General features: G+C 70.2%; 38 protein-coding genes, 5 tRNA genes, 3 rRNA genes and 1 riboswitch (2 of these 47 running past the window's edge). Of the genes, 22 read left to right on the plus strand and 24 right to left on the minus strand.

Annotated features, from left to right (window positions below; translation table 11 throughout):
- From hrpA to ACQF4J_RS24400, 7 genes are all read right to left on the minus strand, one after another.
- A protein-coding gene (gene hrpA, locus ACQF4J_RS24370) for an ATP-dependent RNA helicase HrpA (protein WP_427166797.1) crosses the window boundary here: on the minus strand, positions 1-3031 show its 5' portion. The gene continues 923 nt to the left of window position 1, outside the view; the window shows 3031 of its 3954 coding nt (coding positions 1-3031); its start codon is at positions 3029-3031; its stop codon lies beyond the left edge, outside the window.
- Between the two features lie 108 nt (positions 3032-3139).
- A tRNA-Phe gene (locus ACQF4J_RS24375) sits at positions 3140-3213 on the minus strand.
- 22 nt (positions 3214-3235) lie between these two features.
- Positions 3236-3313 (minus strand) — tRNA-Asp (locus ACQF4J_RS24380).
- A gap of 384 nt (positions 3314-3697) precedes the next feature.
- Positions 3698-3773, minus strand: a tRNA-Glu gene (locus tag ACQF4J_RS24385).
- An 80-nt stretch (positions 3774-3853) separates the two neighbouring features.
- On the minus strand, positions 3854-5443 hold the full coding sequence (locus ACQF4J_RS24390; protein ID WP_351563592.1) for a metallophosphoesterase family protein: 1590 nt from the start codon (positions 5441-5443) through the stop codon (positions 3854-3856).
- A gap of 67 nt (positions 5444-5510) precedes the next feature.
- On the minus strand, positions 5511-5861 hold the full coding sequence (locus tag ACQF4J_RS24395) for a metallopeptidase family protein (protein ID WP_142153318.1): 351 nt from the start codon (positions 5859-5861) through the stop codon (positions 5511-5513).
- A 45-nt stretch (positions 5862-5906) separates the two neighbouring features.
- A complete protein-coding gene (locus ACQF4J_RS24400; protein WP_351563594.1) occupies positions 5907-6317 on the minus strand; it encodes a VOC family protein in 411 nt (136 codons plus the stop codon).
- Positions 6318-6456: 139 nt separating this feature from the next.
- Here ACQF4J_RS24400 and ACQF4J_RS24405 point away from each other — a divergent pair, with 139 nt between their 5' ends.
- The 4 genes from ACQF4J_RS24405 (at position 6457) to ACQF4J_RS24420 (ending at position 11266) form a co-directional block, all read left to right on the plus strand.
- Positions 6457-6981, plus strand: a complete 525-nt coding sequence (locus ACQF4J_RS24405; RefSeq protein WP_351563596.1) for a hypothetical protein — start codon at positions 6457-6459, stop codon at positions 6979-6981.
- Positions 6982-7231: 250 nt separating this feature from the next.
- Positions 7232-9391: a DEAD/DEAH box helicase gene (locus tag ACQF4J_RS24410; protein WP_427166798.1), complete on the plus strand. Its 2160-nt coding sequence runs from the start codon at positions 7232-7234 to the stop codon at positions 9389-9391.
- 148 nt (positions 9392-9539) lie between these two features.
- Complete coding sequence (locus ACQF4J_RS24415; protein ID WP_427166799.1) at positions 9540-11093, plus strand: amino acid permease; 1554 nt, start codon at positions 9540-9542, stop codon at positions 11091-11093.
- 100 nt (positions 11094-11193) lie between these two features.
- Positions 11194-11266, plus strand: a tRNA-Lys gene (locus ACQF4J_RS24420).
- Positions 11267-11332: 66 nt separating this feature from the next.
- Here ACQF4J_RS24420 and ACQF4J_RS24425 read toward each other — a convergent pair.
- On the minus strand, positions 11333-13252 hold the full coding sequence (locus tag ACQF4J_RS24425; RefSeq protein WP_427166800.1) for an N-acetylmuramoyl-L-alanine amidase: 1920 nt from the start codon (positions 13250-13252) through the stop codon (positions 11333-11335).
- Between the two features lie 266 nt (positions 13253-13518).
- Here ACQF4J_RS24425 and ACQF4J_RS24430 point away from each other — a divergent pair, with 266 nt between their 5' ends.
- Complete coding sequence (locus tag ACQF4J_RS24430) at positions 13519-13734, plus strand: hypothetical protein (protein WP_427166801.1); 216 nt, start codon at positions 13519-13521, stop codon at positions 13732-13734.
- A 45-nt stretch (positions 13735-13779) separates the two neighbouring features.
- Entirely contained in the window at positions 13780-14112 is a 333-nt protein-coding gene (locus tag ACQF4J_RS24435; RefSeq protein ID WP_427166802.1) for a sensor histidine kinase, read from the plus strand.
- 443 nt (positions 14113-14555) lie between these two features.
- Here ACQF4J_RS24435 and ACQF4J_RS24440 read toward each other — a convergent pair whose 3' ends face one another.
- Positions 14556-15221, minus strand: coding sequence for a GTP cyclohydrolase II (locus ACQF4J_RS24440; protein ID WP_351563608.1), 666 nt, complete (start codon positions 15219-15221; stop codon positions 14556-14558).
- 186 nt (positions 15222-15407) lie between these two features.
- A complete protein-coding gene (locus ACQF4J_RS24445) occupies positions 15408-15938 on the minus strand; it encodes a MarR family winged helix-turn-helix transcriptional regulator (protein ID WP_351563611.1) in 531 nt (176 codons plus the stop codon).
- A gap of 106 nt (positions 15939-16044) precedes the next feature.
- On the opposite strand from ACQF4J_RS24445, the gene ACQF4J_RS24450 reads away from it, so the two are divergent.
- The 5 genes from ACQF4J_RS24450 (at position 16045) to ACQF4J_RS24470 (ending at position 20115) form a co-directional block, all read left to right on the plus strand.
- Complete coding sequence (locus ACQF4J_RS24450; protein ID WP_427166803.1) at positions 16045-17178, plus strand: dihydrofolate reductase family protein; 1134 nt, start codon at positions 16045-16047, stop codon at positions 17176-17178.
- Between the two features lie 78 nt (positions 17179-17256).
- Positions 17257-17330, plus strand: a tRNA-Met gene (locus ACQF4J_RS24455).
- Positions 17331-17390: 60 nt separating this feature from the next.
- Complete coding sequence (locus ACQF4J_RS24460; protein ID WP_427166804.1) at positions 17391-17669, plus strand: hypothetical protein; 279 nt, start codon at positions 17391-17393, stop codon at positions 17667-17669.
- Between the two features lie 215 nt (positions 17670-17884).
- Positions 17885-18041, plus strand: a riboswitch (cyclic di-AMP (ydaO/yuaA leader).
- A gap of 12 nt (positions 18042-18053) precedes the next feature.
- Positions 18054-19073 (plus strand): M23 family metallopeptidase, encoded by a 1020-nt coding sequence (locus ACQF4J_RS24465; protein ID WP_351563617.1) that lies wholly within the window; start codon positions 18054-18056, stop codon positions 19071-19073.
- 97 nt (positions 19074-19170) lie between these two features.
- Positions 19171-20115: an aldo/keto reductase gene (locus ACQF4J_RS24470; protein ID WP_427166805.1), complete on the plus strand. Its 945-nt coding sequence runs from the start codon at positions 19171-19173 to the stop codon at positions 20113-20115.
- An 18-nt stretch (positions 20116-20133) separates the two neighbouring features.
- On the opposite strand, the gene ACQF4J_RS24475 is transcribed toward ACQF4J_RS24470, so the two are convergent.
- The 4 genes from ACQF4J_RS24475 to ACQF4J_RS24490 all read right to left on the minus strand — a co-directional run bounded on the left by ACQF4J_RS24475 (position 20134) and on the right by ACQF4J_RS24490 (position 25245).
- Positions 20134-21480 (minus strand): PrsW family intramembrane metalloprotease, encoded by a 1347-nt coding sequence (locus ACQF4J_RS24475; protein ID WP_351563622.1) that lies wholly within the window; start codon positions 21478-21480, stop codon positions 20134-20136.
- Between the two features lie 63 nt (positions 21481-21543).
- Entirely contained in the window at positions 21544-22416 is an 873-nt protein-coding gene (gene trmB / locus ACQF4J_RS24480) for a tRNA (guanosine(46)-N7)-methyltransferase TrmB (RefSeq protein ID WP_427166806.1), read from the minus strand.
- Positions 22417-22520: 104 nt separating this feature from the next.
- A complete protein-coding gene (gene lhgO, locus ACQF4J_RS24485; protein WP_351802131.1) occupies positions 22521-23732 on the minus strand; it encodes an L-2-hydroxyglutarate oxidase in 1212 nt (403 codons plus the stop codon).
- Positions 23733-23820: 88 nt separating this feature from the next.
- Positions 23821-25245, minus strand: a complete 1425-nt coding sequence (locus ACQF4J_RS24490) for an MFS transporter (RefSeq protein WP_351466848.1) — start codon at positions 25243-25245, stop codon at positions 23821-23823.
- Between the two features lie 695 nt (positions 25246-25940).
- Here ACQF4J_RS24490 and ACQF4J_RS24495 point away from each other — a divergent pair.
- Positions 25941-28040 carry an asparagine synthase-related protein gene (locus tag ACQF4J_RS24495; protein ID WP_351563628.1) on the plus strand — a complete coding sequence of 700 codons (2100 nt, stop codon included), beginning with the start codon at positions 25941-25943 and terminating at the stop codon, positions 28038-28040.
- A gap of 183 nt (positions 28041-28223) precedes the next feature.
- On the plus strand, positions 28224-31511 hold the full coding sequence (locus ACQF4J_RS24500) for a BTAD domain-containing putative transcriptional regulator (protein ID WP_427166807.1): 3288 nt from the start codon (positions 28224-28226) through the stop codon (positions 31509-31511).
- Here the strand turns inward: ACQF4J_RS24500 and ACQF4J_RS24505 are convergent.
- A complete protein-coding gene (locus ACQF4J_RS24505) occupies positions 31508-33421 on the minus strand; it encodes a sigma-70 family RNA polymerase sigma factor (protein ID WP_351563632.1) in 1914 nt (637 codons plus the stop codon). The genes ACQF4J_RS24500 and ACQF4J_RS24505 overlap by 4 nt on opposite strands.
- 416 nt (positions 33422-33837) lie before the next feature.
- Positions 33838-34608 carry a TetR/AcrR family transcriptional regulator gene (locus ACQF4J_RS24510; RefSeq protein ID WP_351563634.1) on the minus strand — a complete coding sequence of 257 codons (771 nt, stop codon included), beginning with the start codon at positions 34606-34608 and terminating at the stop codon, positions 33838-33840.
- 382 nt (positions 34609-34990) lie between these two features.
- On the opposite strand from ACQF4J_RS24510, the gene ACQF4J_RS24515 reads away from it, so the two are divergent.
- Together ACQF4J_RS24515 and ACQF4J_RS24520 are read left to right on the plus strand one after the other, a co-directional pair.
- Complete coding sequence (locus ACQF4J_RS24515; protein ID WP_351563636.1) at positions 34991-36370, plus strand: NAD(P)/FAD-dependent oxidoreductase; 1380 nt, start codon at positions 34991-34993, stop codon at positions 36368-36370.
- Positions 36371-36602: 232 nt separating this feature from the next.
- Positions 36603-38255: an ATP-binding SpoIIE family protein phosphatase gene (locus tag ACQF4J_RS24520; RefSeq protein ID WP_351563638.1), complete on the plus strand. Its 1653-nt coding sequence runs from the start codon at positions 36603-36605 to the stop codon at positions 38253-38255.
- Between the two features lie 38 nt (positions 38256-38293).
- On the opposite strand, the gene ACQF4J_RS24525 is transcribed toward ACQF4J_RS24520, so the two are convergent.
- On the minus strand, positions 38294-39574 hold the full coding sequence (locus tag ACQF4J_RS24525) for an MFS transporter (protein WP_351563654.1): 1281 nt from the start codon (positions 39572-39574) through the stop codon (positions 38294-38296).
- A 145-nt stretch (positions 39575-39719) separates the two neighbouring features.
- Here ACQF4J_RS24525 and ACQF4J_RS24530 point away from each other — a divergent pair, with 145 nt between their 5' ends.
- From ACQF4J_RS24530 to ACQF4J_RS24550, 5 genes are all read left to right on the plus strand, one after another.
- The gene (locus ACQF4J_RS24530; RefSeq protein ID WP_351563640.1) at positions 39720-40268 is read left to right on the plus strand and encodes a MarR family winged helix-turn-helix transcriptional regulator; all 549 of its coding nucleotides are present in this window, start codon (positions 39720-39722) and stop codon (positions 40266-40268) included.
- Between the two features lie 552 nt (positions 40269-40820).
- Positions 40821-42345 (plus strand): 16S ribosomal RNA (locus ACQF4J_RS24535).
- Positions 42346-42647: 302 nt separating this feature from the next.
- Positions 42648-45769: ribosomal RNA gene (locus ACQF4J_RS24540) — 23S ribosomal RNA — on the plus strand.
- Between the two features lie 69 nt (positions 45770-45838).
- Positions 45839-45955: ribosomal RNA gene (gene rrf / locus ACQF4J_RS24545) — 5S ribosomal RNA — on the plus strand.
- Together the 16S, 23S and 5S rRNA genes form the textbook arrangement of a ribosomal RNA operon.
- A gap of 70 nt (positions 45956-46025) precedes the next feature.
- Positions 46026-46586 carry a GNAT family N-acetyltransferase gene (locus tag ACQF4J_RS24550; protein WP_351560417.1) on the plus strand — a complete coding sequence of 187 codons (561 nt, stop codon included), beginning with the start codon at positions 46026-46028 and terminating at the stop codon, positions 46584-46586.
- A 13-nt stretch (positions 46587-46599) separates the two neighbouring features.
- Here the strand turns inward: ACQF4J_RS24550 and ACQF4J_RS24555 are convergent, their stop codons facing one another.
- From ACQF4J_RS24555 to ACQF4J_RS24580, 6 genes are all read right to left on the minus strand, one after another.
- Positions 46600-48069 carry a type VI secretion protein gene (locus tag ACQF4J_RS24555; RefSeq protein ID WP_351560419.1) on the minus strand — a complete coding sequence of 490 codons (1470 nt, stop codon included), beginning with the start codon at positions 48067-48069 and terminating at the stop codon, positions 46600-46602.
- A 12-nt stretch (positions 48070-48081) separates the two neighbouring features.
- Positions 48082-49503, minus strand: coding sequence for an ATP-binding protein (locus ACQF4J_RS24560; RefSeq protein WP_351560421.1), 1422 nt, complete (start codon positions 49501-49503; stop codon positions 48082-48084).
- A 14-nt stretch (positions 49504-49517) separates the two neighbouring features.
- Positions 49518-51077: an SCO6880 family protein gene (locus tag ACQF4J_RS24565; protein ID WP_351560423.1), complete on the minus strand. Its 1560-nt coding sequence runs from the start codon at positions 51075-51077 to the stop codon at positions 49518-49520.
- Positions 51074-52420 (minus strand): hypothetical protein, encoded by a 1347-nt coding sequence (locus tag ACQF4J_RS24570; protein WP_427166808.1) that lies wholly within the window; start codon positions 52418-52420, stop codon positions 51074-51076. Before ACQF4J_RS24570 ends, ACQF4J_RS24565 begins: the two co-directional genes overlap by 4 nt.
- Positions 52410-53210 carry a hypothetical protein gene (locus ACQF4J_RS24575; RefSeq protein ID WP_427166809.1) on the minus strand — a complete coding sequence of 267 codons (801 nt, stop codon included), beginning with the start codon at positions 53208-53210 and terminating at the stop codon, positions 52410-52412. Before ACQF4J_RS24575 ends, ACQF4J_RS24570 begins: the two co-directional genes overlap by 11 nt.
- Positions 53211-53354: 144 nt before the next feature.
- The gene (locus ACQF4J_RS24580; RefSeq protein WP_014673544.1) at positions 53355-53663 is read right to left on the minus strand and encodes a hypothetical protein; all 309 of its coding nucleotides are present in this window, start codon (positions 53661-53663) and stop codon (positions 53355-53357) included.
- A gap of 535 nt (positions 53664-54198) precedes the next feature.
- Between ACQF4J_RS24580 and ACQF4J_RS24585 the strand changes: the two genes are divergently transcribed.
- Together ACQF4J_RS24585 and ACQF4J_RS24590 are read left to right on the plus strand one after the other, a co-directional pair.
- Positions 54199-56253 carry a PrsW family glutamic-type intramembrane protease gene (locus tag ACQF4J_RS24585; protein ID WP_427166810.1) on the plus strand — a complete coding sequence of 685 codons (2055 nt, stop codon included), beginning with the start codon at positions 54199-54201 and terminating at the stop codon, positions 56251-56253.
- 8 nt (positions 56254-56261) lie between these two features.
- On the plus strand, positions 56262-56855 hold the full coding sequence (locus ACQF4J_RS24590; RefSeq protein ID WP_427166811.1) for a hypothetical protein: 594 nt from the start codon (positions 56262-56264) through the stop codon (positions 56853-56855).
- A 95-nt stretch (positions 56856-56950) separates the two neighbouring features.
- Here ACQF4J_RS24590 and ACQF4J_RS24595 read toward each other — a convergent pair whose 3' ends face one another.
- A protein-coding gene (locus tag ACQF4J_RS24595) for a S53 family peptidase (RefSeq protein ID WP_427166812.1) crosses the window boundary here: on the minus strand, positions 56951-57671 show its 3' portion. The gene runs 584 nt beyond the window's last position; 721 of the gene's 1305 nt are visible here — the last part of the coding sequence; the start codon falls outside the window, past its right edge; its stop codon occupies positions 56951-56953.

Consider the following 57671-nt stretch of genomic DNA (forward strand, 5'->3'; position numbering starts at 1 on the left):
CCTGGCGTGCCTTCGGCCGCAGCCGCAGCCGCAGCGCCTCCAGGTCCTTGTCCTCGGCCAGCTTCCGCCGCCGTTCGTCCACGATCCGGAAGGTGACGCGCAGATGCTCCGGCACCTTCGACCAGTCGAAGTCCTCGGCGGTGAAGGGGACACCGACCATGCGCTTCAGCTCGCGCGCCATGGTCGTCGTCAGCGGCTCCTGAAGCGGTACGGCCGCGTCCAGGAACCTCTTCGCGAAGTTCGGGGCCGGCACGTAGTTGCGGCGGATCGGCTTCGGCAGGGAGCGGATCAGCTCCGTCACCAGCTCTTCCCTGAGGCCCGGGATCTGCCAGTCGAAGCCCTCGTCCCTGACCTGGTTGAGGACCTGGAGCGGGATGTGGACCGTGACACCGTCCGCGTCCGCGCCCGGCTCGAACTGGTACGTCACCCGGAACTTCAGGCCGCCCTGCCGCCAGGAGTCCGGGTAGTCGGCCTTGGTGACCGCCTCCGCCGACTCCCGGATGAGCATCTCGCGCTCGAAGTCCAGGTACTCCGGCTGCTCGTGCCGCTTCCGCTTCCACCAGGAGTCGAAGTGGGCGCCGGAGACCACGTGTTCGGGCACCCGGGCGTCGTAGAAGTCGAAGAGCGTCTCGTCGTCGACGACGATGTCCCGCCGCCGGGCGCGGTGTTCGAGCTCCTCCACCTCGCTCAGCAGTCTGCGGTTGTCGGCGAAGAACTTGTGGTGCGTGCGCCAGTCGCCCTCGACGAGCGCGTTGCGGATGAACAGCTCGCGCGAGGCCTCGGGGTCGATCCGGCCGTAGTTCACCTTGCGCTGGGCGATGATCGGGACGCCGTAGAGCGTGACCTTCTCGTACGCCATCACCGCCGCCTGGTCCTTCTCCCAGTGCGGTTCGCTGTAGGTGCGCTTGAGGAGGTGGCCGGCGAGGGGCTCGACCCACTCCGGCTCGATCTTCGCGTTGACGCGGGCCCACAGGCGCGAGGTCTCCACCAGCTCCGCCGACATCACGAACCGCGGCGGCTTCTTGAACAGCGCCGAGCCGGGGAAGACGGCGAACTTGGCGTTGCGGGCGCCCAGATACTCGTTCTTCGCGCCGTCCTTGACGTCCTTCATGCCGATGTGCGAGAGCAGACCGGCCAGCAGGGAGACGTGGACGCGGTCGCCGGGGGCGTCGTCCTCGTTGAGGTGGATGCCCATCTGCTTGGCGACCGTGCGCAGTTGGGAGTAGATGTCCTGCCATTCGCGGATGCGCAGGAAGTTGAGGTACTCCTGCTTGCACATCCGGCGGAAGGACGACGAACCCCGCTCCTTCTGCTGTTCCCGGACGTACCGCCACAGGTTGAGGTAGGCCAGGAAGTCGCTGGTCTCGTCCTTGAAGCGGGCGTGCTGCTGGTCGGCCTGCGCCTGCTTGTCCGCGGGCCGCTCGCGCGGGTCCTGGATGGAAAGGGCCGCGGCTATGACCATGACCTCGCGGACACAGCCGTTCTTGTCGGCCTCCAGGACCATGCGGGCGAGCCGGGGGTCGACGGGCAGCTGGGCGAGCTTGCGGCCGGTCTGCGTCAGCCGCCTGCGCGGGTCCTTCTCGGCCGCGTCGAGTGCGCCCAGCTCCTGCAGGAGCTGCACACCGTCCCGGATGTTGCGGTGGTCCGGCGGGTCGATGAAGGGGAACTTCTCGATGTCGCCGAGGCCGGCCGCGGTCATCTGCAGGATGACGGAGGCGAGGTTCGTACGGAGGATCTCCGCGTCGGTGAACTCCGGGCGGGCGACGAAGTCGTCCTCGGAGTAGAGGCGGATGCAGATGCCGTCGCTGGTGCGACCGCAGCGGCCCTTGCGCTGGTTGGCGCTGGCCTGGCTGACCGGTTCGATGGGCAGCCGCTGCACCTTGGTGCGGTGGCTGTAGCGACTGATCCGGGCGAAGCCGGGGTCGATGACGTACTTGATGCCGGGGACGGTCAGGGACGTCTCGGCGACGTTGGTCGCCAGAACGATCCTGCGCCCGGTGTGCGGCTGGAAGACGCGGTGCTGCTCGGCGTGCGAGAGCCGGGCGTAGAGCGGCAGGATCTCGGTGAAGCGGTACTGCTTGCGGGTGAGCGCGTCCGCGGTGTCCCGGATCTCCCGCTCACCGGAGAGGAAGACGAGGATGTCGCCCTTCCCCTCGCCCATCAGCTCCTCGACGGCGTCCGTGATCGCGGTGATCTGGTCCCGGTCGGCGTCCTCGGAGTCCTCCTCCAGGAGCGGGCGGTAGCGCACCTCCACCGGATACGTCCGCCCGCTGACCTCGATGATCGGGGCGTCGCCGAAATGCCGGGAGAAGCGCTCGGGGTCGATGGTCGCCGAGGTGATGACGACCTTCAGGTCGGGCCGCTTGGGCAGCAGCTGGGCGAGATACCCGAGCAGGAAGTCGATGTTGAGGGACCGCTCGTGGGCCTCGTCGATGATGATCGTGTCGTAGGCGCGCAGCTCGCGGTCGGTCTGGATCTCCGCCAGCAGGATGCCGTCCGTCATCAGCTTGATGAAGGTGGCGTCCTGGTTGACCTGGTCGGTGAAGCGGACCTTCCAGCCGACGGCCTCGCCGAGGGGGGTGTCCATCTCCTCCGCCACGCGCTCCGCGACCGTGCGCGCGGCGATACGACGGGGCTGCGTGTGGCCGATCATGCCGCGCACGCCCCGCCCCAGTTCGAGGCAGATCTTCGGGATCTGGGTCGTCTTGCCGGACCCGGTCTCACCGGCCACGATGACGACCTGGTGATCGCGGATGGCCTCCGCGATGACGTCCTTCTTCTGGCTGACCGGCAGCTGCTCGGGGTAGCTGACCGCGGGCACGCGGCCTCGCCGCTCGCCGATGCGCTCCTCGGAGCGGGCGACCTCGGCCTCGATCTCGGCGAGCACGGCGGCGCGGGCCTCCGGCTTACGGATCTTGCGCGCGCCTTCGAGCCTGCGCCCGAGCCGGTGCGCGTCGCGCAGGGACAGCTCGGTCAGGCGGGAGGCGAGGGTGCCGAGGGCCGGGGCATCGGGGGCAGGGTGCGTAGACATACGCGATCCAGGATCTCATCCCCGGGAAATCCGTGGCGAACGATTTGTGCCGGGGTGGGTGGCCGGGCATACAACGAGGCCCCGATCCGGAGATCGGGGCCTCGACTGTGGCTGGGGCCGGGGTCGAACCGGCGACCTATCGCTTTTCAGGCGATCGCTCGTACCAACTGAGCTACCCAGCCATCAAGGCCTCTTGCGAGGCCTTGGCGGTCCTGACGGGATTTGAACCCGCGGCCTCCACCTTGACAGGGTGGCGAGCACTCCAAACTGCTCCACAGGACCTTGCTGTTGTGCGAACCAGTGACACTAGTGTCGCACACCGTTCTGCGTGCCCCAGCGAGTTTCCGCCGCTGCCACTCGGTGACTGCGGGGGCCCTCGTCAGCTGGGGTGACGTCGCTGGAGCAGCGTATCAGAGGATGAGCAGTGCCCTGAAAACGATCAGAGACGGCGGCCGTCGGCGGGGGGTATCGGCGGGGGTCGTCGGCGGACCATCCTCGCGCTGCTTCCGCCGACCTCGTCCGGGCGGCCGAACGGGCCGCGGGGGACGGCGAGTTGTGTGCGGTGGTGCTTCGCCGGCCCGAGTTGTCGCCGGCCGCGCCCCAGAAGGCGGGCAAAAGGAAAAGGGCGGATGGAATCCGCCCTGACCTGCTGCGATGCAGAGATACTGGTGCCCCCAACGGGATTCGAACCCGTGCTACCGCCTTGAAAGGGCGGCGTCCTAGGCCGCTAGACGATGAGGGCTATCGGCCCGCCTGGGCGCCTTACGGCGCGTCGGGGACGTGAGAAGCATATGGGATGCGGGGAGCTATCGCCAAAACGGTTTACGAGCCCGAGGGGGAGGGTGACGGGGTGCCGGGCGTGGCGGAGCCGGACGGGGACGGGGTCGCCCCGGGCCGGTTCTCCTTGGGCAGGTGCCGGGTGACCTCGGCCGTCGTCTCGCCCAGACCGCCCAGTTTGATCGAGTCCCAGGCCTGCAGGTGGCGGGTGTCGCGGTCGAAGTAGAGGACCGAGGCCTCGATCGGCGCGGGGTACTTGTGCTCGAGGGCACGCAGACCGCTGCCGCCCGTCGAGCCCTCCATGCGCAGCCGGGTGCCGTACTTGAGGATCTCGTCGCCCTCGTGGTGCAGATGGCCGCAGAGGACGAGCGGGACCGTGCCGTCGACCTCGCGGGCGGCGGAGGGTTCGTGGATCATCGCGACGTCTACGGGGGTGCCGGCCGTCTTCTGGTCGTTGAGGGCCGAGGCCAGCTGCGCCCCCGCCAGCTCCTCGGACTGGGCGGCACCCGTGACCGTGGAGCGGTCGGGGGTGAACTGCGGGTCGCCCAGGCCCGCGAAACGCAGGCCGGCGACCGTCTCGGCGCGGCCCTCGTCGAGGACGTGGACGTTCTTCATGCGCTCCAGATAGCGCTGGGTGAGGTGGGAGTCGTGGTTGCCGCGGACCCAGACGTACGGCGCTCCCAGGTTCGCGATCGGGTCCAGGAAGCCGTTCTCGGCCGCCGTGCCGTGGTCCATGGTGTCGCCGGTGTCGACGATGACGTTCACCTTGTACTGCTGCACGAGCGAGGCGATGATCTTCCAGCTCGCCGGGTTGAGGTGGATGTCGGAGACGTGCAGGACCCGGATGGTGGTCGGGTCCGGCTGGTAGGCGGGGAGGGTGGAGGTGACGTCGTACAGCTTGGTCACGTTCGTCACCAGGCGGGCCAGTTCCTTCTGGTAGACGTCGAACTCGGTGACGATGTTGCGCGCGTTGCCGACCAGCGAGGGGGCCGAGGAGAGCAGGCCCGAGTACTTCGGTTCGAGGACGGAGTCCGGGTTCCACGTCGCGTACGCGGACGCGCCGGAGGCCATCAGCAGGGCGAGGGCGGTGCCGCCGGCGGCGAGGGCCCGGCGGGGGCGGCGGTAGACCGCGAGGCCCAGGGCGGTGGCGCCGGCGACCACCGCGACGCAGGAGCGCAGGGCCAGGTCGAGGGTGCCGTGTTCGACGTCGTGGGCGACCTCGTCCTGGAGGCCGGAGAGCCGCTCGGGGTGGTCGACCAGGGCCTGGGCGCGGGCCGGGTCGAGCTGGTCGACGTTGACGTCCAGGCGGACGGGCGCGTGGTGGGTGTTCAGTTCGAGGGCGCCGAGCGGCGAGACGTTGATCTTCGTGCCGCCGGACAGGGACGGCCGCAGGGTCATCGTCGTGTTCATCGGCCCGACCGGCACCCGTACGTTGCCGACGATCAGCAGTCCCAGCCAGGCGCCGAGCAGCACGACGGCGACGAGTCCGAGGGCGCGGGCCCACGGACGCGGCTGCTGGATCAGTTCCAGGGACGGGGCCGGGCGGCGGGTGCGGCGGGGGCGGCGGGTCAGGAGGTGCGGGGACTTTCGTATGCGGTTCACGACGGTCACGGCGACGGCGGGGACGCGGGCCATTGGTCCCGTATGCCCAAGTCCGGACGTGGATATGCGGGGCCGCGCGAGGAGTTCGCGGGTGCGCGGCTCAGCCCCAGCCCAGTTCGTGAAGGCGCGCGTCGTCGATCCCGAAGTGGTGCGCGATCTCGTGGATCACGGTCACGGCGACCTCGTGCACCACGTCCTCGCGTGTCTCGCAGTGGCGCAGTGTCGGGCCCATGTAGATCGAGATGCGGTCGGGCAGTACCCCCGCGTACCACTCGCCGCGGTCGGTGAGCGGGGTTCCCTCGTACAGGCCCAGGAGTTCGGGGTCGTCGGCTGGAGGTTCGTCCTCGACGAACACCGCGACGTTGTCCATGACCCGGGTCAGTTCGGACGGGATCCGGTCCAGGGCCTGGCTGACGAGTTCCTCGAACGATTCGCGTGTCATCTCCAGCACACGCCCATTGTCGGGGACGGGGGGCCTGTGGCGGAGCATGGCGGCTCACGCGGGCAGGTTCAGTTGCCAGGAGACGCCGAAGCGGTCGTTGACCCAGGTGAACTTGCGGCTGAAGCCGTAGTCGCCCGGCGGCATCAGCTCGCCGCCCCCCTCGGAGAGGGCCGCGTGCAGGCGGTCGAGCTCGGCCTCGTCCTCGCACTGCACGAAGAGGGAGACCGCGGGCGTGAAGGTGAACTCGTGGTGGGCGGGGCTGTCGATGCACATGAACTGCGTGCCGGCGAGGGAGAAGGTGGCGTGCTGGACGCTTCCCTCCTTGCCGGGGCCGTCGGCGCCGTGGCGGGTGATGCCGACGATCTCGGCGTCGTCGAAGAGCGAGACGTAGAAGTTCATCGCGTCCTCCGCGTCGCCCTCGAACATCAGGAACGTGGTGATCTTCTGTGCGGCCGCGATCTGCATGTGACGTGCTCCTTGGGCGCCGTTTTCGGACGGTCGGTGCGCGGCCACGGTAACGCCGTGCCGGGCGGGGCGCGTGTCCTCCCGCGGGCGGCGGGAGTTGGGCACGTTGACGTCTTTCCCGCCTGAGAGGTGGCTTCCCGTGCGCCCCATGTACGTACCCGTCCGTCTGGCCGCCACCGTCATGGCCGTCGCCACCGCCGCCGGCTGCATGAGCGTGGGTGAGGACGCGGGGGGCGACGGCGCGAGGCCCTCGCACTCGGCGGGGCGGCACGGCGGCAAGGCACCCGACGGGGGCACGGCGATCTCCGGCGGCGGATGGGGGCTCGGAGCGGCGGCCGACGGCAAGCACCCGGGGAAGAAGGGCAAGGGCAAGGGCGACGGGGAGTCCGCCTCCCCCTCGGCGTCCCCGTCCGCCGGCGCGACCGCCTCGGCGCCGGCGCGGGGCGGCGCGGGGAAGACGGAGCAGCCCGGCGCCCCCACGCCGACGAGGGCGACGCCCACCCCCACGCACACCGATCCGCAGCCGCCCACGCCGACCGAGCAGCCGACGTCCTCCGCCCCGCAACCCCCGCCGTCGGCCGAGCCGTCCTCGTCGGCGCACCCGGACGCGGGGCCGCAGCTGGCGCAGCGGGAGCCCGCGCCGACGGCGGGGTCACCGGCGTAGAGCGCGAGGCGGGGCGGCCCGCCGGGCGGGAATGTGACCTCGCCTACGTCCGTGGGATTCGGTTTGCCTCGGGGGCCGGTGGGTGCGTATGGTGGTAGATCGTTTGATCCCATTGCCCGGCGCCATTGCAGAGAGCGCCGTGTGGCGCGTTCTCTCCCTTGCCGTGGCTGACCGCATAGAGGCGGTCGTATTGCGAATCACGGAGTTGACGGGCGCGTGCCGACGAGACTCCGGAAGGTTTCGCATACGCATGTCCATTTCCAGTACTGATCACGTCGTCGTGCCCGAGAACGGCGAGACGGAGGAGCAGGTTGCCCCCGAGGTGACCTTCGCCGACCTCGGTCTGCCCGAGGGCGTTGTGCGCAAGCTCGCGCAGAACGGCGTGACGGTCCCCTTCCCGATCCAGGCCGCGACCATCCCGGACGCCCTGGCCGGCAAGGACATCCTCGGCCGTGGCCGCACCGGCTCCGGCAAAACCCTCTCCTTCGGCCTGCCGACGCTGGCCACGCTGGCCGGCGGCCACACCCAGAAGCACAAGCCGCGCGCCGTCATCCTGACGCCGACCCGTGAGCTCGCCATGCAGGTCGCGGACGCGCTGCAGCCCTACGGCGACGTCCTCGGCCTGAAGATGAAGGTCGTCTGCGGCGGTACGTCGATGGGCAACCAGATCTACGCCCTGGAACGCGGCGTCGACGTCCTCGTCGCCACCCCGGGCCGCCTGCGCGACCTCATCAACCGCGGCGCCTGCTCGCTGGAGGACGTGAAGGTCACCGTCCTGGACGAGGCCGACCAGATGTCCGACCTGGGCTTCCTGCCCGAGGTCACCGAACTGCTCGACCAGGTGCCGGCCGGCGGTCAGCGCATGCTCTTCTCCGCGACGATGGAGAACGAGATCAAGACGCTGGTCGACCGTTACCTGACGAACCCGGCGACGCACGAGGTCGACAGTGCCCAGGGCAACGTCACGACCATGTCGCACCACATCCTGATCGTGAAGCCGAAGGACAAGGCGCCGGTCACCGCGGCGATCGCGTCTCGCAAGGGCCGCACGATCATCTTCGTCCGCACCCAGCTGGGCGCGGACCGCATCGCCGAGCAGCTGCGCGACGCGGGTGTGAAGGCGGACGCGCTGCACGGCGGCATGACGCAGGGCGCGCGTACCCGGACGCTGGCCGACTTCAAGGACGGCTACGTCAACGCGCTCGTCGCGACCGACGTTGCCGCCCGCGGTATCCACGTCGACGGCATCGACCTGGTGCTGAACGTGGACCCCGCCGGCGACCACAAGGACTACCTGCACCGTTCCGGGCGTACCGCGCGTGCGGGCCGCTCCGGCACCGTCGTGTCGCTGTCCCTGCCGCACCAGCGCCGCCAGATCTTCCGGCTGATGGAGGACGCGGGCGTCGACGCCTCGCGGCACATCATCAACTCCGGTGCGGCCTTCGAGCCGGAGGTCGCCGAGATCACCGGCGCCCGTTCGATGACCGAGGTGCAGGCCGAGTCCGCGGGCAACGCGGCGCAGCAGGCCGAGCGCGAGGTCGCCCACCTCACCAAGCAGCTGGAGCGGGCGCAGCGGCGCGCGACCGAGCTGCGCGAGGAGGCCGACCGGCTCGTCGCCCGGGTCGCCCGTGAGCGCGGCGAGGACCCCGAGGCCGCGGTGGCCGAGGCGCAGGCGGCGGTGACCGAGGCCGCCGAGACCGTGGCCGCGGCGTCCGTGCCGGAGCAGCCGGCCGCGCAGGACGTCGAGCGCACGGAGCCGGCGCCGTCGTACGAGCGTCGTGAGCGCCGTGACAACGACCGTGGTGACCGTGGCGGCTTCCGCCGTGACGACCGCCGCGACGACCGTGGCGGCCGTTCCTTCGAGCGTCGTGACGACCGCGGTGGCCGTGGCTTTGAGCGTCGTGACAACGACCGTGGTGACCGTGGCGGCTTCCGCCGTGACGACCGCCGCGACGACCGTGGCGGCCGTTCCTTCGAGCGTCGTGACGACCGCGGTGGCCGTGGCTTCGAGCGTCGTGACAACGACCGTGGTGACCGTGGCGGCTTCCGCCGTGACGACCGCCGCGACGACCGTGGCGGCCGTTCCTTCGAGCGTCGCGACGACCGTCCGGCAGGCCGCTCCTTCGAGCGTCGTGACGAGCGTCCCGCCGGCCGTTCCTTCGAGCGCCGGGACAACGAGCGCGGCGGCTTCCGCCGTGACGACCGTCCGGCCGGCCGTTCCTTCGAGCGTCGTGACGACCGTGGCGGCCACCGTGGCAGCGACCGTCCGTTCAACCGTGACCGCCGCGACGACCGCCCGGGCTTCCGCGCCGGCGGCCACGAGCGTCCCTACGGCCGCCGTGACGACCACCGTGGCACCGGTTCCTTCGGGCGCCGTGACGACAAGCCGCGCTGGAAGCGCAACGGCTGACACCGAGTGAGCTGAACGAGGGCCCGTACGACTTCGGTCGTACGGGCCCTCCCGCGTTTGCGCGGCACTTACCGGCGACGAAAACTTTTGGCCAAAGCACGTATGTTGTGACGCATGTCACGCCTCCGCCGAGGGAATCGCTGGGGGCATGACAGATGACGCCATTGCGAGCGGGCAGTCGGGTCTCTCCGACGAAGAGCGGCTTGCCCAGCTCGGCTACACGCAGGTCCTTGCCCGCCGGATGTCGGCGTTCAGCAACTACGCGGTCTCGTTCACGATCATCTCGGTCCTGTCGGGCTGCCTGACCCTCTACGCCTTCGGCATGAACACCGGCGGCCCGGCGGTGATCACCTGGGGCTGGGTGGCCGTGGGCCTGATGACGCTGTTCGTCGGGCTGTCGATGGCCGAGATCTGTTCGGCCTACCCGACGTCGGCCGGCCTGTACTTCTGGGCGCACCGGCTCGCCCCGCCCCGCTCGGCGGCCGCCTGGGCGTGGTTCACGGGCTGGTTCAACGTGCTGGGCCAGGTGGCGGTGACGGCGGGCATCGACTTCGGCGCCGCCTCCTTCCTCGGCGCGTATCTGAACCTGCAGTTCGGCTTCGAGGTGACGAAGGGGCGGACGGTCCTGCTGTTCGCCGCGATCCTGCTGCTGCACGGCCTGCTGAACACCTTCGGCGTGAAGATCGTCGCCCTGCTGAACGACATCAGCGTGTGGTGGCACGTGCTGGGCGTCGGCGTGATCGTCGGCGCGCTGGCCTTCGTACCCGACCACCACCAGTCGGCGTCCTTCGTGTTCGGGAAGTTCGTGAACAACACGGGCTGGGGCAGCGGGGTCTACGTCGTCCTGCTGGGCCTGCTGATGGCCCAGTACACCTTCACCGGCTACGACGCCTCCGCCCATATGACGGAGGAGACGCACGACGCGTCCACCGCGGGCCCGAAGGGGATCGTGCAGTCGATCTGGACGTCGTGGATCGCGGGCTTCGTCCTGCTCCTCGGCTTCACCTTCGCCATCCAGTCCTACGACAAGGAACTCGGGTCCGCGACGGGCGCGCCGCCGGCCCAGATCCTGCTGGACGCGCTGGGGGCGACGGCCGGGAAGCTGCTGCTCTTGATCGTGATCGGGGCGCAGCTGTTCTGCGGAATGGCGTCCGTGACCGCCAACAGCCGCATGATCTACGCCTTTTCGCGCGACGGCGCGCTGCCCTTCTCCCACGTCTGGCACACCGTCAGCCCGCGCACCCGGACGCCCGTCGCCGCGGTGTGGCTGGCGGCGGTGGGAGCGCTGGTGCTGGGGCTGCCGTACCTGATCAACGTGACGGCGTACGCGGCGGTGACCTCGATCGCGGTCATCGGTCTCTACATCGCCTACGTCATCCCGACGCTGCTGCGGGTGCGCAAGGGGGAGGCCTTCGAGCGGGGGCCGTGGCACCTGGGCCGCTGGTCGACGCCGATCGGCTGGGTGTCGGTGGTGTGGGTCGGTGTCATCACGGTCCTGTTCATGATGCCCCAGGTCTCCCCGGTCACCTTGGAGACCTTCAACTACGCGCCCGTCGCCGTCCTGGTCGTCCTCGGCTTCGCGGCCGCGTGGTGGGGGGCCTCGGCCCGGCACTGGTTCCTCAACCCGTCCCACGCCCGCACCCAGGCCCGTGAGGCGGCGCGGACCGGCAGCGCGGGCGGTGCGCAAAAGGTCGATCCGTAACACTCCCGGCGCCCTCGCGCGGCACGGCACGGCCGTGTCCCCGATACCCGATCGGAGACACGGCCGTGTCCGGCTATGCTCGGGGAGGCAACATCGCCAAGGGCCCTTAGCTCAATTGGCAGAGCAGTGGACTTTTAATCCATTGGTTGTGGGTTCGAGTCCCACAGGGCCTACACAGAGCCCCAGGTCGGAAAGATCACGACCTGGGGCTTTCGTGTGCTGTACGGGTCAGTCGGCGGTCATCCCGCGGACGCCGTGACGTCCCCGGCGTAGACCAGGGCGACACGGTGGTTGTACTGGATGGTGTACATCGACTTGGCGCCGGTGACGACCGTTCCGCTGGAGGGGAAGAAGTCCTGTGTGGGGGCGGCCGGCGCGGTCGCCACGTAGGCCTGGCCGGTGGGCACCGTGTACATGCTCAGCGGGGTCTGGGTCGAGGGGGACAGGCCCGAGGGGTACTCGGCGGCGTCCGGGTAGCCGGAGCCGTACACCGCGACCGGTGAGGTGCCGGCCGCGCCGATCACCTGAACGCCGTGGGCAGGTGCGGTGTTGCAGCCGTGCGGGTTGTAGAACCACACCTTCGCGCCGCTGTACCAGATCGCGGTCCAGTCGCCGTCCTGGTCGGCGACCACGAACTGCTGGCCGGCCGCCGCCGTGGCGCCCCAGTCGTTGATCCGGTCGGTGCCGGCCGCGCCCGGGTGGATGGCCTGGTCGCCGAAGAGGGGCGCGGTGTCGGCGGGCTCGGTGCGCAGGTAGACGAAGTTCGACGGCTGCTGCGTCTCGGTGCAGGCGGTGGTGGCGCCGGTCGGGTCGTCGGCGGGGCAGACCTGGACGGTCTGCAGGTTGTCCTCGAACCGGGGAGCGATGGTGACGGCCGAGCCGACGGGGCCGACGCCGTGCGGGCCGGTGTGCACGCCGAGCAGGTTCATGAAGTGGTTCCAGTCCCAGGACGGGCCCGGGTCCCAGTGCATGCCGGAGACGAGGGACGACTTCGGCCCGGCGACGTTGTCGTGGCCGATGATGTGCTGGCGGTCCAGCGGGATGTCGTACCGGGCGGCGAGGTACGCGACCAGCTCGGCCGTGGCCTCGTACTGCGCCTCGGTGTACCAGGTCGCGCCGTGCGCGGCGTAGCCCTCGTGCTCGATGCCGATCGAGTGCATGTTGGCGGTGTAGTTGCCGGCGTGGAAGGCGAGGTCCTTCGTGGGCACCATCTGCGTCACCGCGCCGTCGGCGGAGCGCATCACGTAGTGAGCGGCGGCGCCGCCCGCCTGCTGGAAGGTCTTGATGGCGGCGTCGTAGGAGCTCTCGGTGTCGTGGATGACGATGGTGTCGATCCTGATGCCGTTGGCGGGGCGGTTCGAGACCTGGCCGTTGGACGCCGCCGCCGGGACGAAGGTGCAGTCCAGGGTGGGCGGGCATTCGACATCCGTGGCCGCCGCGGACTTCAGGTGCAGCGCGGCCAGCTGGCCGGTCGCGGGGCGTATGCCGCTGTCGGCCGCCAGGCTCATGCGCCGGCCGTCGGAGGTGGTGCGGGCGGCGCCCTTGCGCAGGGAGGCGAAGACGCGGTCGGCGAAGGCCGCGGCGCCCTGGCGCTGGGAGGACTGGCTGTAACGGGCCACCGCTCCGTACCAGTTGCCGGGGTCCGTGGAGGTGCCGCCGGTCGCCTTGCGCTGGTACGCGGCGAGCAGGGCCGCGCCGCCACGGATGTTGGCGGCCGGGTCGGTGCGCAGCCGCTCGGCGGACAGGCCGGTCAGTTTCGCGGCGGCTCGAAGCGTGTGCAGGGCAGGGTCGGCGGCCAGCTGCGCCAGATCGCCGCGCCCGGCGGCTCCCGCGGGACCCGCGGCCAGCATGGCGGGGGTCACGTCCGTCAGGTGCATCGGGCCGTAGCCGCCGTCCGTGCTGTGCTGCCCGGGGTGCGTGTCCCAGGCGGACTCCTGGTACGACACGGCCAGCAGCACCTGGCGCGGCACGTGGTACGCGTCGGCGGCGGCGGTGAAGGCCCGCTCGAGCGAGGGTGCCGGGCGGCCGGCGGGGTCGGCGGCCGCCGCCGTCACCGGTACGGTCGTCGCGCCGGCGACGGCCAGTGCGGCGACCGCGGCCAGGAGGGCCGGACGGCGGAGGCGGGACGTGTGCCCGCGTCTGTCACTGTGTGTGGTCATCAAGGGATCCCGGACCTGAGTCGACTCGGATGGCTGCGGAGAACGCGCGTGTGACGCGGCGTCGATTCGCCGACCCGGCCGGCCGGTGAGCCCACAGGCCGGCGGCGGACGGTCCTTCTCCGGGAGGAGAGTATGTCAACTCCCGTGAGCGGAAGGGAATTTGGGCGTGGAAGCTTCGTGAACGGCGCCTGGCCCGCGGCTGACCGGCCTCGATGGTGCAGCCCGCTGCACCGCGCCGCGGGCGCCCGCTCGCTCAGCGTGGCGGTATGTGGAAAGCGGTGCGGCAGGCGGCCCGCGCGACGCTTCACCTCGCGCCCGCCGCGGCCCTTGCCTTCGGGCTGTGGCTCTTCATCACGGTGCTGCTGATCACGGCCGTCGGTACGGTCGTCGTGGTCGGCGCCTGGCTGCTGCCCGAGACGGTGCTGCTCCTGCGGCGGATCGCCGGCGCCAAGCGCGCCATGACGGCCGGCTGGACTGGGTAGCGGATCCCGGAGGCGTACCGGCCGCTCACGGGGACGCTGCGCGAGGTGGAGGTCGCGGTGGAGGTGGAGGGGCTCGCGGAGGACGGGCCGCGGGCGCCGGCCGCCATCGAGGCGGCCGCCTACTTCGTGGTCGCCGAGGCCCTCACCAACGCCGCGAAACACAGCGGCTCGTCCCGCGCCTCGGTCCGGCTCGTCCGGCTGAAGCGGGGGCTGCGGGTGCGGGTGGCCGACGAGGGGCGGGGCGGCGCCGACGAGTCCGGCGGCTCGGGCCTGCTGGGCATACGACGCCGGGTCGCGGCCCTGGACGGCACCATGGAGATCTCCAGCCAGCCGGGCGGCCCGACGACCATCGACGCGGCGCTGCCGTGCGTGTGGTGACGGCGCCGGACGGGATACGGCGCCGCACGGGCGGTGGGCCCGGACACCGGCGCGACGAGCCCGTGGCGGCGGCGCCTGCGGCGGGCCTGTCAGCTGTGTGTCGGCCGCAGGGTGCACGGGCGGTGGGCCGGGACACCGGCGCAATGAGCCTGGGCGGGCGGCGCCTGCGGTGGGCCTGTCAGCTGTGTGTCGGCCGCAGGGCGCGCGGGCGGTGGGCCCGGACACCGGCGCAATGAGCCTGGGCGGGCGGCGCCTGCGGTGGGCCTGTCAGCTGTGCGTCGGCCGCAGGGCGCACGGGCGGTGGGCCCGGACACCGGCGCGACGAGCCCGTGGCGGCGGCGCCTGCGGCGGGCCTGTGAGTCGTGCGTCGGCCGCGTCCGTCTTCTGCCCCGCGCGTCCGGCCGTGCCCGCGCCCGGCCCTTCCCCGTCCGTCGGCCTCGGCCTCAGCCCGCGTTGAGTTCCGTCAGTTCGCCCGTGCCGCGTTCCGTCAGTTCGCCCAGCGGCAGTGTGTGCTGGGTCTGGAGGACCTTCGCGCGCAGGTAGCGGACGTTGTGGGCGGTCGTGAAGACGCCGGTCGGGACCCGGTCGTGGACCGTGATGCCGAGGTCGCGCAGCTGGCCCGCCTTGTCGGGGTTGTTGGACAGCAGGTCCAGTTCGGTGACGCCCAGCGACCGCAGCATCTGGGCGGCGGCCGTGTAGTCGCGGGCGTCCTCGGGCAGGCCCAGGGCGGCGTTCGCCTCGTAGGTGTCGAGGCCCTGGTCCTGCAGGGCGTACGCGTCGAGCTTGTTGTAGAGGCCGATGCCGCGGCCCTCCTGGCGGAGGTAGAGCAGGACGCCGCCGCGGGCCGCGATGCGCTCGACCGCCTCCCGCAGCTGCGGGCCGCAGTCGCAGCGGGCGGAGCCGAAGACGTCGCCGGTCAGGCACTCGGAGTGCAGGCGGACCAGCGGGACGGTGCCGGGGGCGGGGTCGCCGAGGACGACGGCGACGTGTTCCTGGCCGTCGGCCAGACCGTGGAAGGTGACGAGCTCGGCGTCGACGCTGTAGCCGTCGTTGAAGCGCAGCGGCACCCGGACGCGGGAGCGCGGCGTGGCGGCGGGGAAGTCGGGCATGGGGGTTCTCCTGTGTCCGGGTGCAGGACCGTGCGGAGTGCTGCTTCAGATTTGAAGCAGATCCACGGTGGGAACCCTACCCGTGCTTTAAATTTGAAGCAACAGATTTGCGACCCGGCTCACGCGGGGAACTTGACGAGGGTGTCCTCACAACGAGCCCGAGCCCGAGCCCAGCCCGAGCGAGCCCTAGTCCGAACCCGAGCCCGAACACGGCGACGACCGCCGCCGCCACGGCACCTCGTCGGAGGTCGGCCGCGGCGTCTCCGCACCCTCCAGCGCCCGTACGATCGCGGAGCTGATCTCCTCCAGCCGCTCCACCTGCTCCTCCGAGAGATGGTCGAACACCGCCGCCCGGACGGTCTCCACATGCCCCGGCGCCGTGCGCTCCAGGACCGCCATCCCCTCGTCGGTGAGGGTCGCGAAGCTGCTCCGCTTGTCCCACTGGCAGTCCTCGCGCCGGATCAGCCCGTCCCTCTCCAACCGCGTCACGGCGTAGGTCAGCCTGCTGCGCGTGATCTTCGACTTCTCGGCGAGATCGGTCATCCGCAACTTGCGCTCCGGCGCCTCGGAGAGGTTGGCCAGGATGGAGTAGTACAGATGGGGCATGCCGGCGTCCTGCTGGAGCTGGCGGTCGATCGCGTCCTCCAGGAGGTGCGTCGCCGCGATGTACGCGCGCCAGGCGCGCTGCTCCTTGCCGGTGAGCCAGCGAGTCGTCATGCGACCAGTGTAGGTTTGTTTCAAACTTTAACCAAGCGAGCCTTTGGGCAAGTGGCAAGCGCCCCTTTGACCAAGCGCCCCCGGCCTCCGAGAGCGAGCACGCCCGATGCCGTACCCCCACGTCCTGCTGTCCGCCGCCGTCTCCCTCGACGGCTACCTCGACGACACCGGCCCCGAGCGGCTGCTGCTCTCGTCCCCGGCCGACTTCGACCGCGTGGACGAGGTGCGGGCGTCCGTGGACGCGATCCTGGTCGGCGCCGGCACGATCCGCGCCGACAACCCGCGCCTGCTGGTCAACTCGCCCGAGCGGCGCGCGGCCCGCACGGCCGAGGGGAAGCCGGAGTACCCCCTCAAGGTCACCGTCAGCGGCTCCGGCGACCTCGACCCGACGGCGCAGTTCTGGCACACCGGCGGGGAGAAGGTGCTGTACACGACGGACGAGGGCGCGCGGCGGGCCGCCGGCCTCGGCCTCGCCGCCGACGTCGTCCCCCTGGGCCCCGGACTCGACTGGCGCCGCCTCCTGGAGCACCTGCACGACGTACGCGGCGTCGCGCGCCTGATGGTCGAGGGCGGTGGCACGATCCACACGCAGCTGCTGCTCCAGGGGCTGGCGGACGAGCTGCAGCTGGTGCTGGCCCCGGTGTTCGTCGGCGACGAGAAGGCGCCCCGGCTGTTCGGACCGGGCGGCTACCAGGGTGGCCGGCTCAGACTGGTGGACAGCCGGCGCATCGAGGACGTGGTGCTGATGCGCTACGAGCCCACGGCACCCGGCACGGGACCGGTCCCTTCCGCCGCCGACCACCACTGGCTGCGGCTCGCCTGCGCGCTGGCCGCCCAGTGCCCGCCCTCGAAGACGGCCTTCAGCGTCGGGGCGGTCGTCGTCGCCGACGACGGCACGGAACTCGCGCGCGGCCACTCCCGCGAGGCCGGCGATCCCACGGTGCACGCGGAGGAGGCGGCGCTCGCGAAGATCGATCCGGCCGATCCGCGGCTGGCGCACGCGACCGTCTACAGCAGCCTGGAGCCCTGCGCGCGGCGCGCGTCCCGGCCGAAGCCGTGTTCCCGGCTGATCCTGGAGGCCGGTGTCCGGCGGGTGGTGACGGCCTGGCGGGAGCCGGACACCTTCGTCGAGGAGGCCGACGGGAACGGACTGCTGGCGGCGGCCGGGGTAGACGTCGTCCTGCTGGAGGAGCACGAGGCATCGGCCAAGGCGCCGAACGCCCATCTGCTGGGCGGCTGAGAACCGCAGGTGAAGGGGGCCGGACCGAAACCCTGGTGCTGGGCGTCCCGCGGATGGCGTACACTGGAGTCACAACGACGCGGGGTGGAGCAGCTCGGTAGCTCGCTGGGCTCATAACCCAGAGGTCGCAGGTTCAAATCCTGTCCCCGCTACTGAAGGCCGAGGGCCGGAATCCGGAAACGGGTTCCGGCCCTCGGTGTTTCCCCCCCCCCATGGTGTCCCCGACCCGGCCGAGCGGTCCGCACGGCGACGGCGTGGTCAGGATCGTCCACCGCGGCCGTCCGCCCCCGCTGCCGCTGCACACCGGCGGGCCGTGCGAGGCGCGGGACCGGCACGGGGAGTTCCAAGATCCCGCGGCGGGCCTTCGGGGCCGGGTCTTCGCCGATCCGGCTGGGCTGCTCGCCGCCCTCGCCCAGGAGGTGCACCGGCACACCGGGGACGGCACGACGGACGACATGGCGATGCTCGCCGCACCGCGTCACGCCAGGTGATCGGATGGCCGCCCTCCGCATAACAACTGACGGACCGTCAAGAGCTGTGAAGATCCCGAGAAGGGGTCAACTCGCCCGTTTTTCGCCGGTCATGGACCTGTACGTCCGGGCCGGAAACGTTAATGATCAAGCCGAACTGCTTGGAATCCACACCCCGGGTCTATTAACGTTCGATAACGCAGCGCGGTCGTCCCAGCCGTCACAAGAGGCGGCTCCGTGCGCACGCGCCGAATCCCGCAAGGGAACCGGGGAACCACCACCCTGGGGTGAATCGCGCGGATGCCACCGTGGGCCCACGGCCGGTATACGCGCGTAGGAGACCTTCCTGCTCCGAACCCGTCAGCTAACCCGGTAGGCGAGAAGGAAGGAAAGGAGCACGCCCACGTGGCGTCCAACCCGCCTGCCCCGGCAGCACCCTTCGTGCCGAGCACCGAGCCCTTCGGCTTCGCCCCCCGCACCGACGAGGGCCAGTGGGAGGAGTGGAATCCCACCGCGGAGTCCGTACGCCCGGTTCGGGGCAAGCACCGTGTGTCCAAGCAGCGCGGCGGCGGGCTGGCCCGCAGCTCCACGGTTCTCGGCGTCGGCGTCATAGCCGCCGTCGGCGCGGGCGGCATGGCCAGCGCCAACACCGGCAAGCCCCCCGTCTCCATCTCGATGCCCGACCTCGCCTCCGTGAGCCACGTGTTCGGCGGCGACGAGGCCCCCAAGGGTTCCGCCACGGCGCTCAGCAGCGTCGGCGTGACCACCGAGGACACCGCGCAGGGCGCCAGGGACGCGGGCGAGGCGCTGCGCGACCGGATCATGGCGCAGGCCGAGGCGCAGCAGGTCCAGGTCGACAGCAAGGCCCAGGCGGTCACCGAGGCGACCTTCGCCAAGCAGGTCGACGCCGCCGCCACCAAGGCGGAGCAGGACGCCGCGGCCAGGGCCGCCGACGCCAAGCAGAAGGCGGAGGCCGAGGCCAAGAAGAAGGAAGAGCAGGCGCGGCTGGCGGAGCTGGCCAAGCAGTTCAAGCTCCCGGTCGGGTCGTACACGATCACCGGCACCTTCGGCCAGGCCGGTTCCATGTGGTCCTCCGGCTACCACACGGGTCTCGACTTCGCCGCCCCCACGGGCACGCTCATCAAGGCCATCCACAGCGGCACCATCACCGAGGCCGGCTGGGCGGGCTCGTACGGCTACCGCACGATCCTCACCCTCGACGACGGCACCGAGCTGTGGTTCTGCCACCAGTCGTCGATCAGCGTCAGCGTCGGCCAGAAGGTCGCCACCGGTGACGTCATCGGCCGCGTCGGCGCCACCGGCAACGTGACCGGCCCGCACCTGCACCTCGAGGTCCACCCGAACGGCCAGGCCACCGGGATCGACCCGATGACGTGGCTGCGCGGCAACGGCCTGAACCCCTGACCTCCGTACGTCCGCGGAACGGCCGCCTCCGATTGTTTACGGGATGTTTGCGGCCGTTCCGGAAGACCGCGCTCCGGGGTCTTCGTTGACGTAGGACATGACTTCTCTTCGCAAGCTCGGCAACTCCGACCTCGAGGTCTTCCCCCTCTCCCTCGGCGGCAACGTCTTCGGCTGGACGGCCGACGAGGCCACCTCCTTCGCGGTCCTGGACGCCTACGCGGCCGCGGGCGGCAACTTCGTCGACACCGCCGACTCCTACTCCGCATGGGTCGAGGGCAACAGCGGAGGCGAGTCCGAGACGATCATCGGCCGGTGGCTGGCGGCGCGCGGCAACCGCGACGACGTCGTGGTCGCCACGAAGGTCAGCCAGCACCCAGAGTTCCCGGGCCTGTCGGCCGCCAACATCAAGGCCGCCGCGGAGGCCTCGCTGCGCCGCCTCGGCACCGACCGCATCGACCTGTACTACACCCACTTCGACAAGCCCGAGACGCCCGTCGAGGAGATCATCGGGGCGCTGGACGAGCTGGTGAGGGCGGGCAAGGTGCGGGCGATCGCCGCGTCCAACATCTCCGCCGAGCGCCTTGCCGAGTCCCTGGAGTTCTCCGACCGCGAGGGCCTGGCCAAGTACGTCGCCCTGCAGCCGCACTACAACCTGGTCTCCCGTGACACCTACGAGGGCCCCCTGCAGGACCTCGCCTCCTGCCAGGGCCTGGCCACCGTCCCGTACTACGCCCTGGCCTCCGGTTTCCTCACCGGCAAGTACCGGCCCGGTGCCGTGGTCGAGGGCGCGCGGGCCGCGGGCGCCGGCAAGCACCTGCAGACCGAGCGCGGCCGGAAGGTCCTGACGGCCCTGGACGAGGTCGCCGAGGCGCACGGCGCACCCGTCGCCACGGTCGCCCTGGCCTGGCTCGCCGCCCAGCCGACGGTGGCCGCCCCGATCGCCTCGGCCCGCACCCCGGACCAGCTCCCGCCCCTCCTGGACGTGGCGGACCTGACCCTGACCGACGCGGAGATCACCCGCCTGACGGAGGCCTCGGCCTGATCGTGCCGTGCGTAGGGGCTACGACTGGTACGGGTTGTACGCGGGGTACGGCGTTGCCGGGTAGGTCGGATGGCCGTATGCCCCGTAGCCGCCGTAGCCAGGCCACGGGGGTGTCGTCACCGGTACCGGTGGGGCCGTCGCGCGTGCCGCGTACCCCAGTGCCGGTCCCGCGATCTCCCGCCGGTTCCACAGCTCGGTCAGCAACTCCCGCTCCCGTACGCCGAAGTCGGCACCGGCCCGCCCACGGCGCCCCCGGTGCCGCAGGAACGCCAGCGACGTGGCGTACGCCTCGTACTGCAGGACCGCCTGCGCGGCCGGCTTGCCGAAGTGGTGGGCGGCGTAGTCGCGGGCCAGCCGCCGCGCCCGCATCGAGCCCAGCGCGAACGGCTCGGCCGGCGTCAGCCAGCCCGCGGCGGCGTAGGCGGGCAGTTCCTCGCGCACGGTGCGCAGCTCGCGCTGCCGCGTCCAGATGACCAGCCAGGTCAGCAGCCCGAACGCGGGCACCATGAAGACGGCGTACACGGCGAAGAATCCGAACTCGCCGAACGTCGACGAGCCGTTCCACATGGCGTGCATGCCCATCGCCAGCAGCAGGCCGCACAGCGGGACCAGGACGCGCCGGGCGTGCTGCCGGTCGGCCGCCGTCGCGGCGAGGCCGAAGCCGATGCCGGTCAGGACGGTGAAGAGGGGGTGCGCGAACGGCGACATGATGACGCGTACGAAGAAGGTCGCCGCCGTCACGGAGGCGATGCCCCGGTCGCCGGTGAGCTGATCGGTGCCGAAGGCGGTGCCCAGGTAGAGGATGTTCTCGGTGAACGCGAAGCCGGTCGCGGTGATGCCGGCTATCACCACCCCGTCGACGATGCCCGTGAAGTCCCGTCTGCGGAAGAGGAACACGAGCAGGACGGCGGCGGCCTTGGCGGACTCCTCGACGACCGGCGCTATCACGGTCGCGCCCAGGGTGTCCGCGCTCGACGGGTCCGCGGTCGCCGTCGCTATCCATCTGGTCGCGAAACTGTTGGCGACGATCGCTATCAGCGCCGCCGCGCAGGCACCCCAGGCGAAGGAGAACAGCAGGTTCCGCCAGGGGCCGGGGGCGACCCGGTCGAGCCACCGGAAGGCGGCTATGAGCAGCGGCACGGGCAGTACGGCGAGGCCGAGCCCGACCAGGAATCCCTCGGTGCCGGTCTGTTGGCGCACCAGGGCGAGGATGACGAGCCCGGAGAGCGCGAGCAGGGTGCTGAGCGCCCCGTAGCGCACCCCTCTGCGCTGCCACCAGTGGGCGTGCCCGAGCGCCCTGCCCGCCGGACCACCGGGGTGCGGCGGCTGCGGCGGGTATGTCGGGTACGGGGGAAAGGTGGCCACGGCATTGACCCTAACGAGCGAAGGCGCCGCCCGCGATGGCGTATCGCGTTGACCTCGTGAGCCTCAGGCGCCGGTGGGGGGCTGGTTGTGGTGCTGTACGCGACGGAAGAGCAGGTCGTTCACGACATGTCCCTTGTCCAGTCCCTGGCCCTCGAAACGGGTCAGCGGCCGGAAGTCCGGACGGGGCGAGAAACCGCCGTCGGACCGCGTGTTCGCGAATTCCGGATGCGCCGTGAGGACTTCGAGCATCTGTTCGGCGTACGGCTCCCAGTCCGTCGCGCAGTGCACGATCCCGCCCGGTCTGATCCGGGTGGCGGCGAGGTCGAGGAACTCCGGCTGGATCAGCCGTCGCTTGTGGTGGCGCTTCTTCGGCCAGGGGTCGGGGAAGAACACGCGCAGCCCGTCCAGCGCGTCGGGAGTGAGCATCTCGCGCAGCAGGATGATGGCGTCGCCGTTGCCGACCCGGACGTTGGACAGGCCGTTCTGGTCGGCGAGGTTGAGCAGGTTGCCCTGGCCGGGGGTGTGCACGTCGACGGCGAGGATGTTGGTGCCCGGGTCGGCGGAGGCCATCTGCGCGGTGGCCTCTCCCATCCCGAAGCCGATCTCCAGGACGACGGGGTTGTCGTTGCCGAAGAGCTCCGCGAGGTCGATGACGCGCTGTCCGTCGATGTCCAGCCCCCACTTGGGCCACAGCCGCTGCAGCGCGTCCGCCTGCCCGGCGGTCACCCGGCTGCGCCGCGGCTGGAAGCTCCGGATCCGCCGCTCGAAGTGCGAACCGGCGGGGTCGGCCCTGGGCCCGTCCGGGAAGCGGGGCTCCCCCTTGGCCCGGGTGTGCCGGACGGAGGCACCGGGGACGTGCGCGGGCCGCCCGGCGGGCTCCACGGAGGCGGGAGCGGCGGGCCGGGGCGTTTCGGGGGCGTTGTGGGAGTCAGACACAGTGGGGTCGATTTTACGGGGACGCCGGCCCGCCCGGCCCGCCCGGCACCGCAGGCCTCACACCGGCCCCGGCCTCGGCGTCCTCACACCGGTCGCAGCCGTCCTCACACCGATCCCAGCATCGCCAGCGCTCTCCTGGCCACCTCCCGCCCGATCGGCAGCGAGGCGGTGGCCGCCGGTGAGGGCGCGTTCAGCACGTGCACCGCCCGCGGCCCCTCCTTGATCATGAAGTCGTCCACCAGCGCCCCGTCCCGCAGCACCGCCTGCGCCCGCACACCGGCGGCCGTCGGCACCAGGTCGTCCGCCGTCACCGCGGGCAGCAGCCTGCGCACCGCCGTCGTGAACGCCGTCCTGGACACCGAGCGGCGCAGCTCTCCGGCCCCGTACCGCCAGTGCCGCCGGGCCAGCTGCCAGGACCCGGGCCACGCGAGCGTGCCCGCGAGCTCCCGGGGCCGTACGACGCCCCAGCCGTAGCCCTCACGGGCCAGCGCCGGCACCGCGTTGGGCCCGATGTGCACGCCCCCGTCGATCCCGCGCGTGAGATGCACCCCGAGGAACGGGAACGCCGGGTCCGGCACCGGGTACACCAGTCCCCGCACCAGCTCGGGCCGCGCCAGCTCGTAGTACTCGCCCCGGAACGGCACGATCCGCATCTCCGGGTCGTCCCCGGTCATCCGGGCCACCTCGTCGCAGTACAGCCCGGCACAGTTCACCAGCACCCGCGCGCGTACGACGTCGCCGGTCCGGGTGCGGACGGCGACCCCCAGCCCGGCCCGCCGGTCGATCCGCTCGACCCGGGCGCCGTAGCGGATCTCCGCTCCCGAGCCGTGGGCCAGCTGCCGGGCCACGCCGACGAAGTCGCACACGCCCGTCGTCCCGACGTGTATGGCCGCGAGCCCGCGGACCTCCGGCTCGTACTCGGCGATCTGCGGGGCGCCCAGCTCACGTACCGGAATGCCGTTCTCCCGGCCGCGCTGGACCAGTGCGTGCAGGCGCGGCAGCTCGGCCTTGTCGGTGGCGACGATCAGCTTTCCGGTGACGGCGTGCGCGACGCCGTACTCCGCGCAGAACTTCACCATCTCCGCGGCGCCCCGTACCGCGTACCGCGCCTTCAGCGACCCGGGCCGGTAGTAGATCCCGCTGTGGATGACCCCGCTGTTGCGTCCCGTCTGGTGCCTGGCCGGGCCGCCCTCCTTCTCCAGCACGGTCACCCGGGTGCCCGGCGCGGCCCGCGTGATCGCATACGCGGTGGACAGCCCGACGATCCCCCCGCCGATCACGAGCACGTCACAGTCGTACGCGACGTCGGCACGCACCTGCACCACCTCCCACTACCGATAGTGCACTGCGCCACTGACAGTCACTTCAAACGCGGAGGACCGCATCGCCGCGGAGCGGCGCCCCTCACGCCGGCGCCATCAGCAGCGGCCGGGCCCGCTCCCGTAGCTCCACCACCCGCGGCTCGTCCCCGTACGGCTCCAGCCGGTGCAGCAGATCCTTCACGTACTCCGTGGTGCGCGCCGACGAGATGCGCCCGGCGACCTCCACCGCCCGCACCCCCTGCTCGCAGCACGCGTCGAGATTGCCCGACTCCAGCTCGGCCACCGCCGAGACGACGAGCCGCAGTCCGTGCGAGCGCACGAACTCCTCCGTCGGCTTCGACAGTGCCTGCTCGGTGAAGCGCCGTACCTGACGTGGCGCCTTCAGATCGCGGTAGCACTCGGCGGCGTCCGCGGCGAACCGGTCGTAGGAGTAGAAGCCCAGCCAGGAGGGGTCGTTGTCGCCTTCCCGGGACCGCTCCAGCCAGCCCTCCGCCGCCTTCAGCGCCGCGCCCGCCGCCTGCGCGTCTCCCGCACGCGCGTGTGCCCGCGCCTCGACGAGCCGGAAGAAGCTCATGGTGCGGGCCGTGGCCAGCCCGCGGTTGCGCTCCAGCGCGGCCTGCGCGAGGTCGACGCCCTCGTCGCCGAAGCCCCGGTACGTCGCCTGGAGCGACATCGACGCCAGCACATAGCCCCCGAGGGGCACGTCGGCGGCGGCGCGGGCGAGCCGCAGCGCCTGGATGTAGTACCGCTGCGCGGCCTCCTGCTGCCCGGTGTCGAACGCCATCCACCCGGCGAGCCGCGTGAGCTCCGCCGAGGCGCCGAACAGCGCTCTGCCCACCTCGTCCGAGTACGAGCCGAGCAGCAGCGGTGCCGCCTCCACCCGTAAACATTCGGGCACCATGGACGAACGCCAGTCGCCGCCTCCGTACTTGGAGTCCCAGCGCCTGGCGTCCTCGGCGGCCTCCCGCAGCTTCTGCACATCGCTGTGGCCGACTTTGAGCGGTGCGCCCGAGCCCTCCGCGGAGTTCGCCTCGCGCGCCACCGACGAGTCGGCCGGTGTTATCAGCCACCGTGAGGCGGGCGTTGCGTACGCGCTTACTGCGAACGATCCGGCCAGCGACTGCCAGATGCCGCCGGAGCCGGCCCGGCGCCCGGCGAGGTCGAGGCGGTACAGCTCCGTCGCCGACCGCACCGCCTGTCCGACGTCCCTGGGGAAGGCGAGGCCCACCTCGGGTGCGGGGTCCGCGTCCGCCAGGCCGATCTCGTGGAGCGGCACCGGGCGGCCGAGCTTCTGGCCGATCGCGGCCGCGATGAGGTGGGGCGCGGCACCCTGCGGCACCATGCCCTTCGACACCCAGCGCGCCACCGACGTCTTGTCGTAGCGAAGTGTCAGACCGCGCTGTGCGCCAAGGTCGTTGACGCGACGGGCGAGGCCTGCGTTGCTGATTCCCGCGAGGGCGAGAACGGCGCCGAGCTTTTCGTTCGGCCCGCGTTGCTCCCTGGACATGCGCCACCCCTCGACACAGACGGCTGCCGCGCTGGCATAACCACGCGGCATTCGTAAACCCAGCGTAGTTCGCCGCATCCCAAGCGTTAAGGGGCATTGTTCCGGATGGCGGGATTGTGGTCCGTACTGAAGTACGGGTCCGATACGCGCAGTTGCGCCGTGCTCCCGTTGTGTGGCCGTGCGCCCGGCCGTGCGCTCTTCTCCGGCCACCGAGGGAGCGGTTCCATGGATCGTGCGTGGGTCGGCCCGCTGTACTGGATCCAGTGGGCTGGGGGACACCGCCACCTCCATCCCCGCGGGTGGCGGACCGGTCCGGGAGGCGCACTCCGTCTCCCGGGCTGCGCGCAGGAGTTGACGGTGTGCGAAGCCTGTACAGAGCGTGTCCACACCTGTCCCCGCGTAGCCAATTTGGCTGAAAATCGACCCTGCATTCACGCGGCGATTACCGCTCCCACCACGGCACTTGAGGGCGCGAACGGCGTTTTCGGGGCGCACGGCGGGGGCGCATTCACGTCGCAGTCGCCCTGGTCGGCAGGGGTGTCCGGGCCGCCGGATCGCCCTCGTGAGGGGGAGCGCCCCGGCGCGTTCCGGGGATCACAAGCCGCTCCACGGCCCCTCCACCGCGCGTTCTTCATGGCAGCATGGTGAACCGGTTCGTACGGTGCACTGGTTGTCCACAGTCCGTGGAGGCGTCGATGCGGTGGTTGGTGGGATGGAGCAGCACCGCCCCGGCGACAGCCGGCATCGGTACCGCGGGGGCCACGGGAGGCGACGGCGAGACCGTGCACCCGGTCGGCTCCCAACTCCTGTGGGGCGACCCCGATCCGCTGTGGGCGGTCGGTGACTGGCGCCCCGACGAGGTGCGGGTGGTCCGGGCCGACCCCCAGACCCGGATCGCGGTCCTGGGCACCTGCGGCGCCTCCGACGAAGAGCTGCGGGTCGCGCTGTTCGCCGCGCGTGGGGGCGCACTGCGTCATCTCACGGCCTGGCCGGGCAGCTACACGGCCATCGTCCAGGTGGGCCGCCGCATCACCGTCTGCGGCGATCTGGCAGGTGCCCGACCGGTCTTCTACACCCCGTGGGCGGGTGGCACGGCCTATGCGACCGCCGCGCTCCCCCTCGCCGACCTCATCGAGGCCAACCTCGACTTCGGCCATCTGGCGGCCCTCCTCGCCGCCCCGGACGTGCCGGCCGCGCTGCACGACTCCACCCCGTACGACGGCGTACGGCGTATTCCGCCGGGGCACGCACTGATCCTGCGCACCGGCGCGCGCGAGATCGCCGGCTACGAGCCGGTCGCCTCCCTCGCCGTGGCGGCGCCCTCGGCCGACCCCGACAGCGCGGTGGACGCCGTGCGCGACGCGCTGGTGGAGGCGGTACGCGCGCGTCTGTCGGCACCGCGGCACGTCCCGGGCGCCGACATAGACCCCGGACCCGTCCCCGGCATGGGGCCCGCCGAACGCCGCGCCGCGCGCGGGATGCCGGTCGCCGGGATCGGCGCGGACCTCTCCGGCGGCCCGGCGTCGGGGACGCTCGCCCTGCTCGCCGCCGGCCTGCCGGGCATGCCGGGCACCGTCCTCGGGCACGGCACCGGCGCCGGGGAACGCCTCCTGGCGGTCACCTTCAACGACCTGGCCGTCGGCGGTCGCGAGGCGGAACTGGAGCGCGCGGGCACCCTCGCGGCCAACCCCCGTCTGCATCACGTGGTCGTGACCGGCGGCGAGGAGAGCCTGCCGTACGCCGACCTGGACGGCCCCCTGACCGACGAGCCGGGCCAGTCCCTGGTGACGGCCGCGAGGCACCGGGTCCGCCTGGCGTCGGGCAGCGCCGACCACCTCACCGGCTACGGCGCCCGGCAGGTCCTGGACGCCCACCCGGCCCGCCTGGCCGACCTCCTGATGGACCGCAAGCGCCGGCATCTCGTGCGCCCCGTCGCCGCGCTCGCCAAGGCGGACGGCTCGGTGTTCGTCCCCGCGCGCGTGTACGGCGCGGCCCGCCGGCTGGCCCGCACCCCGTACGGGGCGGGCCTGGAACTGCTCGCCGAACGCCTCCTGCAGCGCCGCTTCGACGAGCCCGGGGGCGCCGTCGGAGCGTCCCTGGCCGCCCTCGCCTGGGCCAGGCCGGGCCCTGCCGCACGCTGGCTGACCGGCGAGGCCCTGGCTGAAGTATCGGTTCGCCTGCAGGCGTCGACGAGCCGCTCGGGCATCGGCCCCGGCCAGCGCCCCGGCGACCACCGGGCGCGTGCCGCGCTGGCCCGCCAGGCCGCCGACATCCGCGTCCTGGAACAGGCTGCGGAGATCCGCTCCCAACGCCTGCACGCCCCTTTCCTCGACAACCAGGTCGTCCGCGCCTGCCGCGCCCTCCCCGAGGCCCTGCGCGTCCAGCCGGGCGCCCGCGCGGCCATCCTCCGCACCGTCCTGGAGGGCGCCGGTGTACGCGACCTCCCGCCCGGCTGGGGCGCCCCCTCCCACGCCCCGGCGGCGGTCGCGGCCCGCACCGGCCTGCGGGTCTCCACGGACTCCCTGATGGCCCTGTTCGGCACTCCCCTCCTCGCGGAGGCCGGCCTGGTGGAGGCCCGCGTCGTCCGCAAGGCCCTGCGCGCCGCGGCGGAGGGCGAGCCGCTGCCCCTCGACGGCCTGGCCGACCTGGTCTCCCTCGAACTGTGGCTGCGCCGCCTCCTGGCCCGCCGAGGCACCTGCTGGACAGGCACCCCGGCCCGTCAACGCGCGGTCCCCGCAGGCATCCGCCCGAAGAGGGGCGCGCTGGCATCGGGGGGCGGGGCGGGGGTCGCGTGAGGGGGTGACCCGGAGGAGGGCGTCCCGTGCCCGCCCCGGCCGACCCGCCTTCCCTGTCCGCCCCATGTGCGGCCTCTTCCAGGCCCGACCTGGGCGCCGCGCGGTTGTTCAGCCGTCGGTGCCTGACACCCCGGCCCGGCAAACGCCGTGCCCCCTCCCGTGCCTCCCGGCCACAATGATCCGGTGCGGTACAAGATTCTGGGCGTCGCCCAGGCCGAGGACGAGCGCGGCGTCGTCGTGCCCGTTCCCGGTCCCCGTCTGCGCGCCCTGCTGACCGCCCTGGCCCTGCGCCCCGGCCGTGTCACCACCCCCGACGCCCTGATCGCCGAGGTCTGGACGGACGACCCGCCGCACGACGCCCCGGCCGCCCTCCAGGCCCTGGTCGGCCGCCTGCGCCGCGCCCTCGGCAAGGACGCCGTGACCTCCGCCCCCGGCGGCTACCGCCTCGCGGCCACCGAGCACGACGTCGACCTGTACGTCTTCGAGGACCTGGTCCACCGGGGCACCGCGGCCCTGGCCCGCAACGACGCCGGCACCGCGGCCGACGTCCTCGACGAGGCCCTGGCCCTGTGGCGCGGCCCCGCCCTCGCCGACCTGCCCGACCGCACCGCCGCCGCCCGCCCCGACGCCCTCCACCTGGAGGCGACCCGTGCCCGCGTCGACGCGGACCTGCGTCTGGGCCGCGCCCACACCGCCGTACCGCACCTGAGGGAACTCACCGCCGCCCACCCGTACGACGAACCGCTGCACGCCCTCCTCGTCCGTGCCCTGCGCGACACGGGCCGCACCGCCGACGCCCTCGCCGCGTACGAGTCCACCCGCCGGGCCCTGGCCGAAGACCTCGGCACCGACCCCGGCCCCGAACTCCGCGCCCTGCACGCCGAACTCCTCGCGGCACCGCAGATCCGGACCGCTGAGCCACCGGCGCCGCCCGGCCGCCCCCGACCCCCCACCCGCACCGGCAACCTGCGTCCGCGGCTTACCTCTTTCGTGGGCCGGGAACCAGAGCTCGACGCCATCCGTTCCGAATTGCACAGGGCACGGCTGGTCACCCTCACCGGACCGGGCGGCTCGGGAAAGACGCGCCTCGCCGAGGAGGCCGCCGCCGGGCTTCCGCAGGCGTGGCTGGTCGAACTGGCGCCGCTCGACCGGCCCGAGGCGGTGCCGGGAGCGGTGGTCAGCGCGCTCGGTCTGCGCGAGACCGTGCTGATGACCGCCGAGTTGACGGCCCCGCAGGACGACCCGCTCGCCCTGCTCGTCGAGTACTGCGCCCCGCGCAGCGAACTGTTGATCCTTGACAACTGCGAACATGTCATCGAAGCGGCGGCCGCCCTCGCCGAGACGCTGCTCACCCACTGCCCGGGGCTCACGATCCTCGCCACCAGCCGCGAACCCCTCGGCGTCCCCGGCGAGTCGGTGCGCCCGGTCGAACCCCTCGTCCCCGACCAGGCACGGCGCCTGTTCGAGGAGCGCGCCTCCGCCGTCCGCCCCGACGCGGACACCGCGCTCCGCGACCGGGCGGCCGTCGAGGAGATCTGCCGCCGCCTGGACGGCCTGCCGCTCGCCATCGAACTGGCCGCGGCCCGGCTGAGGCTGCTCACCCCGAGGCAGATCGCCGACCGCCTCGACGACCGCTTCCGCCTCCTGACCTCCGGGAGCCGCACGGTCCTGCCCCGCCAGCAGACCCTGCGCGCGGTCGTCGACTGGTCCTGGGACCTGCTCGACGAGCGGGAGCGGACGGTCCTGCGCGAGGTCTCGGTGTTCGCCGGCGGCTGGGACCTGGAGGCGGCGGAGGCCGTGTGCACCGGCCCCGCGGCCGACCTGGTCGGCGCGCTCGTCGACAAGTCCCTGATCGTGGCCGCCCCGTACGAGAACCCCTACGACGAGAGCGGCTCCGGCACCATGCGGTACCGCATGCTGGAGACCATCCACGAGTACGCCGCGGAGCGCGCCGCCGAGGCCCCCGAGCCGCGCGCCGCCGCCGAGCGCCGGCACCACGCGTGGGTGCGCGCGCTCGTCACGGAGGCCGAGCCGCGCCTGCGCTCGGCCGGCCAGCTCCCGTGGATCTCCCGCCTGGAGACCGAGCTGGACAACATCCGTGCGGCCCTCGACCGCGCCCTGGCCTCCGGCGTCGAGGAGGAGGCGGGGGCCCTCACGCTGGCCATGGGCTGGTTCTGGTGGCTGCGCAACTACCGCCACGAGGCGACGAGCTGGGTCGACCGGGCCCTGCGCCTGAGCGCGGGCGTGGACCCGTACGACACCTCGGTCGACCCCGTGGACGCCTGCCTGGCCGCCCCGGACGGCGAGGAGCCCGGCCCCCTGCGCACCCTCCGGATGAACCTCCGGATGCTCCACCTCTTCCTCAAGTCGGACGCCGAGCCGATGGACGCCACCCCGGACGAGGCACTGCGCGCGTACGTCACCGGCGTGCGGGCGTACTTCGAGCCCGGCGGCCCCGAGTCGGCCCGCTTCCCCGGGCTCGTCTGGCCGGTGACCGCGTTCGTCCTGAGCAGCTGGGAGGAGGTGCGTGCCGCCATGAACGTCACCGTGGCCAACTGTCGTGCCCACGGCGACGACTGGGCGGTCGGCGTCGCCCTGATGTTCCGCACCCACATGGCCGTCGACTCGCCCGGCGGGATGAAGGGCGTCGACGAGGACCTCGCCGAGCTGCGGACCATCAGCCGGCGCGTCGGCGACCGGTGGATGCGGGCCCAGGTGTGCAGCGCGGCCGGCGAGGCGGCCATGGCACGGGCCCGGTACGAAGAGGCCAAGGGCGAGTACGAGGAGGCGCTGCGCCTGGCCTACGAGGTGGGCGCGTACGCGGAGACGCCGTTCCTGATCGCCCGGCTCGCGGAGTTCGCCTACCGCGCGGGCGACCGGCCGGGTGCGGAGCGGGCGCTGGACGAGGCGTCGGACGCCGCCGACCGTTACGGCGTGGCCGACTCCCGGGCGTTCGTCCTGCTCATGCGGGCCCATCTGGCGCTGGACGACAAGGACACGGTCCGGGCGCGTGAACTGTGCGAGGCGGCCCGGGCGGAGACCCAACGGGGTTCGCCGCCGCCGCAGTTCATGGTGATGCTGGACGCGGTCGACGCGATGGTGACGGTCGTCGAGTCCGGTCCGCGGCTCGGACTGGCGAAACTGGTCGACACCGTGCGGGAGTCGGTGGAGCGGCGCTGCGCCGACGCGGTCACGGCGACGCTCCTGGACGGCACCGCGGTCGTGCTGTCCGATCTCGGCGACCACGCGCGCGTGGCCCGTCTGCTGGCTGCCGCCGACCGGCTGCGGGACGGTCATCCACGCCTGGCTCCGGAGGGCGCCGAGGCCGAGCGCGCGCAGGCGGCCACCCGTGCCGCGCTGGGCGACCGGCGGTGGGAGGCGGAGTACGCCGCGGGCGCCGCCCTCGGCCCCGGTGAACTGTTCACCGACCTCGACGAGGCCCTGCGCAGCGGTTCGGCCGATACGGCCTAGGAGCAGGTGAACCTCGACTCGGCCCAGTCCGCGAGCGTGAGCGCGTCGAAGCCGTTGCGCGGCTCGACGACCAGCCGCACGGTCCGGTGCCCGGCGAGGTTCACGTGGACCGGGACCGCCGGTTCACCGGCCTCCACCAGGCCCGACTGCCACAGCCGGGTGCCGTCGGCGTAGACGGAGAAGTAGACCTTGCCGAGCCCCGCCGTCATGTCGTCGATGCCGACCAGGGCGTCGTAGGCGGTGCAGCTGCGGTTGAGGTCGATCGTGACGGAGGACCGGCCGTGCACGCTCACCCCATGGGCGTACCACTTGTCGTCGACGGACAGGCCGTAGCGCTGCCACACCCAGCTGCTCCGACCGATCCGCATCTCGGGCTCGGTGCCGTCGCCGCTGACGTCGTAGTCGAGCTCGCTCCACTCGTAGACGGCCGGGGCGGGTGGTGGAGGCGGGGTCGGTGTGGGGGTGGGCGTGGGCGTCGGCTCGGGCGTGGGCGTCGGCCTGGGCTTCGGGGCGGCTGGGGGAGTGGGCGTCGGTGTCGGCGTGGGCGTCGGCCGGGGTGTCGGGGTTCGTGCGGGCGTGGGGGCGTCCGCGGGCACGATCGCCGGGGGCGTCGGCTCGGGCCGCTTCGTCGAGGGCTTCGGCGACTGCGGCCGCACGACCGGCGAGGAGACGGGCGGCTTGGCGTCGGGCCTTCTGGCGGGGCTGTCGTTGCCGACGAGGGCGAGGGCCACCACGGCGGCGGCCACGGCGACGACGCCGGCCGCGATGCCGGCCTTCACCGCCGCGCCCAGCCCCTCCGAGGCCGCCGCGCCGCCACCCGCGCCCGCTCCGCCGGACGAGCCGCCGCCCGTCGCCGCGGCCGCACCCGCGCCCGCCGCACCTGCTCCGGCGGCTCCACCCGCGACGAGGCCGAGCGCCTTGGCGTACCCGGCGGCGCCGAACCAGCCGATGACCGCGACCGGTACGACGGCCGGGATGCCGCCGGCGACCTCCTTGATCTGACCGGCGGCCAGCCGGCACTTGGCGCACTCCTCCAGATGCCTGCGCAGCCCGCGCTCCGCACGGGTGCGCAGGCCGCCGCGCGCGTAGGCGCCGAGCCGGTCGGCGTACCGGGCGCACTCCTCGTCGGCCACGAGGGCGGCGCTGACGTGGGCCTGCAGATAGGCCTGCTTGAGGCCCTCGCGGGCGCGGGAGGCGAGCACGCGCGTGCCGTTGGCGTCCAGCCCGAAGAGCGTGGCGATCTCGCTGGGCGACTCGTCCTCGACCTCGGTGTGCCACAGCACGGCCTGCCAGCGCTCCGGCAGCGACCGGAATGCCTGCATCGCCATGGACTGCTCGGCCTCGTGCATGGCGCGCACGTCGGCGCCGAGATCCAGGGTGTCGTGGTCGGCGACCTCGGACGAACGCGCCGCCTGCGCGGCGAACAGCGCAAAGTCGTCGACGAGTTGCTCACGCCTGGCGGACTTGGTCCAGCCGGCGGCCACCCGCCGGACGGAGGTGAGCAGATACGCGCGTACGGCGTGCTTGGGGCCGTGCCCCCCGCGCACCGCCTGCAGCACGCGGGCGAAGACCTCGGCGGTCAGGTCGTCGGCGGTGTGGCCGTCGCGGCAGCAGGTACGGGCGTAGCGGCGTACGGCGTCGGCGTGACGCCGGTACAGCGCCTCGTAGGCGCTGTCGTCGCCCGCGCGCATCCGCTCGATCAGATCGGCGTCGGAAGGGGGCAGATCCCTCGGTGGCGGCAGGACGCCGCCGTTCTCCCGCCGGGCGCGCTGGGCCGGGACGCTGCCCTCGACGGGCTCCCCGGCCTGGGCCGGAATGGAGGGGCGTCCCCCCTGAAGCGGCACCCGCGGCGAGGCGCCGTCTTCCGCGTCCCCGTCGCCGAGTGACTCGTCCCGCCCGTCAACGCTCATCGCGGAAAGCCCCCGCCGCCTGCCCTACCGGTCCCGAACACCGGGTCAGAGTGCCATATTGGCTTTTGGTCAGGACCCCTGCCGGGTGGTCCTTCCACTCGTCCGTGGGGACCTGCCGCGTACCAGTACTAGCTTTCACCCGTTCGGGGAAGCCTCAATTGATCTCTGTGCGGCGGCAGTTGGCCAGGATGCCCGATTGATCGGATATGTCCCGCCTGGAGCGTCGGCGTACGCGGGAGGCGCGGGCCGTTCGGCGCCCACGCCTCGGAGTCACCTTTTCGAGTGAGCCGTACCGGCCGACGGATTGACCCGCCACCCGCACCGGCCGACCGACACGCGGCCGGCGGCCGCCGACGGATGGCGCGGGTGGGAACCCGAACCCGGCCAGGAGCCGGGCGCTCGCCCACCCGCGACCGTCACACCGGCCGGGACCGCAGCCCCTCCAGCAGGATGTCCAGCAGCCGCGCGGAAGCCGCCGCCTGCTGCGCCGCATCCGGCAAGGAGGGCGCGGCGGTGGCGATCACCAGCAGCACGTCGGACACCGACACGTCGGCCCGCAGCTCACCCGCGGCCCGGGCCCGCTCCACCAGCTGCCCCACGACATCGAGCAGCGCCGAGGCGCCCGCGTCGTCGTCCGCGATCCTCCCCGAGGAACCGCTCTCGGGAACCAGTCGCAGCTCACCTGCGCCCGGCTGCGTCCGCTGCTGCGGCACCCGCGCCTCGTCGAAGACGGTCCTGCCGTCGTGCTCTTCGGCGACGCCGACCCGCAGCACATGGGGCGGCAGCAGGCGGCCGGCGCCCGACGCCACGGAGGTCCGCAGGAAGCGCGACAGCGCCGACCACGGCTCGTCCTCCTGCCCGAGCGCCGCCCGGGCCTGGTCGGTCAGCCGAGAGGTCTCCTCCTCGGCGATCCGCCGCACCAGGACGTCCTTGCTCGGGAACCGCCGGTACACGGTCCCCACACCCACCCGCGCGCGCCGCGCCACGTCCTCCATCGGCGCGCCGTACCCCAGCTCGCCGAAGACCTCGCGCGCCGCGCGCAGCACGTGCTCCAGATTGCGCTGTGCGTCCACGCGCAGCGGCGCCGTACGCGTCTGGTCCCCGCGTCCGTTGCCCGCCGCCGCGCTCATCATGCCGCCGGCCGCGAGTGCGGACGCGGACGACCAATGAGAGTCCTGAACATGCATAAGCGTTCCCCCGGTAATGACGTCTCCCCCCGGAGACTCTCCCCGCCACTGAATGCCGGAGCGTGCGGAGAAGCAGGACCGTCGGCCCGCCCGTCGCGGACTTCGGATCCGATGAAGCGCATCCCCCTACACCCCGTCGACACACGAACATAGTTGAGAGGGGGTCAATTCAGAAGGGGCAGGTTCCGCACGGAGCGCCCCCCGATCGGAGCACGAGTCGTATACGTCCCGATTGCACCCCTCCGGTCCCCCCGGCGCACACCCACTGACCTGCGCTCCTTCCGGGCACTCCGGCAATTCGGCCAACTCCGGAGATCCCCGGCCCGCGGTCACACAAATGGTCGAGGCTGTGGACAAACTCAAGAGCTGGGTGCGTCATGGGATGGTGAAGGAACGTGCGCGCATTCTCGTTGTCGGCGGTGGCTACGTCGGGATGTACACGGCCCTGCGTCTGCAGCGGAGACTGAAACGGGAACTCGCGCGGGGCGAGGCCGAGATCACGGTGGTCACTCCCGACCCGTACATGACCTATCAGCCGTTCCTCCCCGAGGCCGCGGCCGGCGCCATCTCCCCGCGGCACGTCGTCGTCCCGCTGCGCCGCGTCCTGGACCACTGCCACGTCGTCGTCGGCGAGGTCCGCTCCATCGACCACACCAAACGCACGGCCACCCTCACCACCCTGGCCACCGAGGAGGAGGGCGCGGGCGCCGAGCAGCTGTCGTACGACGAACTCGTCCTCGCGCCCGGCTCGATCTCCCGCACGCTGCCCATCCCCGGCCTCGCCGAGCACGCCGTCGGTTTCAAGTCGGTCGAGGAGGCCATCGGCCTGCGCAACCACGTCATCGAGCAGATGGACATCGCCTCCTCCACCCGCGACCCCGCCATCCGCGACGCGGCCCTCACCTTCGTCTTCGTCGGTGGCGGCTTCGCCGGGGTCGAGGCGCTCGCCGAGCTGGAGGACATGGCCCGCTACACCACGCGCTACTACCACAACGTCCAGGCCGAGGACATGAAGTGGATCCTCGTCGAGGCCTCGGACCGCATCCTGCCCGAGGTCGGCGAGGAGATGGGCCGCTACACGGTCACCGAGCTGCGCCGCCGCAACATCGACGTACGGCTCAACACGCGCCTGGAGTCCTGCGCCGACCGCATCGCCGTACTCAGCGACGGAGCCCGCTTCCCGACCCGCACGGTCGTCTGGACGGCCGGTGTCAAACCCAGCCCGCTGCTCGCCGCCACCGACCTCCCGCTCACCGCGCGAGGACGGCTGAAATGCACCCCCCAGCTGACGATCGACGGCACCACGCACGCGTGGGCGGCCGGCGACGCGGCGGCCGTCCCCGACGTCACCGCCGGGGAACCCGGCAGGGAGACCGCCCCCAACGCCCAGCACGCCGTCCGCCAGGCCAGGGTCCTCGGCGACAACATCGCCCACGCGCTGCGCGGCGAGGAACTGGAGACGTACTCCCACAAGTACGCCGGCTCGGTGGCCTCACTCGGTCTGCACAAGGGCGTGGCACACGTCTACGGGCGCAAGCTGAAGGGCTACCCTGCCTGGTTCATGCACCGCGTCTACCACCTCAGCAGGGTGCCCACCTTCAACCGCAAGGCCCGTGTCCTCGCGGAATGGACCCTCTCGGGCCTCTTCAAACGGGAGATCGTCTCACTCGGCTCGCTCGAACATCCCCGAGCGGAGTTCGAACTCGCGGCCGGTGGAAAGCCTCCTACCGATCCGGCGGACGACCCGAAGGGGTCGTCCTGACCGGATCCAGGAACTCCACCGACCGGGGGGACGTCTGAAGGATGTCGCCCCGGTAGGCCACACTGCCAGACTGATCCCCGCCCCAGGGCGAGCGTCCGCTCACCCTTCGAACCCAAGAGGCTCACCCCACCGTGCTGCACCCCGGGGGCATCACGCCCCACTCCTCCGGCAGGGACCGGAACCGCGCCAGGACTCCGAAGACGCCGGAGACGACGACACGAGGCAAGGATTCGTGAACTTCACGCGCTGGAGCGCCCGGCTCCCCGGAACGCAGCGCCGCGCGGCAGCGCGGACCGACCACACGGTCGCCCCGGACCGCCCGGCCGACGGCGCGGGCTCCGTCCCCTCGGCCCGCGCCGAACAACTCACCGAAGAGGCCCCGTACCTGCCCGCCGTGGACGAACTCCCCGTCCGCGATGTCCTCGACCGCGTCCCCGCCCTGGTCGCCCTCGTGCACGGCCCCGATCACCGGGTCGCGTACATCAACGACGCCTATGTGACCGCCTTCGGCCTGCGTCCCCTCGGCAAGCCCACCCGCGAGTCCCTCCCCGAACTCGCCGAACTGGGCCTGCTCCCGCTCCTCGACCAGGTGCTGCGCAGCGGCAAGCCCCGCACCCTGAAGTCCCGCAAGGCCCCCGACGGCCGCTCCTACACCTTCACCTGCACCCCGGTCACGGAAGCCGACCACGCGGGCGTGCTCGTCTTCGCCACCGACGTCACCGACCACGCCGAGGCCGCCGAACGCCTCCGCGCCAGCGAACGCCGCCAGCGCGAGACCGCGGTGACCCTCCAGCGCTCCCTCCTCCCCCAGGAACTCGAACAGCCCGACGACCTGCGCATCGCCGCCACCTACCAGCCCGGCGGCACGGAGGCCGCGGTCGGCGGCGACTGGTACGACGTCATCACCCTCGGCGGCGGCCGCACGGCCCTGGTCATCGGCGACGTCATGGGCCGGGGCGTCCGCGCGGCGGCCGTCATGGGCCAACTCCGTACGGCGGTCCGCGCCTACGCCCGCCTCGACCTGCCCCCGCACGAGGTCCTCCAGCTCCTCGACGGCCTCGCCGCGGAGATCGACGCCAACCAGATCGCCACCTGCGTCTACGCCATCCACGACCCGAACGAGGGCCGGCTGGTGTACGCCTCCGCCGGCCATCTCCCCATCCTGGTCCGCGACGAGACCGGAGCCGTCCAGCGTGCCGACGAGCCGACCGGCCCGCCCCTCGGCACGGGCGGCTGGATGCACGCCTCCGGCTCCGTCCCGCTCAGCCCGGGCTCCACGGCGGTGCTCTACACGGACGGCCTGGTGGAGCGCCGCGACGCCGACCTGGACGAGGGCATCGCCGCTCTGGAGGCCGCCCTGTCCGGCGCGACGGGCACCCCTCAGGTGGTCTGCGACCGCCTGGTCCGCTCGGCCGGGGTCACCGCCGACCACGACGACGACGTGGCGGTCCTGGTCCTTCAGCACCCGGCCCGCACCGGCCACGACGGCGAGCTCTTCCGCAACGCCGCCCTGGAACTCCTCGGCGGCGTCGAAGCGGCCCCACGCGCGCGTGCCTTCGCCTCCGGTGTCCTCACCAGCTGGCGCTTCCCCGCCGACCTGCACGACCTCGGCGTCCTCGCGGCGAGCGAGCTGGTCGCCAACTCCCTGCAGCACGGCACCCCGCCCATGCGGCTACGGCTGCGCCGCACCGACCGCCGCCTGATCATCGAGGTGACGGACGGCGACGACCACCTGCCGCGTCGCCGCCGCGCCGAACCGGGCGACGAGTCCGGCCGGGGCATCGCCATCGTCGCGACGATCGCCTCGAACTGGGGCTCGCGCCGGACACCGGGCGGCGGCAAGGCCGTATGGTGCGAATTCGTCCTGCCGAAGGGCTCGCCCTGACAGCCGCCCGGTGCCGCTGACCGCTCACGGCGGCCGGCTCACGCCTCCGCGGCCACGGCCCCCGCGGACGTCCCGCCCCGGGCCACCACCCGGCTCCGGCTCCTCGCCAGCCACGGCTGATCCTGTACGACGGTCAGCCGCCGCCCCAGCCGCAGCGCGAGGACGGTGATGCCCAGCGAGAACAGCAGGAACGTCACGACGTACGGCGCGTGCAGCGAGGCCCCCATCGGCCCGCCCACCGCCGGCCCCACCGCCAGCGCGAGCTGCTTGACCAGGGCGAACGCCGAGTTGTACTGCCCCGCCATGCCCGTCGGTGCCAGATCGGCGACCAGCGGAGCGACCGTCGGCGACAGCATCGCCTCCCCGAGCCCGAACAGCGCGTACGTCGACACGAAGGCGGCCGTCGCCATCTCCCGGCTGCCGTGCCCGAGCCCGGCGTACCCGGCCACGACCCACGCCACGGCCCAGATCAGCCCGACAGCGGCGATCACCCGGGACCGACGCCGACGCTCGACGAACTTCAGCACGGCGAACTGCGCGACGACGATCATCAGGGTGTTGGCGGCCAGCGCGGTCCCGAGCGCGGACGTGGAGATCCCGGCCGCCTCGACGCCGTACGCGCTCAGCCCCGACTCGAACTGGCCGTAACAGGCGAAGAACAGCACGAAGCCCAGCACGGACAGCTGCACCATGGCCCGGTTGCCGAGCAGCTGCTTCCAGCTGCCCCTGCCCGCGGAGGCGGGCGCGCCCTCGATGCGCGGCGAGCGCGGCATCCGCACCGTCGCCATCACCCCCACCAGCACCAGGAACATCGCCGCCTCGATGGAGAACAGCAGGGTGAAGGAGTCGACGCGCGTAGCGTCCACAAGATGACCGCCGATGAGCCCGCCGACGCCGAGCCCGAGGTTCTGCAGGAAGAACTGCGTGGCGAAGGCGCGCGAGCGGGTGTCGGCGGTGGAGCAGTCCACGATCATCGTCGCCAGCGCAGGCTGCATCACCGCCTGCCCGGCCCCGAGCGCGGCGGCCGCCAGAAGCACGGTCGCCGCGGTACCCGCCAGCCCCAGTCCCAGCGATCCGACGGCGGCGGTGACCAGGGCGGCGATCAGGACCGGCAACGGACCGCGCCGGACGATGGCCCGCCCGGCGAACGGCAGCACGAACAACGCGGCCACGGCGAACACGGCGAGGACCATCCCCGCCGTCATGGCACCGAGCCCCCGCACCTGCGCCACATAGACGTACAGGTAGGGGACGGTGAAGCCGAGCCCGAACGCGCTGAGTGCGTTGCCCACGTGGATCCGGCGCATCGCTGCGCCCATCGCCCTGGTCACGTTCACCTCTCTCATCTGATGGAAGTCCCGCTCCGAAGAGCTTAGGAGTGAAGACTTCAAACCTAAAGTTCGATGCTAAAGAGTACATAATGAAGGACTTCGAGGCAAAGGAGGGGCGTGGGATACTGCGCGCATGGCCGAGCCCCCCGGCGCCACGGAGCCGACACTCGAAGAGCAGATCGCCGCATACCAGCGAGAGTTCCGGGACCTTGACCCCCAGGTCGAGAAGATCGTCTCGGCACTGTCCCGGCTGAACCGCCGTATGAACGTCGCCTATGGCCGGCAGACCGCCGCCCTCGGCATCAGCAACGCCGAGTGGGAGGTCCTGAAGGCCCTCGTCCTCTCCGGCGCCCCCTACCGCATGGGCCCGAGCGACCTCGCCAAGCGCCTCGGCCTGACGCCGGCCGCGATGACCCACCGGATCGACCGCATGGTCACCGAGGGACTGGTGACCCGTGAACGGGACGAGTCCAACCGGGTCCGCGTCATCGTCGAGCTGACGGGGGAGGGCCGCGAGAAGTGGCTGGAGGCGATGCGCCTGGCGACGGTCTTCGAGGGGGACCTCCTCCAGGACCTGTCGGCCGAGGAGCGCACGGCCCTGGGCGAGGTCCTCACCCGCCTGCTCCGTAGGGTGGAACACGCCCAGCCGGACGCGGGCGGACGCCTCACCGACCTGGACTAAAAGATCTTGACAGCGGGTGCTTGACAGGCTCCCGACGGATCCGTAATGTTCTTCGGGTTGCCACGGGGCCGTAACGGCTCTTCGACAACACCTCCTGCCGCAGCAGCGGCAACCAAACCATCAGCACGATCTCCCAACCGGGTTGATTTCGGCGTGCCCGAATTCAATTCGATTTGGATCTCGGCGGCCCGATTGGGAATCGCCGAGAGGATCCGCTAAGGTTTGAGACGTCGGAACGGCCCAACAGCCGGGAAGACAACCCCCTCTGACTGGGAATCAGACGCCGAAAGGATCTGATAGAGTCGGAAACGCAAGACCGAAGGGAAGCGCCCGGAGGAAAGCCCGAGAGGGTGAGTACAAAGGAAGCGACCGTTCCTTGAGAACTCAACAGCGTGCCAAAAGTCAACGCCAGATATGTTGATACCCCGACACCGGGATTTCCTGGTGGCGAGGTTCCTTTGAAGAAAACACAGCGAGGACGCTGTGAACGGTCGGGCCTATTCCGCTCGACTGTTCCGCTCTCGTGGTGTTCATCCCGATTACGGGAAAACATTCACGGAGAGTTTGATCCTGGCTCAGGACGAACGCTGGCGGCGTGCTTAACACATGCAAGTCGAACGATGAACCACTTCGGTGGGGATTAGTGGCGAACGGGTGAGTAACACGTGGGCAATCTGCCCTTCACTCTGGGACAAGCCCTGGAAACGGGGTCTAATACCGGATAACACTCTCGCAGGCATCTGTGAGGGTTAAAAGCTCCGGCGGTGAAGGATGAGCCCGCGGCCTATCAGCTTGTTGGTGAGGTAATGGCTCACCAAGGCGACGACGGGTAGCCGGCCTGAGAGGGCGACCGGCCACACTGGGACTGAGACACGGCCCAGACTCCTACGGGAGGCAGCAGTGGGGAATATTGCACAATGGGCGAAAGCCTGATGCAGCGACGCCGCGTGAGGGATGACGGCCTTCGGGTTGTAAACCTCTTTCAGCAGGGAAGAAGCGAAAGTGACGGTACCTGCAGAAGAAGCGCCGGCTAACTACGTGCCAGCAGCCGCGGTAATACGTAGGGCGCAAGCGTTGTCCGGAATTATTGGGCGTAAAGAGCTCGTAGGCGGCTTGTCACGTCGATTGTGAAAGCCCGAGGCTTAACCTCGGGTCTGCAGTCGATACGGGCTAGCTAGAGTGTGGTAGGGGAGATCGGAATTCCTGGTGTAGCGGTGAAATGCGCAGATATCAGGAGGAACACCGGTGGCGAAGGCGGATCTCTGGGCCATTACTGACGCTGAGGAGCGAAAGCGTGGGGAGCGAACAGGATTAGATACCCTGGTAGTCCACGCCGTAAACGGTGGGAACTAGGTGTTGGCGACATTCCACGTCGTCGGTGCCGCAGCTAACGCATTAAGTTCCCCGCCTGGGGAGTACGGCCGCAAGGCTAAAACTCAAAGGAATTGACGGGGGCCCGCACAAGCGGCGGAGCATGTGGCTTAATTCGACGCAACGCGAAGAACCTTACCAAGGCTTGACATACACCGGAAACGTCCAGAGATGGGCGCCCCCTTGTGGTCGGTGTACAGGTGGTGCATGGCTGTCGTCAGCTCGTGTCGTGAGATGTTGGGTTAAGTCCCGCAACGAGCGCAACCCTTGTCCCGTGTTGCCAGCAGGCCCTTGTGGTGCTGGGGACTCACGGGAGACCGCCGGGGTCAACTCGGAGGAAGGTGGGGACGACGTCAAGTCATCATGCCCCTTATGTCTTGGGCTGCACACGTGCTACAATGGCCGGTACAATGAGCTGCGATACCGTGAGGTGGAGCGAATCTCAAAAAGCCGGTCTCAGTTCGGATTGGGGTCTGCAACTCGACCCCATGAAGTCGGAGTCGCTAGTAATCGCAGATCAGCATTGCTGCGGTGAATACGTTCCCGGGCCTTGTACACACCGCCCGTCACGTCACGAAAGTCGGTAACACCCGAAGCCGGTGGCCCAACCCCTTGTGGGAGGGAGCTGTCGAAGGTGGGACTGGCGATTGGGACGAAGTCGTAACAAGGTAGCCGTACCGGAAGGTGCGGCTGGATCACCTCCTTTCTAAGGAGCACTTCTTACCGAGTTCGCTCGGTCAGAGGCCAGTACATCGGCGAATGTCTGATGCTGGTTGCTCATGGGTGGAACGTTGACTATTCGGCCGGGTTCTGGGTCGGAGGCTGCTAGTACTGCTCGCAAGAGCGTGGAACGCATGATCTCCGGGCGGGAGCCGGCCGGGCACGCTGTTGGGTGTCTGAGGGAATGGTTTTTCCTCAGTCGCCGGCCCCAGTGAACTCGAGTGGAAGCTCGGGGTGATGGGTGGCTGGTCGTTGTTTGAGAACTGCACAGTGGACGCGAGCATCTGTGGCCAAGTTTTTAAGGGCGCACGGTGGATGCCTTGGCACCAGGAACCGATGAAGGACGTGGGAGGCCACGATAGGCCCCGGGGAGTCGTCAACCAGGCTTTGATCCGGGGGTGTCCGAATGGGGAAACCCGGCAGTCGTCATGGGCTGTCACCCTTGCCTGAACACATAGGGCAAGTGGAGGGAACGCGGGGAAGTGAAACATCTCAGTACCCGCAGGAAGAGAAAACAACCGTGATTCCGGGAGTAGTGGCGAGCGAAACCGGATGAGGCCAAACCTACGACGTGTGAGACCCGGCAGGGGTTGCGTCGTGGGGGTTGTGGGATCTCTCTTCTGTCGTCTGCCGGCGGCAGGACGAGTCAGAAACCGTTGATGTAGGCGAAGGACATGCGAAAGGTCCGGCGTAGAGGGTAAGACCCCCGTAGTCGAAACGTCAGCGGCTCGTTTGAGAGACACCCAAGTAGCACGGGGCCCGAGAAATCCCGTGTGAATCTGGCGGGACCACCCGCTAAGCCTAAATATTCCCTGGTGACCGATAGCGGATAGTACCGTGAGGGAATGGTGAAAAGTACCGCGGGAGCGGAGTGAAATAGTACCTGAAACCGTGTGCCTACAAGCCGTGGGAGCGTCGGAACAAGGCTTGCCTTGTTCTCGTGACTGCGTGCCTTTTGAAGAATGAGCCTGCGAGTTTGCGGTGTGTTGCGAGGTTAACCCGGGTGGGGTAGCCGTAGCGAAAGCGAGTCCGAACAGGGCGTTTTAGTAGCACGCTCAAGACCCGAAGCGGAGTGATCTAGCCATGGGCAGGTTGAAGCGGAGGTAAGACTTCGTGGAGGACCGAACCCACCAGGGTTGAAAACCTGGGGGATGACCTGTGGTTAGGGGTGAAAGGCCAATCAAACTCCGTGATAGCTGGTTCTCCCCGAAATGCATTTAGGTGCAGCGTCGTGTGTTTCTTGCCGGAGGTAGAGCACTGGATAGGCGATGGGCCCTACCGGGTTACTGACCTTAGCCAAACTCCGAATGCCGGTAAGTGAGAGCACGGCAGTGAGACTGTGGGGGATAAGCTCCATGGTCGAGAGGGAAACAGCCCAGAGCATCGACTAAGGCCCCTAAGCGTACGCTAAGTGGGAAAGGATGTGGAGTCGCAGAGACAACCAGGAGGTTGGCTTAGAAGCAGCCACCCTTGAAAGAGTGCGTAATAGCTCACTGGTCTAGTGATTCCGCGCCGACAATGTAGCGGGGCTCAAGCGTACCGCCGAAGTCGTGTCATTGCAGCATGAGGGCCAACGCCCGCTGTGATGGGTAGGGGAGCGTCGTCTGCCGGGTGAAGCAGCACCGGAAGGTAGTTGTGGACGGTTGACGAGTGAGAATGCAGGCATGAGTAGCGATACAAACGTGAGAAACGTTTGCGCCGATTGACTAAGGGTTCCTGGGTCAAGCTGATCTGCCCAGGGTAAGTCGGGACCTAAGGCGAGGCCGACAGGCGTAGTCGATGGATAACCGGTTGATATTCCGGTACCCGCTGTGAAGCGTCAAACATTGAATCCAGTGATGCTAAGCCCGTGAAGCCGCCGGCTGAGTCTTCGGACGAGGTCGGAGTGGTGGAGCCGGTGACCCGAGCTGGTAGTAGGTGAGTGATGGGGTGACGCAGGAAGGTAGTCCATCCCGGGCGGTGGTTGTCCCGGGGTAAGGGTGTAGGACGAGTGGTAGGCAAATCCGCCGCTCATGTGTCTGAGACCTGATGCCGAGCCGATTGTGGTGAAGTGGATGATCCTATGCTGTCGAGAAAAGCCTCTAGCGAGTTTCATGGCGGCCCGTACCCTAAACCGACTCAGGTGGTCAGGTAGAGAATACCGAGGCGTTCGGGTGAACTATGGTTAAGGAACTCGGCAAAATGCCCCCGTAACTTCGGGAGAAGGGGGGCCACACCTGGTGAGAACACTTGCTGTTCGAGCTGGGGGTGGCCGCAGAGACCAGCGAGAAGCGACTGTTTACTAAAAACACAGGTCCGTGCGAAGCCGTAAGGCGATGTATACGGACTGACGCCTGCCCGGTGCTGGAACGTTAAGGGGACCGGTTAGCTTGGATTCGTCCAGGCGAAGCTGAGAACTTAAGCGCCAGTAAACGGCGGTGGTAACTATAACCATCCTAAGGTAGCGAAATTCCTTGTCGGGTAAGTTCCGACCTGCACGAATGGCGTAACGACTTCTCGACTGTCTCAACCATAGGCCCGGTGAAATTGCACTACGAGTAAAGATGCTCGTTTCGCGCAGCAGGACGGAAAGACCCCGGGACCTTTACTACAGTTTGATATTGGTGTTCGGTTCGGCTTGTGTAGGATAGCTGGGAGACTTTGAAACGCGGACGCCAGTTCGCGGTGAGTCGTCGTTGAAATACCAGTCTGGTCGTGCTGGATGTCTAACCTGGGTCCGTGATCCGGATCAGGGACAGTGTCTGATGGGTAGTTTAACTGGGGCGGTTGCCTCCTAAAGAGTAACGGAGGCGCCCAAAGGTTCCCTCAGCCTGGTTGGCAATCAGGTGTTGAGTGTAAGTGCACAAGGGAGCTTGACTGTGAGACCGACGGGTCGAGCAGGGACGAAAGTCGGGACTAGTGATCCGGCGGTGGCTTGTGGAAGCGCCGTCGCTCAACGGATAAAAGGTACCCCGGGGATAACAGGCTGATCTTCCCCAAGAGTCCATATCGACGGGATGGTTTGGCACCTCGATGTCGGCTCGTCGCATCCTGGGGCTGGAGTCGGTCCCAAGGGTTGGGCTGTTCGCCCATTAAAGCGGTACGCGAGCTGGGTTTAGAACGTCGTGAGACAGTTCGGTCCCTATCCGCTGTGCGCGTAGGAGTCTTGAGAAGGGCTGTCCCTAGTACGAGAGGACCGGGACGGACGAACCTCTGGTGTGCCAGTTGTCCTGCCAAGGGCATGGCTGGTTGGCTACGTTCGGGAGGGATAACCGCTGAAAGCATCTAAGCGGGAAGCCTGCTTCGAGATGAGGACTCCCACCCACTTGATGGGGTAAGGCTCCCAGTAGACGACTGGGTTGATAGGCCGGATCTGGAAGCACGGTAACGTGTGGAGGTGACCGGTACTAATAGGCCGAGGGCTTGTCCTCAGTTGCTCGCGTCCACTGTGTTAGTTCTGAGGCAACGACCGTGTTTTTTCCGGTCCAACTTCATAGTGTTTCGGTGGTTATAGCGTGAGGGAAACGCCCGGTTACATTCCGAACCCGGAAGCTAAGCCTTACAGCGCCGATGGTACTGCAGGGGGGACCCTGTGGGAGAGTAGGACGCCGCCGAACAAATTTTGAGAAAACCCCCGGCCGGGGATACCGGTCCGGGGGTTTTCTGCGTTCGGCTACCGTTGCTGGCATGACCTACAAAGTCCGTTCCATACGCGCCGACGAGTGGCGTGAGGTGAAGGCGCTGCGACTCGCCTCTCTTCAGGACCCCGTCGCGCACCTCGCCTTCCTGGAGACCTACGAGCAGGCCGCGGCCAGGTCGGATTCCTTCTGGCAGGAGCGGGCGGCCGGCGGAGCCGAGGGGGCTTCCGGAGCGCAGCAGATCATTGCCGAGGGTCCGGACGGCGAATGGGTCGGGACGATTACCGTGCTGATGGAGGAGGCCGGGTCCACCGACTGGGCCGGGTTTCCGATCGAGCGGCGGCAGGGGCATGTCGTCGGCGTGTTCGTGCGGCCCGAGCACCGTGGCATCGGGCTGACCGAGGTGCTGTTCGAGGCCGGTCTGGACTGGGCCTGGGCGCAGGGCGCCGAGCGGGTGCGGCTCATCGTGCACGAGGACAACGGGCGGGCTCAGCGGCTGTATCGGAAGGTCGGCTTCGCGCCCACCGGTGTGACCGTGCCGTTGGCGGCGGCCCCGGGGCAGTTGGAACTGGAGTTCGCCCTGGAGCGCGAGGAGCATGAGGCGGTCTGACCGGCTGGACCGGCTAGACCGGCAGTTCGTCGTGCGGCCAGCGGGCGCGGCCCTGCTCCCGGGAGCGGAGCAGGGCAAGCGTCGGCAGGCCCCGGTCCGCTCCGGCGGCCAGCAGCTCCGGCAGCTGCGGTAGCGGGGCCACGGCGGCCACGTCGTCGAGGACGAGCGTCAGTGGTGGGTCGAGGCGACCGGAGGATGACCGTTCGGCCATGTGCCGGCCGCGCTCGACCACGCTGGAGACGAGGGCCGTCAGGAGAGGCATCGCGCCCGGATTGGTCCTGGGGTCCTCGATGGATTCCCCCACTACATAAAGCGTGCCCCCTTCGTGGACGAAGGAATCCAAGGCGAGGGCGTCGCTTCGGTTGGGTGTGCAGGCCTCACGGATGTTCACCGTGAAGAGGGCCGAGAGGGCTCGGCTCGTCAGTTCCTGGGCCATGTCACGGCGTTCGGGGTGGGCGGTGAGCGCGGCCTCGAGTTCGCCGGCGGAGCCGGGGGACGCCTTGGGGTTCGTACGGAGAATGCGGACCGCGTCCTGGACCTGGGTGCCCTGGGACCAGCGGTGGACGTGGCGGATGGTGCGGCCGTCCACCGCGGCGGCGTGCAGGTAGGTCCGCAGGAGCGTTTCCGCGGTGGCCGACAGGGCCTCGTCCAGCTTGGCCGTGGGGCGGATGGGCGCCAGTATCGCGGCCGCCCTCTCCGTCGCCGTCTGCTTCTCCTCGCAGCCCGCCGTGGGAGACCAGTGGAGACGGGCCGGGGTGTCGCAGAGGTGGGTGGGGTCGTAGAGGTGGACGGGGCCCAGTTTGGCCCGGGCGTCCTTCGTGTCCTGCCATACGGTGGGGTTGGACGTGACGACCACGGCGGGGCCCTCCGCGTCCCGCACGGCCTGCGTGGCCGCCGCCTGGCGGCTCGCGGGAGGGCCGTAGTGCACCAGGGGGACGGTCGGGTGCTGCAGCACTTCCGTCGGCTGCGGCAGGAGGGGCTCGGTCCGGGGGACCGGCACCTCGTGGACCTCCGCGGGCGGGGGCAGCGGGCGTGCCTCCGGCTCGGGCTCCGGTACGGTCACCGCCGCCGTGGCCCTCTCCAGTGCCGCCGACCGCTCCAGGCGCCGCCTCATACGCCCGGCCCGCCACCGGGCCACCGTGCCCATCAGGAACACGGTCAGCACGAACAGCACCATCAGCTGACCGATGAACAGGCCCCAGAACAGCCCGTACCCGGAGAGCTGCGTATGGGGGGTGTCCGGCCAGGCGCCGGTGATGTCGTGCGGGTGGCCGATGAGGTGGCGCATGGCGAGGGGCGTGCGGGTGAAGGTGACGCCGTCCGGCCAGGAGCCCTGGGCGAACAGGCCCGCCAGGCCCGTCGCCGACCACACCAGCAGGGTCATGCCGAGGAGGAAGGCGAGCAGGCCGATCAACAGGCCGTCCGGGATGCCGCCCTGGCTCTCCCGGTCGTCCCGTCGTCGCCGGTCGTCCGGTCTGACCACGTCCGCCTCCCGCTACGCCACCGTCGATTCGGACGTGCCGTCGAAGTCGCTCAGGTGCTGTTCCACGAAGGCCGCCGCCCGCTCCTCCGCCTCCAGCTCGGCGGCGCGCAGGGCGTCGTCGGCCAGGTCGCTGGAGGACTCCGTCATCGCGCGGTCGGTGAAGACGAGAGGGCGTTCCGTCTCGGTGACCAGGTGTTTGACCACCTGGACGTTGCCGTTGACGTCCCAGACCGCAATACCGGGGGTGAGGGTGGGGATGATCTCCACCGCCCAGCGGGGCAGGCCCAGGACCCGGCCCGTCGCGCGGGCCTCGTCGGCCTTCTGGGCGTAGATCGTCCGGGTCGACGCCATCTTCAGGATCGCGGCGGCTTCCTTGGCCGCCGCACCGTCGACGACGTCGGACAGGTGGTGGACGACCGCCACGAAGGACAGACCCAGCCGGCGCCCGAACTTCAGCAGCCGCTGGAACAGCTGCGCCACGAACGGGCTGCTGATGATGTGCCAGGCCTCCTCGACCAGGAAGACGCGCTTCTTGCGGTCGGGGCGGATCCAGGTGTGCTCCAGCCACACGCCGACGATCGCCATCAGGATCGGCATGGCGATGGAGTTGCGGTCGATGTGGGACAGGTCGAACACGATCAGCGGCGCGTCCAGGTCGATGCCGACCGTCGTCGGGCCGTCGAACATGCCGCGCAGGTCACCGTCGACCAGCCGGTCCAGCACCAGCGCCACGTCCAGGCCCCACGCCCGTACGTCCTCTATGTCGACGTTCATCGCCTCGGCCGACTCCGGCTCCGGGTGCCGTAGCTGCTCGACGATGTCCGTGAGGATCGGCTGGCGCTCGACGATCGTCTCGTTGACGTAGGCGTGCGCGACCTTGAGGGCGAAGCCGGAGCGTTCGTCCAGGCCGTGGCCCATCGCGACCTCGATGATCGTCCGGAGCAGCGCGAGCTGGCCGGTGGTCGTGATCGACGGGTCCAGGGGGTTGAGCCGGATGCCGTGGTCGAGGGCCGCCATCGGGTCCAGCCGGATGGGAGTTATCCCCAGCTCCTCCGCGATGAGATTCCACTCGCCGACGCCGTCCTCGCCCTGTGCGTCGAGGACGACGACCTGGCGGTCGCGGAAGCGCAGCTGCCGGAGGACGTAGGTCTTCTCCAGGGCCGACTTGCCGTTGCCGGACTCGCCGAGGACGAGCCAGTGCGGGGCGGGGAGCTGCTGGCCGTAGAGCTGGAAGGGGTCGTAGATGTAGCCCTTGCCGGAGTAGACCTCGCGGCCGATGATCACGCCCGAGTCGCCGAGGCCGGGGGCGGCCGTCGGCAGGTAGACGGCCTGGGCCTGGCCGGTGGACGTGCGCACGGGCAGGCGGGTCGTCTCGACCTTCCCGAAGAGGAAGGACGTGAAGGCGTCGGTGAGGACGGACAGCGGATCCCGCATCGGCGAATCAGCCCCTACCTTCGAATGCCGGTGGCGAACGGAAGCGTGTTCACGAAGGCACGGTGGTGCTCGCGATCGCACCACTCCAGCTTCAGGTACGACTTTCCGGCCGAGGCGCGGATGGTCCGCTTGTCGCGGGCCAGGGCCTCGGGAGAGCGGGAGGAGACGGTGATGTAGCCGACCAGGTTGACGCCGGCGGCGCCGCTCGCGAGATCCTCGCCGCGCTGGTCGAGGCGGGTGTGGGCGGCCACGTCACGGGGGTCGACGGTGCGGTTCATCTTGGCGGCGCGGCTCGCCTCCGCCTCGTCGTTGGTCTTCTCGGTCAGCATGCGTTCGATGGCGACCTCGGTGGGTTCGAGGTCCATCGTGACGGCGACCGTGCGGATGACGTCCGGGGTGTGGACCAGCAGCGGGGCCAGGAAGTTGACGCCCACCGGGGTCATCGGCCACTCCTTCACCCAGGCGGTGGCGTGGCACCAGGGGGCGCGGGTGGAGGACTCCCGTGTCTTCGCCTGGAGGAACGTCGGTTCCATGGCGTCGAGTTCGGCCGGCCAGGCGTTGCGCTTGGTCATCGCCTGGATGTGGTCGATGGGGTGGTCGGGGTCGTACATGGAGTGGATGAGGGAGGCGAGGCGGCCCTGGCCGAGGGGCTGGCGGACGCGGATGTCGGCCTCCTGCAGGCGCGAGCAGATGTCCGTGAGCTCGCGGGCCATGACGACCGCCAGACCCGCGTCCCGGTCGACCTTGCGGCCGTTGTGCGGGCGGGCTGCCCGGGCCATCGCCTGCGCCTCCGCGGCCAGATCGCGGGTGTAGTGCATGCAGGCGACGAGGTAGGCGCGGTGCTGCTCACTGCTGGTCGACACCATGGACTGCAGTTGGTCGTACGACTGCTGCAGCCAGCCCGGCGCCTTGTCGTCGCCGCGGACGGCGACGTCCTTGGCGTGGGCGTCGGGGTCGGCGGGGAGGGTGCGGGCGAGCATCTGCAGGCGGGTGACGAAGCCGTCGCCGTTGGCGACGTGCTTGAGCAGGGTGCCGAAGCGGTCGACGAGGGCTTCCTGGTCCTCGGAGTCGCGCAGGCCGACACCGGGGCCCTCGATCTCGATGGCGGCGGTGACGGTCCTGCGGTCCGCGTGCAGCAGTACGGCGATCTCGTCGGGTCCGAAGGGGGCGGCGAGCCAGTTGATGCGGCCGATGCCGGGCGGCGGGCCGATCTCGATCTCCCGGCCGTCGAGGCGTGTGCCGGCCTCCATGACGCCGGAACGGTAGACGGTGCCCTGCTTCAGGTTGCGCTTGTAACTGCGGTTGATCTCGAACCACTTGTAGAACGTGCGGTGCTTGTACGGCACGTAGACCGCCGCCAGCGCGAGCAGCGGGAAGCCCATCAGCAGCACGATGCGCAGGGAGAGGACCGGGACGAGGAGCCCGCACATCATGCCGAGGAACGCGCCCACGATGATCAGCGCGATCTCGCCGGACTCGCGGTTCCGGCCGACGATCGCGTTCGGCCGGGCGCGGCCGATGAGATACGTACGGCGGGGCGTGACCGGATGGGACAGGTGGGACTCGGTCGTCAACGCCCTTCACCTCCCGTGCGGTTGGTACTGCTGTTGCGGGTGTTGCTGGCGTGCGGGGTGTTCACTGGGCTGGCCGAACGGGGTGCGGGTGCGGCGGAGGGGACAGATCCGCCGCCACCACCGGTCGGCGTGCGGGTGCTGTGGGCGGCCACGCCGCCGCTGACCGGGTTGGCCGGGCGGGAGCCGCCCCCGGAGGAGGACTGGCCGCCGCCTCCGCTGTCGTTGGCTCGGGTGCTGTGGGTCTTGATGCCCTGCGCGACCATGTTCGCCGGGGAGCTGATGACGGCCGCCGCCTTGCCTTCGGCGCCCTGCATGATGCGGTTGTTGCGGCCGCTGGCGATCTCGTCGCCGAAGCCGGGGACGAAGCGGTAGATCATCGCGCTGGCGAAGATGGCCAGCAGGATGATGGCGAGGCCGGAGACCACGGCGGAGAACGAGTCGGGGCCGTTGGCGGAGGACAGCGCGCCGGCGAGGCCCAGCACGATCACGATGATCGGCTTGACCAGGATGACGGCGATCATGATGCCCGCCCAGCGGCGGACGTGGCCCCAGAGGTTCTTGTCGACCAGGCCGGCGTAGACGACGGTGCCGAGGAGGGCGCCGACGTAGAGGAGCGCCGCTCTGATGACCAGCTCCAGCCAGAGGACGCCGGCGGCGAGGATGCTGACCAGGGACACGACGATCAGCATGATCGGGCCGCCGCCGATGTCGGTGCCCTTGTTGAGGGCGCCGGAGAAGGTGCCGAAGAACACGTCGGTCTGGTCGCCGGTGGCCTTCGCGAGGACGTCCGTGACGCCGTCCGCCGCCGATACGACGGTGTACAGGATCAGGGGCGTGAACGCCGACGCCAGGACCGTCAGCCAGAGGAAGCCGACGGCCTCCGAGATGGCCGTGGTGAGCGGGACGCCCCTGACGGCTCGCTTGGCCACGGCCAGGAGCCAGAGCAGGAGCGTGAGGATCGTCGACGCCGCGAAGACGACCGCGTACTGCTGGAGGAACTTCTGGTTCGTGAAGTCGACGTTCGCCGTCTCCTTCACGGCCTCACTGAGCTTGTCGATGGTCCAGGAGGCGGCTTTGGCGCAGCCCTTGGCGAGGGAGGAGAGGGGGTCCAGCGTGGAGGTCGGGTCGAGGGAGGTGGACCCACTGGTGCCTTTGTCGTTGTTGCCGCGTTCGCAGTACTTCTTGGCCTCGCCGACGATGAGATCGCAGGGGTCGTTGCTCTTGGTCGGCGAAGGAGAGGGGCTCGGTGCGGCTGCGGCACGGGTGGCCAGCAGCACCGCGGTGGTCTGTACGGCGGTCACGACTCCGGCGAGCCTGAGCACGCGGTTCGGGTTACCGGGCATACGTGAACCCTCCGTACTCCTTGATGGCCTTGCTGATTGCGTCGGAGGTGGCGGCCTTGTCGTCGCCGGGTACCGGTGCGGGGCCGTCCTTCTGGGTATCCGTGACGATCTTCCAGCCATCGGCCGACCACTGCAGGTCGAAGGTCCACGTCTTCCACGTCGAGGTGACGGGGTCGGTGGAGTTCGTTCCGGACATGCCGATGAGCCCCAGGTACCAGACGGCGACCTTGGCAGTGCTGTCGCTGTACTGCTGAGCGGTCGTGCCCACCGGCACGACGCGTGAGACGAACGTGCTGCCCTGCGGGGCATTGCCGTTGGCGTCGAGCCCCAGCTTGCCGAGGAAGTCCGACGAGTAGGCACCGTCCATGGCGCTCTGCAGTTTCGAGGCCGCGGCCGGTGTGTAGAGGGAGTCCACGATGCTGTGCCGGCTGTCCTTGGTGAACATGCCGGTCGACCCGAGCGTCACCGCATAGTTCGCCGCCGCACTCTGCGCCCCCTGCTGGTCGTGCGCGAAGCCGGTGGGGATTCCGTTCGTTCTGCCCCGCACCGGCTTCGTCCCGCTTGCCGTGGTCGGGGCGCTGTTCGGCTTGTCCGCGCTGCCGTTCGCCGAAGAGGAATCGTCTCCTCCGCGGTTCGCGAAGGCGATCGCGGCGATGAGGAGGACGACGACGCCGACCACCGTGACCAGGCTCCGGGACGACGTGCGGCCCCCTCGCCGCGCGCCCCCGTACACGTCTTGGCCGCTGTCGGGCAGACGGGTCCGGGTCTGCCCCTCGTCTCCGAGACTCATGCCGCGTACGCCCTCTCCACCTCGTAGACATACGACGGTAGCCGTGCTGGAAGCCGCGCGGGCGCGGTGTGGTGACTCGACATCAGGGAAACGCAACCTCGGCCGGGGAGCACGACGGGCGGGTGGGGGAGGAGGGAACGTCTGCTAGACGGCCATGCCGTACACGATGGTGAAGAGCGTGCCCAGGGAGCCGATGATGAATACACCGGTGAGGCCGGCGATGATGAGGCCCTTGCCCTGTTCCGCGCTGAAGGTGTCGCGCAGGGCGGTCGCGCCGATGCGCTGCTTGGCCGCGCCCCAGACCGCGATGCCCAGACAGAGCAGGATGGCCACCGCCATCACGACCTCGATCATGACCTTGGCCTCGTTGCCCAGGCTGCCGAAGGGGCCCCAGTCCGGAGCGATCCCGCCGATGATCGTGTTGATGTCTCCCTTGTCGGCCGCAAAGAGCATGTAAGTCACCGCCCCTGGTGGGTAGTTCCGCAGTTCCCTCTGCCGGGTGTGCAGAGGTCGGGCTCATTCTCGCCGACAATGGCGCGGTCGTATGTCGACTTGGCGTCATTGCCTGGCGGGTTTCGTACGAAAAGCACTGTCGGTCACTCTGTGTATCACGGCAGGTCACGCCGGGCAATGAGGCCTGAGCGGAACCTGTGTGTGGTTCAGTCGTTGACCCCTTCTGTGACCTGGGCCGGTTCTGACGGCTGGTCGGGTGAGTGGTCGCGCCGATGTTCTCCGGGTGAAGGGTAACCCGGCATGGCGAACGGGTCGCGACCGATACCGGCCGTGGCCGGTTCGCTCGGTGACGGAGAGTCAGCCAATCGGCTGGTGGGGCGGTGACTCCAACGGCTCGGGCGTGGGAGTGCCCCTTTGCTCCTTCTCGGGGCTGTCCCTCTGCGGCTCGTAAATCCCTTGTTGCGCAGTCGACGACCACGTAGCATCACGTTCGCTATCGCGAACCACTTATCGTTCCGGTGCGTCGGGGGCATGCGTGACTTTGGTGATGACGGTCGCGGCCGTCTGGGGTGTCCTGCAACTGTTCGCGGTGTCCTGGCCGACGCGTTCGGTGCGCTTGTCGACCGTGCTGTCGGCGTTCGCGGTGGGCGTGTACGGATGCGGTGTGGTGACGGCGTTGGTGGAGCTCGCGTACACCCGCCTCTACGCCGACCGGGCGGGTCGGTCGCTGGTGGCGGTGGTGAACACCACGGGCTACACGGTGGCTCCCTGGGTGGAGGAGCTGATCAAGGTCTCCCCGCTGCTGCTGGCCGGTCTGAGTGTCAAGGTGCGCCGCCAGTGGGGGCTGACCGACTTCGTGGTGCTGGGCGCGGCACTGGGCGGCGGCTTCGGTCTGCTGGAAGGTGTCCTGCGCTACGGCCTCGACGCGGACCGGGCGATCCCCCGCGGCGGGGGGTGGATCATCCCCGACAGTCTGTCGCCTCCCTATGTACCGAGTCTGGAGCAGGTGCTGACGGCCTGGCTCCCGGCGCCTTTCGCCCAGTTGGACCTGGGTGGTCCCGGGGTCACCCAGACCTTCTCCCATCTGGTGTTCACGGCCATGGCCGGACTGGGGGTGGGGCTCCTGTGGCGCGTACGGGGGTGGGCGCGGCTGCTGGCGGTGCTCCCGGTCCTGGGCGCTGCCGCGTACCACACGGTGAACAACTACGTGGTCCAGGAGCCCACCAGTCCGGCCGCGCACTGGCTTGACTCCCTGAACGGAAAGGCGTGGGCGGCACCCCTGTTGTGCCTGGCGCTCGCGATGGCCGTCGACCTGCGCCAACTGCTCCGTGAAAAGCGCACCTTGCCGGGCGTACTGCTTGCTTCCGAGCGTGCCGACGGCGACAGCCTGGGGGCCCTGCTGCGCTACGCGGCCTGGCGTCCACCATGGAGCCTGCGGATCGTCCTGCGTTACGTCGGTCTGCGGCGCTCCCTGTTCTACGCTGCCGCGTCGGCGTCGACCGACGCCGTCGGGGAACTGAACCGGGTGGTCGCCGGCATCACTGACCGGATGGACGCCTCCGAGAACCAGCAGGCCTGGCGGACGCTGGACGTCCGCGCCCTGCTGAAGGCAGTGCGGGAGGCCCGGGGCCGCGGCCGGCGATGGCTGCCGCTGATCCCGTGCGCGCTCGTTCTGCCCTCCTTGCTCTTCCTGGGCGTCGGCTCGTTCACCTCGACCGCCGGTCTCCAGAAGTTCTTCAGTACCGGTTCGGGCCCGAAGATCCTCATGGGCTTCGGTACGGCAGCGCTGGCCTGGATCGCCTACCGGCTCACCGCCCTGCTGCGCACGTGGCGGACGGCGGCTGCCCAGCCCGAGGGGGAATTGCTGGCGGTTCACCGCTTCCGTCTCGGTACCGCACTGGGGGCCGCCACGACCGGAGCTCTGCTGCTGTGGCGCGGGCTGGGGGACGCCGGCCCCGATGGCAGAGCGATCCACGTGTTCCATCTGCTCGACGCGTTGGACACCTTCCTCGTGTACCTCGGGTTCGCGTTACTGCTGCTTTCCCTGCTCGCTCTGTTCCCTCCCGGAGGGCTCGCGCTCGCCGGGGCCGGAGCGATCGGCGCCGTGACAGCCGAAGCCGCCCTCAACGCGGGTCTCCTCGGAACGGCCGGGCTCGTCCTCATGGGGCTGGGAAGCCAGGGCGGCGGCGGTGACGGTACGGCGTCGGGATCAGGCAACGGCGGTGACAGGGGCGGTCGACCCGACTCGGACACGGTCGGTGCCGCACGTGAGGAGAAGGTTGCCGGTTTGACGGGCGGCCACATACCGTCGGGCCGGCCGGGAAAGCCCGGACTGATCGTCACCAAACCGAATGTGGGAAGCACCGATGTCGATGTCATAGGCGGCGACGGCTCCTACATAGCCGTCGGGGGTCCCGCGAAGGCCAGGAACCTCGCCAAACTCGGCCAGAAGTGTCAGATCTTGAAGTACGCGGCGGAGTTGCAGGGTGTGCCCGCGCGCGCCTACTTCGAAGAGGGAACTCCGGATGGAGCTCTGAAAGTCGCTCGAAAGATCCTTGGTGACGACAATGTTCACGTATTCCCGAAGTGAGACCCACGATGACTGACGGCTTCTTCTTCTGGTACCGACAGGCGTGGGGTCAGGGCGCCCCCGCTTCCCTCTTCCACAGCCTGGAGCGTTCGGGAATCCGGCTGGCCAACCCGGCGACGGGTCGTGTCACGGCGATCACGAACGGTCCCGACTCCTGGGGTGATCAGGTTCCCGTCTCGCCTCAGCAGCTCGCCCAGGCCGCGGAGTTGGCCACGGACCCCGAGGTCAATTTCCAGATGTGGCTGGACGCCCAGACCGATGTGTTCGTGCGTGTTCGCCGGCTGGACGGGAGTGCCGCCGCCATCGAGTTCGGGCTCGACGGGCTCGGGGCTGCGCAGGAATCGGTGATTCGCGCCATCGCCCAGGCGATTCGGCAGACGTGGAACGACTGTCTGGGCTTGGTCGTGGACCGTTCCGGGGACACGGAGGAAACCGACTGGGACGCAGTGGTTCTCCAAGGGGAGCCGGACATCGTGAGGATGCCGGACACCCTGGCCGTCCGGCCCGAGACCGCTGCGAGGATTGCACAACTGGCCGGCGCGGGTGGTCGGTCAGTGCCTCCGCTCGTCGTGTACGGGAATGCGACTGACCTGCTCGCGTAGAGACTCGGCCCCGAAGCGCGCACCGCTGCCGCCGGCGTACCGGCGAAGGGGCTCCGGCGCACAGGCGTCGGAGCCCCTTCCTTGTGCGGGGCGGGTCAGCCCGTGAAGGCTGATACTCCCTCCGGGGTGCCCCAGCCGGTTGGGCCGTCGTAGCCCGTCTGGGCGGTGCACAGGTAGGTGGTGGTGCAGCTGCCGTTGTTGCCGCTGGTGACGTCGTTCAGCGCCGAGGTGCCGGCCTTCGTGTAGGGGAAGGAGGCCGGGTAGGACGAGGACGACGGGGTGCCGGCGAGGGCGTAGACGGCCGCGATGATCGGGGACGAGGCGCTCGTGCCGCCGAAGGTGTACCAGCCGGCGGTGACGCCGTAGGAGTCGTAGACCGAGACGCCGGTCGCCGGGTCGGCCACCGCGGAGACGTCCGAGATCGTGCGCTTGGCGCAGCCGGTGTCGGTCTGCCAGCTCGGCTTGGTGTCGTAGGAGGAGCAGCCGGAGCCGGTGCCCTCGGTGCTGGAGGTCTTCCAGACGGTCTCGGTCCAGCCGCGGGTGGTGGAGGAGGTCTTCAGGGCCGTACCGCCGACGGAGGTGACGTAGCGGGAGGCGGCCGGGTACTCGGCGCCGTAGCCGCTGTCGCCGGCGGAGACGGTGATGGCGACGCCGGGGTGGTTGAAGTACGAGGAGTCGTAGGAGGTGTCGGAGGATGACTCCGAGCCGCCGTAGCTGTTGGAGACGTACTTCGCGCCGAGGGTGACGGCCTCGTTCACCGCCTTGCCGAGGTTGGCCATGGTGGCGCTGGTGGCCTCGACGAGGAGGATGTTGCAC

This window comes from Streptomyces sp. C1-1 (genome assembly GCF_050214755.1).
Lineage (GTDB): Bacteria > Actinomycetota > Actinomycetes > Streptomycetales > Streptomycetaceae > Streptomyces.

Excerpts from the sequence above, each read along its gene's own strand:
- ACQF4J_RS24390 (WP_351563592.1), bottom strand. The coding sequence starts at position 5,443 with ATGGCCCGCGTCCCCGCCGTCGCCGTGACCGTCGTGAACCGCATACGA.
- ACQF4J_RS24400 (WP_351563594.1), bottom strand. The coding sequence starts at position 6,317 with ATGCAGATCGCGGCCGCACAGAAGATCACCACGTTCCTGATGTTCGAG.
- ACQF4J_RS24410 (WP_427166798.1), top strand. The coding sequence starts at position 7,232 with ATGTCCATTTCCAGTACTGATCACGTCGTCGTGCCCGAGAACGGCGAG.
- ACQF4J_RS24415 (WP_427166799.1), top strand. The coding sequence starts at position 9,540 with ATGACAGATGACGCCATTGCGAGCGGGCAGTCGGGTCTCTCCGACGAA.
- ACQF4J_RS24425 (WP_427166800.1), bottom strand. The coding sequence starts at position 13,252 with ATGACCACACACAGTGACAGACGCGGGCACACGTCCCGCCTCCGCCGT.
- ACQF4J_RS24430 (WP_427166801.1), top strand. The coding sequence starts at position 13,519 with ATGTGGAAAGCGGTGCGGCAGGCGGCCCGCGCGACGCTTCACCTCGCG.
- ACQF4J_RS24440 (WP_351563608.1), bottom strand. The coding sequence starts at position 15,221 with ATGCCCGACTTCCCCGCCGCCACGCCGCGCTCCCGCGTCCGGGTGCCG.
- ACQF4J_RS24445 (WP_351563611.1), bottom strand. The coding sequence starts at position 15,938 with ATGACGACTCGCTGGCTCACCGGCAAGGAGCAGCGCGCCTGGCGCGCG.
- ACQF4J_RS24450 (WP_427166803.1), top strand. The coding sequence starts at position 16,045 with ATGCCGTACCCCCACGTCCTGCTGTCCGCCGCCGTCTCCCTCGACGGC.
- ACQF4J_RS24460 (WP_427166804.1), top strand. The coding sequence starts at position 17,391 with ATGGTGTCCCCGACCCGGCCGAGCGGTCCGCACGGCGACGGCGTGGTC.
- ACQF4J_RS24470 (WP_427166805.1), top strand. The coding sequence starts at position 19,171 with ATGACTTCTCTTCGCAAGCTCGGCAACTCCGACCTCGAGGTCTTCCCC.
- ACQF4J_RS24490 (WP_351466848.1), bottom strand. The coding sequence starts at position 25,245 with ATGTCCAGGGAGCAACGCGGGCCGAACGAAAAGCTCGGCGCCGTTCTC.
- ACQF4J_RS24495 (WP_351563628.1), top strand. The coding sequence starts at position 25,941 with ATGCGGTGGTTGGTGGGATGGAGCAGCACCGCCCCGGCGACAGCCGGC.
- ACQF4J_RS24505 (WP_351563632.1), bottom strand. The coding sequence starts at position 33,421 with ATGAGCGTTGACGGGCGGGACGAGTCACTCGGCGACGGGGACGCGGAA.
- ACQF4J_RS24510 (WP_351563634.1), bottom strand. The coding sequence starts at position 34,608 with ATGCATGTTCAGGACTCTCATTGGTCGTCCGCGTCCGCACTCGCGGCC.
- ACQF4J_RS24515 (WP_351563636.1), top strand. The coding sequence starts at position 34,991 with ATGGTGAAGGAACGTGCGCGCATTCTCGTTGTCGGCGGTGGCTACGTC.
- ACQF4J_RS24525 (WP_351563654.1), bottom strand. The coding sequence starts at position 39,574 with ATGGGCGCAGCGATGCGCCGGATCCACGTGGGCAACGCACTCAGCGCG.
- ACQF4J_RS24530 (WP_351563640.1), top strand. The coding sequence starts at position 39,720 with ATGGCCGAGCCCCCCGGCGCCACGGAGCCGACACTCGAAGAGCAGATC.
- ACQF4J_RS24550 (WP_351560417.1), top strand. The coding sequence starts at position 46,026 with ATGACCTACAAAGTCCGTTCCATACGCGCCGACGAGTGGCGTGAGGTG.
- ACQF4J_RS24560 (WP_351560421.1), bottom strand. The coding sequence starts at position 49,503 with ATGCGGGATCCGCTGTCCGTCCTCACCGACGCCTTCACGTCCTTCCTC.
- ACQF4J_RS24570 (WP_427166808.1), bottom strand. The coding sequence starts at position 52,420 with ATGCCCGGTAACCCGAACCGCGTGCTCAGGCTCGCCGGAGTCGTGACC.
- ACQF4J_RS24575 (WP_427166809.1), bottom strand. The coding sequence starts at position 53,210 with ATGAGTCTCGGAGACGAGGGGCAGACCCGGACCCGTCTGCCCGACAGC.
- ACQF4J_RS24580 (WP_014673544.1), bottom strand. The coding sequence starts at position 53,663 with ATGCTCTTTGCGGCCGACAAGGGAGACATCAACACGATCATCGGCGGG.
- ACQF4J_RS24590 (WP_427166811.1), top strand. The coding sequence starts at position 56,262 with ATGACTGACGGCTTCTTCTTCTGGTACCGACAGGCGTGGGGTCAGGGC.